This is a genomic window from Aurantimonas sp. A2-1-M11, from assembly GCF_036549475.1.
Taxonomy (GTDB): domain Bacteria; phylum Pseudomonadota; class Alphaproteobacteria; order Rhizobiales; family Rhizobiaceae; genus Aurantimonas.
The window spans coordinates 1-51,856 of record NZ_JAZHLI010000021.1; the positions used below are offsets into that span (position 1 = coordinate 1).

Consider the following 51,856-nt stretch of genomic DNA (forward strand, 5'->3'; position numbering starts at 1 on the left):
AAAATCGCCATCGCTCTCCACCATCGAAATCTCCTCCCGCAAGAATCAGAGGAGTTCGAAAGATTCAGCTCTTCAGCCGCTTGTCATCACCTTCTTCACCCGATTGCCCTGGGTCGCAACCCAATTAGGGTTGAGCCGCCAATATTTTAACGGCTCCAAGAGGTAGTTCCAGGACGAGCGAGGACCCATGGCGTGTTGCTGTTATCCGCCGAGGGTCCGATCCTGCTTCTTGAACCAAGCCAATGCACGATCGAAGTGCTCCGGCCGAAATTCGGGCCAATGTTCATCGAGAACATAGAAATCGGCATAAGTTGATTGCACCGGCAAAAAACCGCTCAACCGGCGACCGCCGCCCCACCGAACAATCAAATCCAGTCTGGATACATCACTGGAGCGAATCTGCCCTTCCTTAAGGCCGTCTAAGTCCCACTCCCAACCGTAGTTCGCCAGGAAGTTGACCTTGATGCCTTCGCCCTGACGGGTTCGATAGGCCTGAAGCTCACCGGGAAACAGGGGGGATTTGTCATCCCCCACGACCAGCACGGCTGCACCCCTACGTGCGATTTCTGTTACGAAAGCTACGCAGGCCGCACGGAATGCCTGGACCTGCGGCGAAGGTCGCTTGGTATTGTCCTGGGTAAACCCGTAAACGGAAACCTCCGAAATGCCTCGGCTTTTGCAGAGCTCGAAGAGGGCAAGGCCAGGATCAAGCCCGAACTGATAGCCTTCTTCTTTTGACAGGCCCCGGTCGCCTGCCCAGCGTCGATTGCCGTCTGGAATGAACCCTATGTGCCCGGGCAAAGACCGTCTTGTCATGCTCTTCCTCAGCTAAGAGGCCGTTTCGAATGGGTTGAGCGGCCGAACTTCGTATGTTTCCGAAAGATTGCTCAAGCCGATATGGAGAAAGTCATATGGACCGACCGCTCGCGAGCACATAGGCGCCGAGCGGCGGATCACCAGTGAGATCTGACCGAGGCGGAGTGGCGGGTGATATAACTGCACCTCCTGCGGCCAGATCCGACAGCACCCAAGTCATCGACCAATTGCTCCGCGCCATCGGCTATGCTGACGTGGCAGATGCTTGGAACGTGGTGAGCCGGGAGTGGGATTTATGCCTGATGAGCGCGTCGAAAACCTGACAAGGTGGATGCAGCATTTTCAGGAGCAACGGGATTGGCTGCTTTCTCTCGACTGGGCGGATGACAGAGGCGGCGCACAACAGACTGCGGATGAGATCGCCAAGACGATCGCGCTTTATCAAAAGCTGATCGAGAGGCGGCAAGCCCAGATCTCCGGACATGACTGACCCGAACGCAATCGACACGCTCGGCAAGCTGGCCGACAACGAGATGGGTTGGTGCGGCGCGACAATCAGGGTGAGAACACGCGACAATCAAGATGAGAGAGCTTCGCGGGCTCGGTTGCGAAGGGAGGGCGTAGCCCGACCGGAGGAACCGAGCCCGCGATGGCGCGAACTTTCGGGTTCGTGCCGCCCTGGCGGCCGTGCCGACCGGGCGATGGATAGGTCTTCACGTCATGAGGACCGCCATGCCCGGCCGACAGATCACCGACCACCAAATGAGGCTCTTCATGACATTGCGCCAAACCGACAATACGCCAATCGCCGCCGCGAAGGCCGGCTTCAGCACCGCCAGCGGCTACCGGATCGAGGCCGATCCTCGACCTCCCTCCACGAAACGGGCTCCGCGAACGCGGCGACGGCCCGATCCGCTCGAGCATGTCTTCGAAGCCGAGATCGTGCCGATGCTGGCCGCAGCGCCGCATCTGCGATCGATTGCCGTCTACGAGGAGATGCTGCGGCGCCATCCGGATCTTGGCGCCGGCATCCGCCGCACGATTGAACGGCGGGTCCGCCAATGGCGGGCGGTCCACGGTCCGGAGCAGGAGGTGATCTTCCGTCAGATCCACGAACCGGGCCGGCTCGGCCTGTCGGACTTCACCGACATGGCCGATCTGGGCGTGACGGTCGCCGGCGAGCCGCTCGACCACCGGCTCTATCACTTCCGGCTGGCCTATTCCGGCTTCGAGCATGCCCACGTCATCCTCGGCGGTGAGAGCTATGTGGCCTTGGCCGAGGGACTGCAAAATGCCCTGTGGTCGTTGGGCGGGGCACCGTTCGAGCACCGCAGCGACAGCCTCTCGGCCGCCTTCCGCAATCTCGATCGCAACGCCCGGGACGATCTGACCTGCCGCTACGACGCGCTCTGTGCCCATTACCGGATGGAGCCGTCGCGTAACAACCCTGGCATCGCCCATGAGAACGGGGTGATCGAAAGCGTGCACGGGCATCTCAAGCGGGCTGTCGAAGATGCTCTTCTGCTGCGCGCCTCGCGCGACTTCGCCGATCTGGTTCAGTACCGCCGCTTCATCGACGAGATCGTCAGCCGCCACAACACCCGCCGTGCCAAGCTGATCGATGCAGAGCGGGCGAAACTGAACAAGCTTCCCGACCGGCGTACCGAGGATTACGAAGCGACCGTGGTGCGGGTCACCAGCTCGAGCGGATTCACCTTGCGCAAGGTGTTCTACTCAGTGCCATCCCGGCTCGTCGGCCAACGTTTGCGGGTCCGTCTCTACGAGGACCGTCTCGACCTCTTCCTCGGCGCGACGCCGCTGATGACGCTGCCCCGCGGGCGGCCTGGCGCGAACGGCAAGCACGGTCACGTCGTCGACTACCGGCACGTGATCCATTCCCTGCGCAAGAAGCCCATGGCGCTTTTGGGCCTGGTCTACCGCGACCAGCTCTTTCCGCGAGACGCCTACCGGCGAACCTTCGAGGTCCTGATCGAGGCGCTTGTCGAGCGTCAGGCTTGCCGCCTCATGGTCGAGATCCTGGCCTTGGCCCATGAACGCGCCTGCGAAGGCGAGCTTGCGGCCACCCTTCATGCAGATCTTGAGGCCAGGCGTCTGCCCGACATCGCTCGTCTGCGGGCGCGCTTCACGCCAGATCCTGCCAGCCTGCCGAAGATCACCGTCGCGGTCGTTCCGCTCGAAGCCTATCAGGCGCTGCTCGGCCCCGCCGCGGGAGATGTCGCATGACCGTCTCCTCCGTCGACGTCGAACGCCTGTCGCTGATGTTGAACGAACTGCGCCTCCCGGCCACCAAGATGCTGTGGGCGCAGTTCGCCGAACGCTCCGACAAGGAGGGCTGGCCCGCCGCCCGCTTCCTGGCCACCATCGCCGAGCACGAGATCGCCGAACGAGCCCGGCGGCGCATCGAGCGGCATCTCGCCGATGCCCGTCTGCCGACCGGAAAAACGCTCGACGGCTTTAGCTTCGAGGCCGTGCCGATGGTCTCCAGGGCACAGGTCATGGCACTTTGCGCTGGAGACAGTTGGCTCGATAACGGCGCCAACCTGATCCTCTTCGGGCCGCCCGGTTCGGGAAAGTCGCATCTGGCGGCCGCCATCGGCCTGGCCCTCGTCGAGAACGGCTGGCGGGTCCTCTTCGCCCGCACCACCGATCTCGTCCAGAAGCTTCAGGTCGCCCGCCGCGAACTCGCCCTCGAAGCGGCCATTGCCAAGCTCGACAAGTATCATCTGCTGATCCTCGACGATCTCGCCTACGTCACAAAGGACCAGGCCGAGACCAGCGTGCTGTTCGAACTCATCAGCACCCGGTACGAGCGGCGCTCCCTGCTGGTCACCGCGAACCAGCCCTTTGGAGAATGGAACAGGATCTTTCCAGATGCCGCCATGACCGTCGCCGCGGTCGACCGTCTGGTTCACCACGCGACCATCTTCGAGATGAACGTCGAGAGCTACAGACGCAGAACCGCTATCGAGAACCGCCGCGGTCCTGGCAGACCACCTCAACGCGCCACTCCCAAAACAGCACAATGATTGTCGCTCCGCGTCAATCAACCTGAACGGCCCTTGCCATCGGCGCCACCGACGGCAACAATCTACATCGCCGCGACGCCGGATCTCTCACCCAGATCGTCGCTCGCTTCTCATCCAGATTGTCGCGATACAGGTTGGTATGGGCCTGCAATGGCTGCCACCGCACGCTTGGCCTGACCCTCGACGAGGCCATTAATCGATGGGGCCGGAATCAGGTGTTCGTGCAATGGGCGCCGCCGCTGAAATGCATAGGCTGCGGCAGCCGGGACATCAGCATGCGAGTGCAGGCGAAGGTGCCGGGGCGACGGGGCATGGGTAAAGGGTTCGCGAATTCATGATCCGTCGCGGCAAGTCGCGCAAGCGGTGCATATTCATTCCCTAATGTGCTCCTCGGAATTTCGTGCCATGCTAGCCCACTTTGCAGCCGGGAGGACGAGCATGGGTAAGGGAAGTCGTGAAGAGAAAAAGCCGAAGAAGGTGGTCGAAAAGGCAAACGCGTCAGCCCCCAGCACAAAAGGATTGCCAGCCGGGCCTATAAAGCCGTCCGCCCCAGCGAAGAGCACAAAGAAGAAATAGCTGCAGGACCAATAGAGCCAGTTAGACATTGAAGCGCGTTACCGCGCGGAGGAGTGCAGGTCGCTGGGCATACGTGTAAACGGGATGATGCGCGCTTTACCCCCTCCCGTTGTCGGGGGGGCATCTTTCTCTTTCCCTGCGCTAGCCTGCCACTTCCCCGTCCTTCCGGTCACCGCGCGCTACGATCTGCAGCGCGTCGTCCGGTAGCGGTCGCTGCAGCGCCGACGCCTCCGTCCACTCGGCCCGCATCCAGACGTCCATTTCCTCCGGTTCTGTGAAGATGACGGGCATCGCCTTCGGATGGATTGGCGCAACGACCGAATTGGGATCGGTGGTCAGGAAGCCGTAAAGGTCGGCGTTCACCTCCCCCTCCTTCGTCTTCCGCACGCTCGTCCAGTTTGTCCAGATCCCAGCGAACGCCTGCGGCGACTTCACGTTGCGGACGTTGGTGACGCCGCTGTCGACCTTGCGGCCCTTCAGCTCGAACTGCGGTGACGGCATGCCCCAGCGCATCATCGTCAGCTCGCGCTCGCCATCGGCGGCAGTGCGAACAACCGGTGCGGCATAGTCCGGGAAGACGCCGGGCAGCGACGGCAGATTACCCGTTCTGTCCCGCATGGCGCGGGTGAACTCGAGGATCGCCGTCTGGCCCTTGGTGATGGAATAGATATTGCACATGCCGGAGAGATAGGGCGAAGCAAGAAAAAGCCGCCGCCCCCAGGAGACGCGGCGGCTCGGCCAGATGGTCAGTTCGCAAGATCCAGAAGGTCGGCACCCCCGTTGCGAGCAGGCTAACGGATAGCTGAAACCAAAAAAGCCCCGACCACCTGTTGAGGCAGCCAGGGCATGATGCTCACTCAGGCGGATGACTTACATATCGCTGCGCCCAGCTGCCCACTCATCCACCTGCCGGTGGGCCTCTTCCTTCTCGACGCCGTATGCTTCCTGGATCCGTCCGGCAAGCATGTCCTTGTTCCCTTCGATCCGGTCGAGATCGTCGTCGGTCAGCTTGCCCCACTGTGCCTTCGCGCTGCCCTTGAACTGCTTCCACTTTCCTTCGATCTGATCCCAGTTCATGATTTTCCTCCCATTGTGGACGTGGGCATACAACGTGGAGCCTGAGACGGCAGTTCCGCTAGGTCCGCACAATGAATCGATTGGCAAAGAGCTGAAACGACAGAAGGCCCGACCACCCACGAAGGGCAGCGGGGCCGGATAGGTCCATGATGACGGGTGAAGGCTAGTCGCGGCCGCCGCGCTTGCGCAGCTCGGCCTCCAGTTCTTCCGTGCGGTGTTTGTAGGCGTCCCGCTCGCGTTCGGTCTTCTCCCGCTCCCGCCTCTCCCTGTCCTCTTCCTCGCGCTCGGTGAGGACGTTGGTGCGGTTGACGTTGGCCGACAGGGCCTCGACCGCGGCGACCATGGCCTTGAGGGTTTCCACCCGCGCCTTGCCGACGGTCTCGCTGTCCCGGTGGATCGTCAGGAGAGTCAGGTTGATCGCCTCGATCGACGCGGCCAGATCCCGAACCGACGAGCTATCGACCAGCGCCCCGGCCACCTGGGTGTAGGTCTCTGTCTCGCTTGCTGCCTTGCCTCTCTTCAGACTCAGCTTGGCGACGATGCCAGTGATGACGGCTGCGAGGAACCCGCCGATGTAGACCCCAAACTGATTGAGGAAATCAGGGTCCGTAGGTGCCGCCATTGCCACAGGCCCCCTTGTCGTGAAGAATCCGGGTGAGGCTGTAGAGGGCGAGCATCGACAGCATGAAGTAGGCCCAGAGGCCGGTCGACAAGAGCCCGGTCAGGATGAACGATATCCCGAAGCCGGTCGTGAGCATGGCGTAGACGATGACGCCCATGAAGGCGCAGCCGGCGCGCACGGTCGAGGTCAGCGTCTGCGGCTGCCGGCTGTAGATGATCGTGACGTGCAGGTCGGGCACGATGTCCGTCATGCCCTGAGACTTGGCCCACGCCGTGATGTCGGCCGCATTCACCACATCCCGCCGCACATACAGCGTCCGGGGCGCCGCATCGTTCGCCGCCGCCTGCATCCGGGTCACATTGCCCGGCGCCTGCTGTGCAGCCCGTGCCGCCTCTTCCGCCGCCGTCGCCTTCTCGCTGAAGTCGATCGCGTCGCCTTCGGCTTCGTCCAGTGCGTTCTCGAAGCCGGGGTACAGCCCGTCCTCGATGATCTGGTTCTGCCGGCCCTTGGCGAGCGCGCTGTCGGGCATGACGCCAGAGTTGATGTCGATCTGGAACGCCTGCGCTTTCTTCAGCGCGACGTCCGCCTTCTCGGCCTCCGACATTTGCGAAAGCGGCGACCACTCATAGTGGATTTCCGACGGGCGGGAGCCAATGCCAGAGCGGATCAGCGCCTCGTCGAGCGTGTAGATCGCCGGCTGCAGCTCCAGCTTCTGCATGCTCTCGATGCGATCGTGGTAATTCTTCATGTCGCTCTCGCCGGTGGCATTCATGCCGGCAGGCGACTGCCCCAGGAGGCGAGTGGCCGGAATGTCGGCCGCACCTGAGACGATGATCAGGAACTGCTGCAACACCTCGGGCAGCTGGGAGAAGCTGATCTGCTTCCGGTCGTAGGTCTCGTTGGCGTCCCGGATCAGGGATCCGGTTCACCGACTTGCCGACGTTCGCCAGCGTGAAGCGCTCCAGCAAGCGGCTGCGGTAATCCGGGTCGGCGACCATCGACATGAAGTCCGGCACGCCGAAGACATCGATGTTGGCTTCGAACACCAGGCTCGCGATGTTGGCCGCTGTGCTGTCCGCGTTCTTGATCGCGTCGAACACCGCCTGCAGAGAGCTTTCGCCCCAGCCGCGGTTCGGGCCCTTCGCAAGCCAGACGTCCGGGTGCGGCTGCCCCACGAACACCGCCAGACGCGACGGGTGGATGTTGGCGAACATGGTGGCGCCGGTGACCTGATAGTCCTTCGGCCGCCCATAGGTTTCCGCCAGCGCGTCCTGGTTCAGTTCGCCGGCAATGACCTCACGGCGCGAGAGGACCGTCAGATACTTCAGCCCGCCCTTGCCGATCCCGTTCAAACGCAACGGCTCTTCCGGCGACTGGTCCGTTCCCATGTAGATTGCCGCGCCGCCCCACAGCCGCGCCTTAATGCGCGCGTCGAGGAGCTTCTGCCACAGACCGAGCCGCTTTTCCTCGGCCTCGATGGCCTCGATCTGCTTGTTGTCGGCCTGCCAGTCCCGGCCCTTGCGGATCGAGTCCATCGCCGGGATGTTGACGATCTTCTGCGGCAGCCATGACCCCTGATAGGCGTAGAGCAATTGCTCGTCCGTCAGGAACGACGGGCCGTAGTAGGTTCCGGCCGCCTTGTCCCGGGTCGGATCCCCCATGCCGGAGGTCAGCGCCAGAAGGCTATCCGTCTGAAACTGGGTGCCGGTCATCGGTTACCTGACGTTGTCGAGCGAGTAGGTGCTGTGCCCGGCCATCTCGCCGACGGCATCGATGAACGGGTCGACCTGGTCATCGAACGACCCATCGGGGAACGCGGCAACCTCGGCCTCGAATTCCTTGAGCCACGGCGCCGACTTCGGCAGCACCACCAGCCCGGATGCGCAGGACGGAACGACGTCGAGCGCGCGGGTGTATTTGTCCTTCTCGCGCTGGATCGCGATGACCGGGATCGACTTGCGCTGCAGCGACTGGATCAGCCCCGTGCCCGAAACCTTGTCCTCGATCGCCATCTTGCGCAGGTGCCCATGCCGGCCCACGTCCATCGCCTTGCAGCGGTCCAGAGTGCGATCGCCGTGCTTTCCAGCTCCGGCGCCTCGAACCGCCCGCGAACGAGGTCCAGCAGGTAGGCCTTGCCGTCCCTGCCCGCGCCCCAGTGCTCGAACACGGTATAGTCGTTGCGTTCCTTGGTCTTCTGGGCCGTGTCAACGTAGATGCCGCGCCAGGCCAGCGGCGGCGTGTTCTCGTAGCGGCCCCACCATTCCGTTTTGAACAGGTTGCCACCGGCAACGACCGGATCCTGCATGGACTGGCCAGCGAAGACCTGAGGCGAACTCTGGAGCACCTTGATTGGGTCGATCGTGTGCTTCCCGGCCCAGAGAGGCCCGTTCGGCAGCCCGTGGCGGAGCAGGGTCACGTCGCCCGCCGGCGGCTCGTCTTCGCCGTCTATGAGGATCGGCAGCTTCAGCAGGTGCCAGTGCTCGCCCGAATCCTGCAGCAGGTGCGCGGTGAAGTCGTCGACGTGCAGCCGCTGCATGATAACGATCACAGGCACGTCTTCATGTGCCAGGCGCGACCGGAAGGTGTTCTCCCACCGCTCGTTGATGAACTTCCGCGTCGTGTCTGACGAGGCGTCGTCCGGCTTCAGCGGGCCGTCGATCACCAGGGCGCCGGTAAAGCCCGGTTCGGCCAGGATGCCTGCGCGAAAGCCCGTAATCGGCTCGCCCGACGCCGCGGCGCGAAGGTGGCCGCCATCAGTGGTCCGCCACAGCCCCTTCGCGTTCGTGTCCAGCCGCATCCTGACGGGCCAGTGTGCCTGGTAGCCGTCGAGATTGATGACGTCCTTCACCTTGGACGAATTGTCGAGCGCCAGCGCTTGCGCATAGCTGGCATGGATGAACCGGGCGCGCGGGTTGATCGCAAAGCCGCGGGCGATGAAGTTGACCACCGCGAGCTCGGTCTTGCCGTAGCCCGGCGGCACGTTGATGATCAGCCGGCGGATGGCGCCGGTGAACACCTGGTCGAGCGCATCGCAGATGACCTGGTGGAACGCCGCGACCGAGAATGGTTGGCCCTCCTTCTCGACGAAGAACTTCCGGGCGAAATCGAGATGCGAGCCCAGTAGATGTTCTCGCTCGGCCGCCCGGTCCTCCTCAGTCTTCCTCGCTTCCCTCTCGGCTCGGATCGCCGTCAACAATGCCGATCTGGACAAGTGCACGTTCAAGGGCTTCGAGCTCCGTGTCCGTCATCCCCTTCAGCTTGGTGACGTCGATGGTGGGAATAGCGCCGCCCGTCGGACCCCATGGCGATGATCCTGCGTCGGCCGCCCCCAGCCCCTGTCGAGCACACTGTTGGCTGCTGTGGCCCGCGCCGCTGCCGGTGCGTCGGTATCGCTCATGATCGAGGTCAGGACGCCGATGGCCTGCTCGGTGTGATCCCGAGCGATCTCGGTTAGCGTCCGCTTCTGCTGCGCATTGATTTTCGTGGACGAGCCCGGCCTGCGACCGGCGCCTGGTCGCTTTCCGCCACGCGCCATGTTTGATTACCTTTGAATTCTCGAACCAAAAGACAAGAGGCCGCACCAATCGGATGGCCCTAGCGCCCAAGGGAGCTCCTGTCATGCAACCCAAGACGCAGAAGCTTGTGGCGTTAGGAATTGGTGCTGTCGGGCTCGTTCTTTTAGTGATGATGGTGGTGGTCGAGAGCGAGCCGGGAGCGATCCCCCTCGCACTGCTTCTGATAGGGGTCGTAGGCTACATCAGCGGCCACATGCGTGAACGGTTTTCCAAGACGAGGTGATGTGCGTCAATTTTTGGTCGCGCCATCTTCGCTCCCTCTCAGCTTCGGCGGATTGGTCGCCAGATGCCGCCCCACGCTCGGGATTGTCTTCACCGCGCCCTTGATGCCGCCCTTGGCATAGCCGGCGGCGGGCAGCGCGTGATTTGCAGCCTGACATGGATAGGATCCAGCTTAGTTAGATACCGAGCAAGATTTTAGTACAATCCAGCTTGACGTTCGGGTAGTCTGTCAACGCCATCTCCAGAAGGATTTGACGATGACCGCCACTGCCTTTGCCGAATGGCTTGCCGCAATGAGAGCGGCAGGCCTTGCACGTTCCGACGCCGCCTGCGGTCGCCTGCTAGGCGTCAGCGCAAACGCCGTGGTGCTGATGAAGCGCAAGGGTGCAGATCATCGCACTGCTCTTGCCTGTCGCGCCCTGTTCCATCGTCTCGAGCCGTGGGTCGAGGCTAAGGACCTTTCCTGATAGCCGAGCGAATGATGAGGCGCGCGACCAGTGCGCCGAGCGCGTCTATGCTCCGGCGGCGGTTGCGGTAGCGGTGCATGCGGCCTCCAGAACAACGAAGCCCGCCTGCTTCCGCGGACGGGGCTGAGACGCGCTGCGGCTCTATGAGCGGGATGAGTGCGACGAGCAGTTACGCTCCAGTAGGAGGCGATGGCGCCGCGATGTCGCTATCGTCAGATTCGTCATATTCCCGCGAACGGCCACTATTGGGCAGCTTGCTCTCTTCCCGCTGTACGTTCTCAGTTTCCGTCTCACCGGACGGGCTGTCCTCAGTGGCGATCTTCGACCCATCCTCGCGGTACTGGGCACCGTCCCTACTCGTTTTGTTGATATCGGACATCGTAACTTCCTCTTGTTGCAGATTGAGGAAGGTTCGGCGCACGCTCCGGTTCCGTTGTCTGTGAATGTCGCTTGCTCTGTGCCGCCGGCGGTCCTGCGCTTCTTCGACTGCTCCACTTCAGCACACCGGCGGAACTGTCGCGCGGTTGTGCCATTCACCCTGCTCGTTCACATTAGAAGGAATGCCAAATGTCCGAGCCGGTAGCAAAGCAGTGGGAAATCGAAGCGGCTCGAATGCGTGGTCGCGACCTCACCTCGGAGGAGAAAGCGGCAATAGGTGAGGAGATCCTACGCGGTCACCTAAATCCGATGTTGTCCAAGCGACCCCTGAAGAGAGCCATTCGACGCACGATCGACCGTGTGCGTCCGAGCAAGAAGACTCGAACAGCTTAGGGCGCGCCCGAAGGCATCTTCCAAATCGAGGAACTCCTTATGAACACCGCAAACCTGCAGCTCGAAGGCCTTTACGTTGCGGTCTCGGCCCTGATGACTGCGCTCCGACAGAAACAGGTGTTGGCCGAGGGGGAGATCGATGATGCCCTAGGCCATGCCGAAACAGCACTGCTCTCAGATCCTAGGCGCCCGACCGAACTGAGCCCGGCCCATGCCGATGCAATCGCCTTCCCGCTCCGCTACCTCCGCCTGGCCAACAGGCGCTCGGCCAATGGGGAATTTCCGACCTTCTCCGAGCTTGCAGCCCAAGTCGGGCGCGAGAAGCCACAGCAAGCTCATATTCTGGCGCAGGAGCGCGAAGACACCGAAGTCTCCGAGGATGCCGACGTCCGGCGGCTGGAGGCTATTGAAGCCCAAGCCCGTAACCAGTGACAGCCGGACCAAGAGCCGCGTCTTCTTTTCACCCGGGCAGGATGACGTCTCGCCCCAAGGGTCGCCTTGACGCGCTCCTCGACGGACTGGGCATCCGGCTCATTCCGGTGAGGCGGCGGCGGTCGGAAGCCGATGCCGAAAGCCACGCCCGCGGCATGTGCCATTCGATCCGCAACGCCTATGGCGACGGGCACCTGATCATGGTCCTGCGGCTCATCCGGCAGTCTGGCAGGAACAAGACCGCCCTCTGGTCGGAAACCATCGGCGCCCTGTCCGACGTGCTCATACAGCGCCCAGAATGGCAGGAGAGAGCGTCAGACCTGTTCGACGCGCTCGACACCATCGACCTCAACAAGATGCGCCGGGAGGCCGTCCTCCGGCGTCCCTGGCCAGTGCGGGCGACGTTGCTTTCCTACCTGTTCCTCGCGCTGCAATCCCGGCTCGAGGCCGAAGCATACGATCGAGACCTATTCGGAGAGCAAGCGGCGTGAAAGACATCTCGGAAGACGCTGCTGATCGAATCCTTCGACGACGCCAGCCTCAAGGAAATCGGCGCCACCGTCGCCAGCCTCAAGAAGCGGATCGGCCTGAAGCTCGCGATCGTCGACCACGCCAAGATGATCACGCTGCCGGGCAGGCCGGGCGACATGTTCGCGGAGCGAGTGAACGGGCTCTATCGCGGGCTGAAGGCCATCGCCAAGAAGCACGGCGTGGCGATCGTCATCCTCATCCAGCGAAACAACGACTGGAAGGGCCGGAAGAACCCCCGGCCGATCCACAGCGACGCCTATGGCGGCGGAGGGGTGAAGCAGAACCTCGATGCGTTCTTCAGCCTGTACCGGCCCGAGTCCCTCTACACCGACATGCGGGATATCGAGCCCAAGGCCGACGAGAAGGCGCGGCTCACGGGGCTGATCGATGAGACCCGTGGCAAGGCGTGGGTGATCAACCACAAGCGTCGGCGCGGCACCCCGAACCTGTCCCGGATGGTGAAGTTCGAACCCGAGTTCACGCTGTTCTCGTCATTCGCCAGGCGCGATGACGACATGGGCGAGGAGCGGCCCTGATCGCCGACATGATGATCGTCGTCAAAGCCCGGTTCGTGGAAGCGATCGACACCGACGAGCAGGTTAGCACCCGGCTGGAATGCCCGCCCGCTGTCCGGTCCCTCTGGCCCGCCACGCAATCGATCGGCAGCGAGAACGATCCGGTCCCGAACATCTGGCGCCCGAGCGCTCTGGCGATCTCCCGGTCCCACGAGGTCATGCACGAATGGCTGATCGACTTCGTCCCCGATCTGGAGCATCGTAGGCTGCTCCTGGCATGGTCTGCGAGCATGGCCCGGCCGAGGAAGTACGGCTCCTTCGCCCGCTCCTCCCAACGGCGAAAATCCGCCGGCCAAGCGAAGAATCCATCGCAACCGCAAACGCAAGTGAACAATCAGACTACAAAAATTTCCAAATGCGATTCCCCTGCCATCTGGTTCGACGAGATCACGGCGTTCACGCCCGAGCCGCCCGCTACTTCCTCGGCCTCGCCCATAAACGTCTGGACGCGCTTGCCGCCGGGCTGGGCTCGCAAGGGCTTCTCTATGGCGACGAAGTCCGGACGATCCTTCCGAAGCATGATGAGGAGCTTGCGATGCAGATCGATCGCCTTCTCCTCGTAGCTCTCTCCGGAGGCCCGGATCAGCCCGGCCCGGATGGACGAGAGCGACCGCTCGGTGTCGTAATAGGCGAAGCCCGTGCACTGGGCGCCGTCGAGGCCGAGGATCAACACGGGTCAACCTCCTCTCGCAGGGCGACATCCGCGCACCGGAAGCAGGGTCCGTCTTCCGCCTGTCGCAGTGTTAACCTATGGTGAGAACGCTCAATCGGAGGAGGACATCCATGTTCGTGGAAATGTTCGACACGCCGGTTTTCATCAGAGACGGAAAGCACCTCGCCCTGGTAATCCGGAGCGTTCCTGACGCACTCGATTTTCTCGTCCCGTGGGTCGGAAGCAGGCACGACGTGCGAGCGGAGGCGCTCCTTCGCGCCTGCTACGATGTTCAAGCTGGCTACAAGCCGGCATCCATGGTGCAGAAGAACTTGATCACATTCGCCAAGTTCAACGACATTTGGGATGAACCCAAAACGCTCACGCCGTCGATCGAGGTAAGCGAGCAGATCGGCATTTCGGCCTGAGGTGTAAGGGTGGCAATTCATGCCGCCATACCCGCCATTCCGACAGCCGGCAGGGAGATCATGGCGTAGCCATTCCGGCTGTCGTGCGCAGGGACGCGGACCTGCATCTTGCGGATGATCAAGCCGTCGAAGTGGATCTCGGTTTTCGGCTCGGGTGCAGTGGCGGATGCGGCTTTCGGCGCCGGGTCCTCGTCAGCTTTCCGCAGGTGCTCCCGCAGTGTCGTGTGTGCAAAGCTGGTGCCGAACTCGGAGTTCACCCGCGCCGTCGCCGCTATGATGGTGACGCCAGCGCCTCGGAGCGACATGAACCGCTCGACCAGTCCGGGGTAATCCGTGACATGCTCGGTGTGCCGCGTGACGCCGGCCTCCCGAATGATCGTGTCCACCGTGGACGTTCCCATGCCGCGGCGTTGGGCGATCGCGCGGGGAGTATCGCCGGCCAGATATTCCTTGATGATCGCCGCGTTGCGCTTGCTGCGATCGGCTTTGGACAGGTGCCCCATCACGCGCCTCCTGCTCGTCGTCGAGGTCTTCGCCGTCGCTGCCCTTGATGAGCTCGGCGGCCGGTTCAGCGCGGCTCTCGACGATCTCTGTCATCACGCCGTGCCCGCGCTGCCAGCCGCGGATCCAGTCCTCGCCGTCGGCGGTGTTCTCCGGATACGGGCTCTTGCAGGGCTCATCGTCCATGCCGGCGATCTTGCCCGCGTGGAATGCCGGGCTGTCCGTCGGCTTCTTGCCTGCCGGGAACATGTCGAGCTGACCCTCAGGATCGGTGGACCATGCGATGGCCTCGGCGCGGGCCCGGAGCTTGGCCCTGACCTTCTCCTCGCCCTCTGGCGTCTCCATCGCGATCATGTCCTTGATCTGATCGAGGCCGTGGTCGCCGAGGTCGGACTTCAGAACCTTGCAGACGTTCTTGAGCGCCGCGTCGGTCAGCTTCTTGGCCGCCATCGCCTTCTTGTAGGCGCGGAGGTGAATGCGGCCGAGAGCCTGGCGCTGGTCGGCTGTGAGGTCGGAATTGTTGTGGCCCATGCCGGGCGCGTCGTCGTTCGATGCCTTGGTCATGTCAGATCCTTTCGCCAGGGCGGGGAGATTGAGGGCGGGTGTAGGTTCCGGCGCCCGCGAGATCGTCCTCGGCTCTCAGATCGATCAGCCGTTCGATGACGCGGTTCAGGGATTCATGCAGTGGGCGGAGAGGCCCAGCCAGGGTCGGGGCTTCCTCGCAGGCTTCAGCCGATTGCCGCGGCAAATGAGCAAACCCGTTCCCACGCGCGGCACGCATCGGCTGTGTCGAGAGGCCTGCCGCCTCCCGCTTGGAAACCGCAGGACGGGTGTTCGTATTGGCTTGGCGGAGGGCGGTCATTCCGCAGCCTCCATGATCGGCACTGCGGCGAGGTGCGCGCAGTTCGACGAGACCAGGGCCGCAGCGAGCGGCGGGCAGACGGAGTTACCGACGCACGAGATCTGGTCGCTCTTTGTCAGCCGACGGGAGAGCCCAGTGTCGGGGTCGACGAACGAGATGTCGTCGATCTGGTAATCCGCGGGGAAGCCTCGGGCGAGGAACAGTTCGCGCGGCGTCAGCATCCGTAGGCCGATGTCTGTGATGATGTAGGGCTCGCCGGCGACCTCGACCGTCACGAGACCAAAGCGGTCGCGGGTCGTCACGGTCGCAAAGGGATCATCGACCGGCTGTCCGATGCCGGCCCCGTAATATTTGACCATGAAGGCCGCGACGAGTACGGCATGGCCGCCGCCGGCAGTGACGGTCTTCAGCGGCCGTTCGACATCGCCTTGCCCTCCTGCCGTGTTCGACGTGTAGAGATGCGACAGATGCGCCGCGACGACGCCCTGCTGCGATCCGGTGGCGGTGATCGTCGACTCCGGACGATCTGCCGGTTGGCCGGGATTGACGCCGCCGATGCGACGGCTGTCGTTGTTGTGCTGGGCGAGGAAGCCGGCGACCGAGGTGCGAAGGTCCGTCATGTCGATTTTAGGAGACGGTCGAGGTATCGTCTCGCAATGAGCCGGCTCTTCGTTCCTGTCGTCATCGTCCTGTCGTTTGCGCTTTTCGCGTTCTTTTTCCGGTACGAGCATGTCCGCATGCGGGAGGACGTGATTTTCCGCTACGATCGCCTCACTGGCAGGACCAGATTGTGCACAGCCAAGCCCGGCGAGAACTTCGTTGGATGCATCGCCGATCAACCTTAGCGGGGCTACCAGCGTCGGCGCGATGATCGCGTGCTGGTCCTTGTCCGAGGCGGCGATAGTGCGGATCGGCTCGTCAGCGCCGCGGAGTGAACCTCCATGCTGGGCCGCGGTCAGGACCGGAGCGATGACGCCATACTTCTGCCCGCCAGCGTGAACAGTGCCGATTGGCTCGGTCATGCCGTCACCGGCCAGCAGGACGAAGCGATCAAGATCATCCTTGCAGCGAGGCGCAGATGACCGGCCCGGAGATCGACCTCGTCACCCGGCTTCGCAATAAGGCGAACTGGATCCGGCTCATCGCGAGAACGGAAGGGCGCAACACCTGCGACGATGCCGCGGATGAGATCGAGCGCCTGCGGGCCCGGAAGCGGGAGGAGTAGCGGATGGGCGCGAAGCCTCTGGCAGCCACGCAAAGACAGGTCGCGGCGATTCTCTGCGGCGCCAAGGCGGCCGGGGTGACGCTGGAAATCATCGCCGAGAAGGATCGCGTCCGGTTCCTGCCGGCGGGACCTGGCGAACCACCCAAGCCGAAGACGAAAGTTGACACGGGCGAGCAAGGCTATCTCTGATGGCGAAGATGCCGCGCCCTCGCCCACCCTTCGTCCAGCGGGAAGTCTCCCGTCATGGCTAGATCGTCTGGTACTTCCGGCGGGGTGATGGCCCGCGCGTCCGGCTGCCAGGTGAATTTCAGTCCGCCGAGTGGACCAAGGCCTACGAGCGCGCTCTGACCGGGTCCAAGGAAACCGAGGATCGCCAGCGCACCGCCTCGGGCACGCTTCAGTGGCTGGTCGACCGCTACATGCAGAGCGCACCGTTCCTCACAATCGCGCCGTCGACACAGCGAATGCGCGCCAACGTGCTCAAGAGCGTCTGCAGGACGGGCGGGAGCCTCAAGCTCTCGACTATCACCCGCCAGACCATGGCCGCGGGACGAGACCGCCGTGCGACGACGCCCTTCGCCGCCATCACCTTCCTCAAGACGATGTCGCAGCTCTTCGACTGGGCGGTCGACGCCGACTACATGGCGACGAATCCCGCCAAGGATGTGAAGCGTCCCTCACCAAGGACCGACGGCTTTCAGCCGTGGGCCGACGAGCACATCATCGCCGACTGCGAGGCCTATCCCGTCGGAACCCGGGAACGCCTGGCGATGGACTTGATGCTGTTCACCGGCCTCGCCCGCTCAGACGCGATCAAGGTCGGCCGCCAGCACGTCCGGGATGGGGTGATCGAGTATCGCCGGGAGAAGACGTCGGCCCCGATCTACATCGCCATTCTGCCGCCGCTGCAGATCTCGATCGACGCGACGATGACCGGCGACATGGCATTCCTGGTCACCAGCCGCGGCCAGCCGTGGGGTAGCGCGGCGAGCTTCGGCAACACCTTCTCCGAATGGTGCGCCGAAGCCGGCCTGCCGGTGCGGGCGCACGGCCTGCGCAAGCGCATCGCCACGATCATGGCCGAGGGGGGCGCGAGCAACCGTCTGCTGGATTCGTTCTTTGGCTGGTCGTCGCCTGGAATGGCGGCTCATTACACCCGTCGGGCCGATGCGCGAGCGATGGCCTTGAAGGCCGCCGAGGGACTGAACGTGAACAGTCTATCCCCGCACATGAAACCTTCTAGCCCCGCACCCACCCGCAAACCCTTGTAATGCAGGCCTTCCAAAAGGTGGTGGCGACCCCGGCAGGATTGCGAATTGCCGCTCTAAGATGCTGATTTTGCTTGGGATTTAGAAAGGTGCGGCGCTCAATCGGGGCCGTTGTTCCGGTTGGGGAATTTGATGGCGCCGCCGCACTACTCGCCGTCTTCCTCGCTCAGAAGCTCCATGATCTTGAGCGCCGTCGGATAGCTCACGGCCCGGTTCAGCTTGAGCCAGACATTGCCGTCTTCCTGCTGGCGCATCTCAAGCGGAGAGACGGCCCGCTGCACCTCTGGCGTCCCGCGCGTTGGAAGGAGCTCGTCCTCCTTCTTGCCAAGCGCATCGGCTATGGCCTTCAGCTTGTAGTTCGACGGCAGCGACCGGCCGCGGATATAATTCGAGACGTCGTAGGCCTCGATCGTGCGGCCTGCCGGAACATGCTTCTTGGCCGCATTGACCAGATCCGCCTGCGTCCAGCTGAAGTGATTGAGTTCCGCCTGGAGCCGCCGCGCGAATTCCGTCTTGATCTGATCGCGGGTCGCGTCCGCCGGCAGATTGCCTGACGGCGCCTCATTGCGGTAGTTCATGTCTCGCCGTGGCATCGGTCGCGTCCCTTAGCAATACGAACGGTATTCCGTTCTGCTATTATTGCTAAAACTACGATGCTAACTTTGCAAGAGGCAGAAGGGCCGGCTGGTTAACAAATCGCGACGGCAGCAACGCTTCACCTCCTGTAGGGGAAGCGTAGTGGGCGCGCCGGACGTGGAAATGTAGGCTACCGCTGAAGCTCGTCGAGGGCCAGATCAGTAGCAGCGTTGTGTGTCACCCGCGCTAACTCAGCTACCCGGCGAGCCATCTGCACAAGAGCTTCCGTCTCGCCGCTCGAAAGGTGCAGCGTACCGAACGACGCCCTCGCTGCGCGTACGATCCCGTCAAGCGCCTCTGCAGCCTCCGCAGCGTCCGCCGCTGTTACCTGTAGAGCCTCCAGGCGATCGTCTTCCCCAAACGGCGCGGCACTGATCCGCACCCCGCGCGGCAGCAGACTGCCCCCAAATACGTCGCGTGAAGGATGAGCCGCCTGGCCGTTCGCCATTACCGATACCCGCATCTTTGAACCTCAGACTCTGAGCGTTGCGCCCCAAGGATGCGCGGCATATCATATGCGTTTTATATGTCAAATACACAGGATATGCCGGTTATGTGTCAGGGAAAAACGGTGCTAAGCCCCTCGCCAGAAGATTCTGTCGAAGGTTCAGGGATGCCAAAGCCGAAAGTCATGGATGCGCGGAAGATCATTCCGATGCCGTCGGAACTGGTCAAACGGATCTCGGATTTTCGGCATGGCGAGCGTATCAGCTCAGAGGCCGAAGCCATCCGATTGCTGATCATGGCCGGGCTGAAAAGCAGGGGCTACCCGATGAAGGACCCCGCCACGAAAGACGAAGAATCGGAATGAGCGACGCTCCGCGGTCTGGCGATGCCGTCCAGCCGCCGGACCCGCACACCATCGACACCCTCGGCAAGATGGCCGACAACGAGATGGGTCTCGTCTGGTATTGCGGCGACTGTAATCGAAAGCTCGGGCTTGATCTTGACGGCGCGATCCATTTGTGGGGCCGAGATCAGGTGTTCGTAGGATGGAAGCCGCCGATCGTATGCGCCGACTGCCGCAGCCGGAATGTGTCGATGCGGGTGCAGGCGAAGGTGCCGGGTCGCTGAAACGAAAAAGCCCGGCCGCTCCACTGAAGAAACGACCGGGCCGGTTTTGACGCACTCACGATGCGCGCCTGCGATAGTATCGATGTGAGAAGGTTGCAGCAATGCAGCTTCGTCAACGCCGCCGGCTCATCTCGTGGCGCAGTTCCTGCACCTCTTCCTTGTGATCGATCACGGCCCGGGTATGCGCGTCCACCGCTGCCGTGAGCGCCCGCGTCGCGGCCGCCTGGTCCCTCACTGCCATCGCGGACTCCGTCGTCGCGTATGCCTGTCCTGTGACCTCGGTGGTCAGGCACTTGATCGCCTGGCTGTCGAAGAAGTCTGTCGCCACTTCAAGTCCGGCTCGGTTGGTCGGTTCCGGTGCGCTTTTCCCCCTCTTGAACCCGAGCCCGGCAGCGAGGCCGACGATCAGGATGACGAGGGCATTGGCGAGACTCTCTAGGTCGATTCCTGCCAGCCACTCCATGCCTACCGCCTCGCTGCATTTTTCCCCACGTCCGACCAGGAGCGATAGGTGTTCATGATTTCGAGCAGCACCATGGTCGACCAGCCGATGACGCCCGAGAGCGCCCCACCGCCGCTGACGGCCGCCAGGAGGAAGCCGAGGCTGACTTGCGACCAGATCGCGACGCCGATGATCGATGCGACTGCGCGAATATGCGGCGAGAAGGCGAAGCCCTTGAACGTCCCGTTGATGGTCAGTGCAGCCATCCGAACCAGACCGCAGCCGGCGAACACCCACGCCCAGGTCTGTTCGGTCGCCCAGCGCGCGAGCGTGCTGTAGGACGGAGACAGGGTGAACATGTCGGGCATGACCTGGAGGACCGCCCACATGCCGATCGCCGGCCAGAGCATCACCCACTCTGACACGCGGATCGGGAAGTGGTCGGCGACGCCACGGTAGATGCGCAGAACCATCATAGCGCCACCGCAGGCGATCTGATCAACCAGACCAGCGTGACCACCAGCCCAGCGACCGTGCCCCAGAACGCAATGCGCAGCACGCTCACGATGCTGGCCCGGTGAACCGCTTGTCGGTCGCACGGTATGCCCCGAAGGCTGCCGCTGCGGCGCCGACGAGCGTCATGACCGCCGCGCTTACCTCGGCTGTGTTCAGGTCGGACGGCAGCACGTCGAACGAGACGACGACGGTCCAGATGGCGCCAGCGATCGCGGTCCACTTACCGGCGCCGACTGCCTTGCCGCTCTGCTCGATCGGTGAAAGGTCAGGCTTGAGCGGCGGGCCGCCGTTGTGTCCGGTCGGTGCAGGCATGACTGGCTCCTCGATGACTTCGGGACGTGGGACAGGGATCGGAGCCGGCGCTGGCATGGCGTCGCCGAGCTCCTTCATTTCGTCGATGACCCGCTCGAATTCCTCCGGGCTCACCAGCGCCTTGTTCAGCGGATCGCCTGTGTAATAGCTCTGCCCGCGCACAAGCTGCCGATGCTGGCCGCGCACACCCGACAGAACCGGGAACGATGCCCACTCCATCGCGAGCTGCTTGGCGAACTCGGTACGGCTGATCTGGCCGGCCATGAACGCCTCGTAGCCGCGGCGCTTCATCAGGTGGAAGCCGAGCCGGTCCTGCAGGTCTGCGTCGAGGATTTGCGTCCCGCGCAGCCCCAGCTCGCGCTTCAAGTCCGTGAGCGTCGCGCGCATGAACTGGTAGCCACCGGTGGCCGACGAGCCGAAGCGGTTCGACCAGGACGACTGCGCCCCCAGCACCTCGTCGATCGTCATCTGCGTGACGGGTTTCGGAAGCTTGTCCTGATTGAAGCCGAAGATGACGTTGTAGCCGGACGGGCCATCGGTGCCGACTTCCGTGGCGCGCACGAAGTCGAGCATCCGAGCCGCGGCGAGCGGAACGGTGCGGTCCATCAGCCCCTCCCCTCATGCAGGCGCACGAAGGCGCGCCCCTGTGCGGACGTGTCCATGGTGGTTCTCCTGTGGGTGTTTGAGTGTGGCGCCCGCTTGAGGCGGGCCATTGTGGATGATGTGCGGTCGGTGGTAGACGCGCCGGGCGAACGAGCCTTTAGGAGAGTGGGCGAAAATCCCCTTCGGTGGCTGGCACGCATTGCGGACAGGAGCCCTACGATGGCGCTCGGGAGAGGTTGAGCATGCTTTTTCGAAAACGAGTTGCCGGCAGCCTCAACACACTTCGTTACGTGTTTGACCACCCTATAAACCGAGACAACCGTTTTCGAGCGTTGTGGCGACTTGGGCAGTGGCAGTGCAGAAGCCGGTTGACTTCGAGCGAGATAGTTTTCGATTGGGTTGGCGACTCAAAGCTCGCTGTTCGAAAAGGCATGTATGGCGCTACGGGTAACATTTACTGCGGAATCCATGAATTCTCTGAAATGGGGTTCATTCTTCACTTCTTGCGCCCCGACGACCTCTTCTGCGATATCGGAGCGAATATTGGAAGCTATACAATTCTCGCTTCGAAGGTCACAAGTGCTAAGACCTACTCGTTCGAGCCGGACCCAGTCAGCGCTGCACACCTGGCGACGAACGTCACGCTGAATGGCGTGAACGATCTGGTTCAGGTCCACCAGATTGCACTAGGCGCAGAAAGCGGCCACGCCAGATTTACGATCGGGCAAGGACCAGTAAATAAAATAACTAGCGACGCTAGAATTTCGACAAGGGAAGTTCCCGTCCGCAGCCTGGATTCTGTCCTGGATGGTCGATGCCCTACGGCGATGAAGATTGACGTCGAAGGATATGAAGAAAATGTGCTGCGGGGGGCGACTAGGACTCTAGAGAACCCAATATTGCAGGCCATAACTATTGAGACCATGACGCCCTGGCTAGAGACAACGGTGGCCGCGGCAGGCTTCCGTAAAATTTATTACGATCCCCGCACACGCCGTCTGTCAGAAGTGCGGCCTGATTTTGCGATTCACAACACCCTTCTCATTCGCGACCAAGCTATGGTCAAGGATCGGCTAGTCACCGCACCTCCGTTTTCCATATTTGGCCGCCATTTCTGAATGTGCATCTACATGCTTTTCATTGGAATCATACCTGCGTAAGCGCTTCGATCGCTGAACCGGAGGTTCGCCAGCCAGCTTGCCGGGCATGGCACGCGAGAGACCGCCGGCTTTACCGAAACAGGCTCTGTGGTATGGGTCGGACAGAAAAAACAGGAGCTGACGGGAAGTCACTCAGATGCGCAGACCTACGCTCGTCACCCTCGGCGCGATTGCTTTCGCCGCAAGTTTTCTATCAGGCGCAGCAATGATGCATTTTCGTTTGCCGCAGCTGTTGCTGTCATCTGTTTCCGGAAGTGTTTATTCATGGGAGACACAGCCGCTTTACAGGCACCGGGCAGATCTCTTTGAACGACTGGCGGCCAGTTCCGAAGTTACGATGATTGGGGACTCCATAACCGCTCTTGGGGAATGGTCAGAGATACTCCCTCGGCTTCGAGTGGCCAATCGCGGCATATCCGGCGATACAACCCAGGGCGTTCAGAAGCGGCTGGGCCCCATCCTCGCCACCGACGCAGACGTCTATGCTATCATGCTGGGCGTAAACGATTTCCGGTTGCTCGGGGCTTCGGCATCCGACGTTTTCAGTCGCTATGAGACAATCGTTGACGCCCTGCCCCGGAGTTCGGCGGTGGTCGTGTTCTCTACCCTGCTCGTGTCTGAAGACGGATCAGAAGAGACTAACGAACAAGTCCGGCAACTCAATTCGCAACTTTCAAACAAATGCAAAACTGAGAAGTGTGCCTTCGTTGATCTCAATGCCTCCTTGGCCCCCAACGGCAGCCTTGATGAACAATTTTCGCTCGATGGCCTTCATCTGAACGGATCCGGCTATCTTCTATGGGCGGACATTTTTCAGTTAAAGCTCCGGGATGTAAGCCCTCAATTAGCAGGCGATGCCATAGACGGCGAGCGCGGTTCTGACCTCGCCATAGGCGCTGAGCAGCTCGGAGTCCGTTAGTACCCGGTGCCAAACGAGCGCCGCAGCAAAGTCAGAAGGATTTGCAAGTGAGGAGTTTCGCAGTGTTCCGAGCGCGACCTTCCGTGTATCCACGACCCTCGTAGCCGTTCCGGTGGCGGTGTTACCTTTGACCCGAACGCCGCCTTTGAATTCGTCGATAGCAAGGCTCGGATTGACCAATCCGCCAACTCGCCCAGAGACCATCCTGAACTCTGACGTAGGCGCTGCCGGGGCTCCTGTTAGATCAATCGAAAGTCCGCTCACAGAGCCCGCGCTTGTGGCCACCTGCAGCCTCTGAACGGTATCGCTCAATTGAAACAGCGCTAACTGACCCAAAACGCCGCCGGGACCTGTTGCCATGTAGATGCGGCTTGCGCTGCCGCCGTAGGCAAACACCGCAGCCACAGTAATGTTCTCGGCATCGCCCACCATCAGGTCAAGCGTGTTCTGATAGTTGATGTTCGTAATCTTGTGATCGCCGTAGGCCGGCGATCCGATCGCCTGCGCATCTGTCGAAGCCAGCGTCGCCGCGTTTACGCGGCTTGTCGCCAAGTCTCGACCGAAAGCGAACTCACCGACGAGCCCTGCCCGGTCGGTCGTCAGGTTCAGGAACCGACCGACGTTACTGGACGAGTAGTTTGCATTCGGATCTCTGAAGAGAAGCATGGTATCGTCCGATCCTAGATTTCGAAAATGGCGCACCAATTGTGCATTGGCCTGTTGATGCCACTCGGGTCGAAAACGACGCGATCACCGGCACTGTCGCGCAGATTTCCGCGAGGGCCTGTGGTCCTGCCGGCGGCATAAGTGCCACCCGGTCCCCATGCGTAACGGACCTTGAAACCGACGGGCAGCGTCGACGACGCGATGATCTTGACGCGCGTCGGCCCGAGAAGCGACACGGACGAAATTGTCAGCGGCGACCCGCCGCTATCGACAAGTTGAAAGCCGAAATTTCCGGGATTGGTGACCCAAGTCGTATCAAGGACAAGGGGCGCCGCCGGAACATCGAACTCGACAATGCAGGAGGTTCCTTGCGAGACCTTCGTCAGGGGTCGCAGGCACCGCCAAGACAGGCCGTCGATGATCACCCGCTTATAGGCAAGCCCCAGATATGCGCCGAGCCAGCGATAGGACGGTGCGTCCAGATGGACATTGTCTGATGTGTCCATCTGATAGATCGGCGTCACCAGATGGATGTCATCATTCGTGATTGCAGCGTCGAGCTGGGCCAGCGCAATGTAAGGCGTTGCAACCCCGTAAGCGCTATGCCCCGAGGTCTGGTAGCTCAACATCTGCACGTCTTGTGCCTGACCGGTGCGCGTCTTCACAGCCGCGTCCCATTCTGCAAGCAGGTCAGCCATAGCCGCAGCGTATGAGGTCCGCGTCGACAAATTAAGGTAGTCGCTTTCGCCCTGGACCCACCCAAGCGAACGCAGAGATGTGGGCTTGCCGTCGATAGCCCCGAGCGCGACGATCCGGTCGATCGCAGCCATCGCGTTCGTGAAAATCGTCGATCCCAGCCGATGCGAGCCAATCGGGGTTGATCCCTGGCCGGGCGCCATCCCGACCATCTGAAAGCCGCTGGAATCAGAATTCAGCCCGTTCTCCGAAAGAACCAGTTCGTTGATCGCGTCCGTCATCCCGGAGACGGGCGTCTCGCCTTCACCGCTCACGAGAGCTTCAACCAGCGGGGCCAGCGTCTGGCCGGTGTATGGCGTCGTGGCGCGCGTCCGAACCCCGCCGGAGAGCATCCTGGTATTGTAAGCCTGAGACACGCTGAGGGCGACGGCTCCAGCGCCGGTCGCAAGCGACTGACCGTCGACGACGATGACATCGCGCTCGTAAAGCCAGTTGCCGGTTGACCCTACCCCGGCGCCGCCCCCGATCTCTCCTGCGGCTGAAACCAGCGTGCCGCCTGTGTCAATCCGCAGGGTTGCGTAGCCATAGCCATCGACGAAGGCTACCAGAACACCCCGAGCATCGCTTTCTGCCGGAAAGACCCTCTCCAACGTGTCAACTCTGCCGGTAACGACATCCAATTCGGACAGCGCATCCGAAGTTGGATAACGAGCCATTTCCGTCTGGGTCGATACACTGTCGCGTCGGTAGCGAATAATCTCGTTGCCCGAGACCACCATGAACTGCACGCCATCGGCCACAGCAGCCCGTCCAGTCGCTATATCCGTATAGACGTTGGCATTGATGGTGGCCGCGTCTCGCGCAGCCTCAGCGCCAATACGGGCAGTGACCGCGCCGGCCTCGGCTTCTTCCGCCTGCACGGCGGAAGCGCCTATGTCGACGACTGCCTGTAGCGACTGTTGCAGAAGCAACGCAGCGGCAGGTGTCACGTCGCCAATGGGGCCTCGCGCTGGCAGAGCAATATCTGGGCCGCGCACACTGGTGTAAGCCATACGGATCTCCGGGCGTAGAAAGACCCGAGCGGGGCGAGTCTAAGAGTTTCATTTTGGAAGGAGGTGGTTAGGACGCGACTCGACCTGGGTGGACTATCAAAGGGCCGCGAAAGCGCTCGCGGCGAAGAAACCCGCCAGCCAATGTGCCAAAGGGCTCTGACTGGACGCAGAAGTGATCCCACTTGCCGATTGGAATGTCGGAAATCACCGTCTCACGCTCGACGTAGATGCTGGCGAGGCCACCGGCTGCATCGTCGATGACGATTGTGCCGTCTTCGGTGGATAGCTTTTTGATCAGCACCGAGTGGTCGTAGACGGGCCGGATGAAAATCTCGATCGTTACATCGGTCAGATCGCTTGGCTCATCGCCTTCCAAAAAGCGCGGAAGCGGATCAAGCCAATCCTCATCCTGTACAATCTCACAGGTGGCTGTGGTGTAGGGCGGCTGAACGACGACCACGGTCATGCTTTCTCCAATCAGGTTACAGGCCCGACACCTGCCGACGTGGCAGTGTCTGAACCTTCGGAATTGGTGGCTGTGACGGTGACGGTAATCGTGGTGCCGACATCGGCGGCAACAAGCGTGTATGTGCTGGCCGTCGCTCCAGAGATGGCTACGCCGTCACGCTTCCACTGGTAGGCATAAGTCGGCGTCGGATAGCCCGACCACGTGCCTGTCGTGCTGGTCAGCGTCTGGCCTTCTGCCGTCGTCCCAGAGATGACCGGAAGCGCCGAATTCGTCGGGGCGAACTCAATCGTGATGGGATAATCGCCAGACCACGGGCCGACCGCTGTAAAGCCCGCGTTCATGCGAATGCGTACCTGATGCAGCCCGCCTTCGACCACGGCACTCTCCGCGCTGTCGCGCGTTTCAGCAACCGTCATGGCCGTGTAGGTTGAAGCGGCGTCGGCTCGGAACTGCACTTCGTAATTGCGGTTTAGCGCCTGGCTTGGCGTCCAGTCCGCCCGAATGGCCGGCCCCGCAATCTGCGAAAGCGTGATCGTCGGAGGCGTAAGGTTTAGAACTGGCGAAGTGTCTGGCGGGACTGATGTTGACGTGCCCTCCTCTGCTGTAGTCCAATCGTAGGACGCCGCATTGGCGGACCGCAGGGACAGGCGAACGCCGCTCCAATCCTGCGCGATCTCCGGGCCGCCCTCGACCCAATACGGGCCGTTGATGTCCAGTTCCGGCCAGTTCAGCGTGATGACGCGCTCGCCGATGACGTTGAGCCCGGCAAGGTTCGCCGCGATCTCACCGACCCAATCGCTGTTCTCGCGAGCCATGCGGATCTTGGTGAGGCGTCGCGCCTGGCTATGCGACGGCACCTGCACCATGTCGGCAGGGACGGTGACAAGCTGGCCGGTCGCGGCGATATCGGCAGAGTCCTGCCACGGCTCGCCTTCGTTCTCTACATAGCCAAGCGCGGGATCGAGATACTGGATCGACAACTCGTTGAACCGGGACATTGCATCCGGCGGGGCGAAATTGGTCTCGATGATGTGGCCTTCGTCCGCGTCGATCGTGACGGTGGGCTCTTCCCACTTTCCGCCCTTGATCGAAACGCGACCATCCTGCGTTGGGAACAGCCGAGCGTCGCAGGCTTCCAGCAATCTGGACAGAACGTCTTTGCGCGCTTCCGTCAGCGCAACCGAAGTGGCGACGCGATAGCGCCGCTCACTACCGCCTGCGGCCAACGGTACAGCCTCGTCACAGAGGTTCGCCATGGCGATGAATGACGGCAGATCCATCTTGGCAATAGACCTGTCGTATCCGTCCTCATGCGTCAGGTAATCGAGGATGACGAGCGCCGCGTTGTCGCTCCACTCCCATGTCGCCTTGTTGCTATGGCGGTGCGCCCCGCTTCCGCCGGAAACAGTAGAATCCTTGCGAGGGTCGTAGATGCGAGCGCCACGCACCAGCGCCGAAAGCTGTGGTTCGCCTGATGGGTAATGCGCCTGAAACTCGTCGTCAGGGCCGGTCTTGCAGTAGACCACTGCATAAGCAGTCCCTCGCAGGCGGTGGTTCGTTGTCCACTCCGAAAAAGCGCCATTAAGATAGGCATCAACCGTCTGGTCATCGGTGCCGAGGTGCGTGGCAATCCGAACAAGCGGGTTTGAGCCGTTTTCGTATGGGGCAGTTTGCACCCAGCCCGCCCCGTCAACCGTTACGGCAGAATCCTGCAGGTAAATTTGTTCGATGGCGTCGATCTGACGCGAGGAAATCAGGATCGCCTTGTAAAGAGTACCGTCGCGGCTTTCGTAGAACGCCAGCGAGCCGGCCACCTTCATCCGCCCATAGTGCCAGACGCGGGGCGGGACCGCCTGCCGGGCCTCTACCTGCCCGTCACTCGGCTTCGGCTGCTGTGGGCGGTTGAACAGCGATGCGACGTAGGAGACACCAAGGCCGAGCGCGATGGTCCCGACTGTCGAGGCAATCGAGCCAAGGACGCCGACGCCGATAATGGCATTGGCAACCGTGACGCTGGCGCCGGCCTGGAACGCCGCAAGCGCGATGGGCATGAAGATCGGATCGGCGTTCGCCGGAATGGTGGTGTAGCAAAGCGATGCCAGCATGGTCGACGCGACCAGCGCGGCGCGAACAAGTCGCAGCATTCAAACTCTCCAGGCTGCGAGGATCGGCGCACGCCGAAAGCGAAGGCCGCGCTGCTCAAGGCAGGCGGTGAAGGCGCCCGTCACGATCGCGCCTAGTTCGCCCTCGGGGGCGCCCACCAGAGCGATGTCGCCCCGCTGCGGTGCGTCGGTGCGCAGAAGCCCCAACGGCGCTACAGCGGCGTCTATGAGGGCCTGACGTGAGCCGTGTTCGGCTATCAGGCGGTAGGCGCCAGTGCGGGTGGCGTAGCGGTCGCGATATCGGACGTGCGGATTGACGCCGTGGCGCACCGCCACCCACTCGCCTAGCCATGAGAGGCAATCCGTTGCAGCCCAATCGAAGGGCGTCTCCGCCGCCCGCCGCAGGAACTGCGTTAGGTCGTCCATCAAAAAGTGGGCCACGCCAGGCGCTTGTTCTTAAGCGTCGGAATAAACTGACAACCCAAGTCACCAGGAAAGCGCGCCTGCTGATCACGGTCGGACCAATAGGCGAACGCCGCAAGATTTCGCGTCGTCCAGATGGATTCCGCGCTTAGGCTAATGGACCGTTCGGACGGGCCTTTGGCGCCATACCCTATCGTGTCCATGATAAGCTGACGGACGACCCACTTGCTGCCAAGCGGTTGCAGCGTTTCCCTGTCGAGGAACAGTGCGAAGATCGTCACGTCTCGTCCGCGAACACTATCGCCAGCGCGGGCCAGCGTCACGAACTCAGGATCGACGCCCGATAGTGCGAACGTCACCTGCTCGGCCGTGTCGTTCTCGCCAAATTTGATGGACGAGATTGATCCAAGCTCGCCGGTCCCGATCCATTCGTAGCCGTCGAGATCGAGGACGCCGATGCCGTTCCAGACGCGCCGCGTGTTCTCGGCGAATGCGAACTCGACGAGGTTGACGAGGTGCACTTCCTGGCCGGCAATCGCTGCCTCTTGCAGCGCGGTAAAATCCGCCATCAGACGCTCTCAACGAAGCTGAGATCAACGAAGCCCCAGCGCGCCACTTCAAGACCGAGGCGGCCATCGTCGTCGGACATCAGGCGCATCTCACAAGTCGGCCGGGTGAAATCGACAGACTGGCCGAGCGTGACGGCATCGCGCAAAGGCGGCTCGATCGTGAACGTGGTGGCATTGATCAAGGAAGTGACGAGGTGGAGGCGACCCGCTGATGGCGAGAAGTACTGTCCAGCCTTGATCGGGGTGCCCTGACTGACGGTGATCTGCACCGTCGTGGCGCGGCGCGCAGCCGGCGCCGCGAAAGTCGCGTTGACCTGGCTCTGGGTCGGGATCTCCGGATCTTCGAACTGCGTCCCGTCAAGCTGGCGGCGTCGCGTGAAGGTCGGATCGAGCGTGCGCCCGTAAGCGTCCTTCGGCCAGTTGGCGCGAAACCAGTCGAACGCGGGGACGAGCACGGTGCCCGCTCTGCCCCTGAGCCCGATGTGGAAGGCCCGCCACGTAAGGATCGCGTCGTCATCCTTGATCGGAATGCCGGCGAGTTGCGCCATCCACCGTCCCGCGCCGGACCCCACGATCTGCTCCTGGCCGTTCGTCGAGACGCCGCCTGACCGGCTGACGTTTTGAATGGCGAAGGAGATGTTCCGCGGATAGATGCCTGCGGGCCAAGCGGTCGCCATTTAGCCGGTCCTCCGCTGTCTGTCTTGCTGTAGCTGCGGGAACTGCTTCGCGGCCTGCGCCTGCCCCTGCTGGACGCGCCGGCTTGCCACGTTGTCGGAAATCTTCTGAACCTGGACATCGAAGTAGGGGGATGGCGTGACCTGCACCTGAAACTGTCCACCGCCGCCGCCCGCGTCCTGCCCCGGCTTGGTGATGCTGACAGTCTCGTTCGGCGAGGCGCGGAACGCGACAAGCTGGCTGTCGATACCGCCCGCCCCGCCGACCTGAAACTTGCCGCCGTTGGCAAAGCCCAGGAGACTGCCAAGGCCGCTGAAGAGCCCTCCGAGAAGGCCGCCACCGCCTCCACCGAGCCCGCCGCCCCCGCCGAAGATCGACTGGAAGGCGCTGTTCATCAGCATGTCGGCAAGGCTAGCGAGGACTTCGGATAGCGCTTCCTTGACCGTCTTCGAGCCGTCGATGAGGCCCTTGAACGCGCCGGAAACGGAGCTTGAGATGGCCGAGACGATGCTTTCGGTCGTGCCCGCCATGCTGGTCAGGCCGTTGTTCAGGCCCTCCATCACGTAGCCGCCCATTTCGTGCATGACCTTCGACGGAGAGTCGATGCCGAGCGGGTCGCCGAAGATGTAGCGGATGGACTTACCCATCGATCCGACGCTCGCCTTGACCGCGCCGAACCCTTCCGTGATGCCGTTCTTCAGGCCCGCCATGATGTCGCGGCCAACCTGCGCCATCTGCTCGGGTATCGCCTGGAATGCCCCGATGATCTCGCCGGCAAGCTGCCGGATCTCCGAAACCATCTGCTGGACTGCGGCGATCGACTCATCCTTCATCGCCACCATGCTGGCGACGAAGCGATTGCGCACTTCGATCACGCTATTCCACGACGCCTCGAACTCGGCCCATACGGCTCGAACGCCTGCACCGAACTCGTTGAGCGTCGTCTTCACCGACATGATGCCGGTTCCGATGTTGCTAAACGCGGTGATTGTGGACTGCGCGAATGCCCGGATCTGAGGGGCGTTCTCAACCATCCAGTTCGTGAACTGCACGAGGTACGGGAGAACGTCCGTTGCGATCTTGGCGGACAGATTGCCCATGACGCCAGTCAGCCGTGAGATGTTGTCGTTGAACACCTCCGCGCTTTTGCCCATACCCTCCGTGAAGACCTGGCCGAAATTGTCGGCCTCGTTCATCAGGTCCTGGAGCGCCGCGGAGCCACCGTTGAGCATCGGGATCATGTTCGTTCCCGAACGCCCCATAAGCTCCATGGCGAGCGCAGTCTTCTCCGCGCCATCCGGCATGGTCGCGAACTTGTCTGAGATCTCCCCCATCACCTGGCTGGCGGACTTCAGCGATCCGTCCGCATTGGTCGCGGAGATGCCGAGCTGCGCGAAGGAGTCTACTGCCTCCTTGGTCCCGTTCTTCGCGTCATTCATCATGCGCGACAGGCGACCGACGCTCGTCTGAAGCTGCTCGAACGAGAGCCCCGAGAGGTCTGCCGCGTATTTCAGGCGAGACAGTTCCTCAATCGGAACGCCGATCTTGGATGCCGCTTTCGACATATCGTCGGCCGCGTCGATCGTGGTCTTGACCGAGTAGGCCATCGCTGTTGCGGCAGTGGCACCGGCAGCCCCGACAGCCAGCAGACCGACCTTCGCCATTCGGCCGAACTTCTGGATGCCGGTCTCGGCCTGCTTGAGCCCCTTGTTGAAGGTGGCGGAGTCGATGCCGAGGTTGACCCGGAGGGCGCCGATTACTGCACTACCGGCCATCGCTCACCTGTTCCGTCTTGCGCCTGCGAGCCACGATCGCGTCACTGCCTCGATGTCCTCGGGCGACATGCGGCGTGGGCCGCTGTCTTCCTTGGGCATGATGTCGCGGAGCTTCGGCATTTTCTTTGATCGGTAGAGCGCCGCGGTCGTCCACGCCTGCCAAGCAAGGTTCTCGCGCTCGCGCCGCATGCGCTTTGTTTCGCCTTCGAGGACCAAGGAGACCTCGAAGAGCGTCAGATCCCAGAACAGCCCGTAAGACTGTCCGGCGCCAATCCATTCAGAGATAAGCGACGACCAGTCGATTAAGCCGTCGTCGCCTTCCGAGGGCGGTTGGCACCGCCTTTCTGGTCCTTGGCTTTCGGCTGCATTCTCTCGAATGCCTGACCGATCAGGACGCCGGCGTGCTCCTGACCGATGTCATCGATGATGTCGTCGCAGTCTTCCATCGTGATGTCGGGGTGCCGGCCCTGGAGCGAGCCCATGAAGACGGTCGTGAACAGTTCGATCCGCGCCGTCTCTTCGTCCCCAAGCGCCTTGCCGATGGCCGGGAAGGCAAGGCCGGTTTTGGCTTCGATGGACCGAACGGCGCCGTTGCCGAGCCGCATGGTCCACTTCTTGCCGAGCGCGTCGAACTCGACTTCACCGCGAAGATCGTTCGCCATCACGCAGCCGCCGTCCACGTTTCAGCGCCAGACGGGGCGACCGTGATCGTTGCCGTCATCCGATCGTCGATCGGGATTGCCTTGCTGTAGGTCAGCAGGGTCGCATCGAACGAGACGGTGACGCCGTTCGGGAACTCGATCTGATGCTGGCGAGTCTCGCCGCTGGCCTGCAGTTCGCGAAGGAAAACGTCGGTCGCGCTGCCTGGAACCCAATTGATGGTGAAGCTCGCCTCGCCGGGATCAATCAGACCGGAGATGAACTCGCGGCGCCGATCGGGGCTCTGCATGTGGGTCACGTCGACACGATCGGTCGATTCCTCGCCGGGCGTGATCTCGGTGACCTCGCCGATTTCCGTCAGCGCGCCGGGATCAAGCCCGTCATGGATAGAATACTTCGAAAGATAGCCGATAAGTGCGTCCGACATCTTAGATCTCCTGATTGTGCCAGATGATGAAGTCGAGGCTCACGCGGTGGAACCATTCCCCGCCGGAGCCCTGTTCGTAGGATTGCCGCTCGCTCTCGATGAACGAACCCTGCAGCCGCACGCCGCTGACAGTTGTCGCGACGCCGCTCAGCGCGGTCTTCACCGCGCGAGAGACGCCGATGGCGGACGCGAAGGTCTTGCCCCATGCGTCGATCTGAATGCGGCTCGCCACGAGCCCAGAGGCGCCGGCCATGGTGTAGTCGGGCGTCCCGCCAACTCGGGTTAGGACGACAGACGGCGTGGCCGAGGCCTGCGGTCGCGCGTTCCAATTGACCCGATTGTCGACGAGCGCTGTCAGCCCGGCGGTGGCCAGGAGATAGCCGGTCAGAGCTTCTTCCATTGATCAGCCCTTCCTGGCGAGCCGTGCCATCTTGCGGGCGTGGCGCTGTGCGGCCTTCTCGATCTCGGCCCAGAGATCCGCCTTCAGACCGTCGAGCAGTTCGTCCTTGCCGGCATCCCATGACGAGCGCGCCCAGCCGGCAGGGGCATTGTTCGGGCCGCCGAACTCCGTCAGGTGCGCCTGGGGCAGCGGCCCCGCACCGACGAACATCTCGACTGATGCCTTGTCGTTCTTGAACGCCTTGCGGTGAAGGCCGCGCTGTCGCTTGGAGAGTTTTGTCCCCACGCCGACGCTGTCGCGAAGTTGGCCGCCGTCCTCGATATCCACCGGAGCCTTTGACCGCATTGCATTTGCGATAGGCTGTGCCCGCTTCTTGAGGACACGGCGTAGGACCGACTTGCCCGTCGAGCGCGGCAGTTCCTCCAGAGCGCGCTCCAGTTCGCGAAGACCCTCCACCTTGACCGTCTGCGCCATCAGTCGGCCCTTGCGTTAGCGGTGATCTCCAGCCCCTCGCGGCGCCCGATCTCCTTCACCGCCACGACGTTGTAGGTCCTGCCTTCGAAGGTGATGCTCACCTGCGGATCGAGATCCGCGAAGGTCGTTGCCCAGCGAATGCGGAACCTCGTTGTGACTTCGGCGCCGACCTCCTGCGCAGTCCAGCGCTCGCCGTCGCGGATGTCTTCCTTGGACGCCCACACCGTCGTTTCCGTGGTGCTGAAGATCGGCTCGTTGAACGCGTCGCGCCCGGTCTCGGTCTCGCGCACGATGGTGATGCGCCGATCCATGCGGCCGGCGTCCATCAGATCGTCATCCGTCGATAGGGCGTGATCAGCCGCTCGACCGTCGTGCTCATGTCGATCCTGCCCGAGCCGCGCTCAGAAACTGTCGCCCGGTTCTCGTAGAGGTCGCCGATCATCAGCAGGATTGCCGAGCGGATGGGTGCCGGCACGTCCTCTGCGGCCTCGCCATACCCGGCAGTGAAGGTCACACGCACCGACCCGGCATCGACGCGAGCGGACGGCCACACGGTGTCCAGCGAGGCCGCCACGTAGGCGCTCAGGTGATCGGAGAGGATGCGGAACGTTCCGCTGTCGACGGTCTGCTCGGCGCCACTGGCATCGTCGTATGTGACCGCGGCGGCCGACACGTTCGGCAGCGGGAGGCGAAGGATGCGGCAGAAGCCGTCGAAGTCCTGGCGCCATCCCTGATTGATCAGGGCCCGGCCGAGAACACCGCTGTAGCCGTCGAGATGCGCCGTGGCCGCCTCGATGTACGCGGTGATCAGATTGTCCTCGTCGTCATGGTCGACGCGCAGATGCTTTTTGGCCTCGACCAGCGCGACAGGGAGCGCCGCCGGCGCCGTGATGAGAACCGGCGGGCGCGAGATCATTTGGCGGCCTTGTTCTTCGGCGCCCGCTCGGCCTTGTTCGCGGCCTTCGGCTCTGCCTTCTTGCTCGGCTCCTTCAGGACGCCGTTCCGTACCAGCGCGGCGGCATCCCCTTCGGAGATCTCGCGCTCCTCGCCTGGCATATACATGCGGTCGCCGAGGTGCTGTCGGATCACTTCGTACTTCATGGCAGTGACTCCTTCGGTTCATGAAGAGGGCGCCCCGTAGGCCGCCCTCCGTGATGAGCCGAACGATTAGACGACGAAGCCCAGGTCGCCGTAGATGAAGGCTTCCGGCCGATACACAGCCAGGGCCAGACGCTCTTCGGCGAGGATGGTGACGAGGTTCTTCGTGAAGTCGTCGTTCACGTAGCCCGTCTCCACGCGGGCGTCCCAACGGTCGAAGACCTGGGCGCCAAGCTGGAAGGCGCCAGTCAGGAACTTGTCGACCGCGATCGCCTGCGTCGTGACCACCGGCAGGCTCCAGAGCGTCGGCTGCGCCGTGCCCTGCGGAACACCGATGATGTAGTTGCCGTCGGCATCCTTGGTCAGTTCGATCCGCGCCCAATCGGTCGGGTGCATCACGTGGCCGGTCGCCGGGTACTCAGCCAGCGCCGCCTGGAGCATCGCGAGGCGCATCGTGTCGATGGCCGTCGGTGCAGTCGGCGCGAACGGGGCAACATAGGCCGTCGCCTGCGGGATGATCCCGTTCAGGTTCTGGCCGGTGCCGTCGCCATTCAGGAGCTGCGCTTCCTCGACATAGGCGAGGCCGTACAGCAGGCGCTGGTCGATGATCGAACGAAGCTGCGACACGTCCGACAGAGCCTGACGCGAAGCCTTCATCCAGTGCGCGATCACTTTCGCCGAGGTCGAGACCAGATCGAACTTCAGATCCGATTCCGGCTTCGCGGCACCTTCCGCGACCGTGGCCGCGCCGTTCACGAAGCCCGTCTCCTTGACGTACTCCAGCGTGTTGCCGTCCATCTGGCCCTGGGTGAGCAGATCGCGGACGGTCATGCGGCGCTGCGGCAGCGGCATGATACCTGGGAGACGGGTCTGGTTCACCGCGTCGCCGACAGAGCCGGCGGCATCGGTGGTCGCCGTGGTCAGCGTCGCCTTGACGTTGAGATCGGCGGCGCGGGCGCCCTTGGAGAAGCCGGTTGCCTCGAAGGCCTTGTAGCCCTCGCTCTCGACGAACTGCTCGCCGATCGTCTTCCGACGTTCGTTCTGATCGCCACCGCCGCGGGACATCTTCTGCTCGATGCCGGCGACCTGTTCGGCCAGTTCGTTCATCTTGGTCAGGGCCTCGTCGGCGGTTTGCTTCAGAGAAGCGGACATCTCCTCGCCGGCCTTCGCCTTGCCAAGCGCTTCCTCGGCGACAGCCTTCACCTTGTCGACGGCCTCGCTGTGCGCGGCCTTGACCTCGGCAGCGAGCTCGGTAGCCGTCTTCTGGCCGCCGCTGCCAGCGCCCTTGTCGGCATCGAAGAGAATGCGGGGCAGAAAGCGGTGGGTGTCTGTGAAACTGGCGAAGCGAGCGACACCGCCGGCGCCGATCGCCGAGGCGACAGTGCCGAGGCTCATGAATTCTGCAGGACCAATCGGGCCTGCGGCGGCGTTCGCGCTGCCAGTGATGAAGACGCCGATGGTGGCGACAAGCGCCACCGCCAGCATCGAAAAGATGCTCTTGCTCATTGCATTGCCCTTTCTAGGCGGGGGAAATGGCCGTCAGGCCGTCAGAGCGCGCAGGAATGCGAGCCCATCGTTCTCCGCGTCGGCAGGTTCCCCCTGCCCCTTCAGGTGGACGCGCGCGGCACGCTCCGCCTGTGAGTTCGAGAAGCCCAATCCCTTGAGCCAGGTCTCGAACTCGCGTTCTGTCAGCCGGTCCCCGGCCTTCAGACGTTCGTTGAGTTCATGCGCCGCCTTCGCAGCTTTCACGCTGGAGACGACGGCATTCTCGTTCGCGCCGATCGACACGACGGACACCTCAAGCAGGTCGAGCTTTTCCAGCGTCCAGACCCCGGTATCCGTGTCGACGGAATATTCCCTGATGCGATAGCCGATCGACAGGCCATCGATGTCGCCTTCCTTCAGGAGCGCATAGGCTTCCTTGGCACGCTGGACGTTCATGTTCAGCTTGCCGCGCATCAGAAGGCCGCTGTCGTCTTCCTCGGCCTCCAGCCACTTGCCGATCGGCTCCGACGCATCGTGCTGCCAGAACATCTTCGGCATCGTGCCCTTGGCCTTGTGAGCGGCCAGACTGTCGGCATAGGCGCCGGCAGCGATCACGTCCCCGTAGCTGTCCGGTTCGCCGCCAAAGGTCGAGCCGTAGCCCTCGAACTCGCCGCTCTTGTCCAGCGCCTTGATGTCGAGCACCGGCGCCGCCTGCTTCATCAGCAGGGCTGCATCCTTGGTCTTCATCTCGTCAATTCCCTTGAGGCTGCGGCAGGGCTGGCACCTGTCCGGCTTCCGTGATCGGCACGTTCTGCGACTGCATCCGCGGCACGTCGCCGCCTTGGACCGGGGGCAGGTTCTCTTTTGCCCGGACTTCATTGATCGTCATCCAGCCGTCGCCGAGCGCCGACTTGTAGAACGAGGCGCGGCCAACGCTGTCGGCTCTCAGTAGCCCTTCGATGTTGAACTCGATCATGAGACCGGCGGCACGATCCGCGGGCGTCAGAAGCTGCTTCTCCATCGCCTGCTCGATGCGCTTGAGGCGATGGCGCAGGGAGAACTTGAGGAAGCCCAGCGTCTGCTGCTCGAGCCCTGTGCCCCAGCTCGTCGACTTCTCCGTGTGGCCGATCATGAACGGCGGGACGCCGAAGAACCGGCAGATCTCTTCGACCGAGAAGGACCGGCTTTCCAGCATCTGCGCATCTTCTGCGCTCATCGAGATGGTCGAGATGTCCGTCTCGCCCTCGGCGATGAACGGGCGCCCCGAGTTCACCGCCCCGAGATACTTCTCGGTGAGCCGCGTCTCGGTGAGGTCGCGCTGTTCCTTCGTCAGCCAGTTCTTGAACTTCAGCACCACCGAAGGGCGCAGCCCATTGCGGAACATGCTGGCCGCCGCCCGGTCGGTCGCCGTGGCGAGCGAGAAGGCGTTGCGCCCGAACTGGAGCGTCGACATGCCGCTGAGCGAGTCACCGCCGGGCCCGCGCACATGCAGGATGTCGGTCTCGGCTTCCGTGAACTGCCGGCCCTTGTCGTCGGTCCAGCGGTATTCCAGGGCGCCGCTCGGCAACCGGCGGACCGTCATCCTGTCCGGCGCGATCGGCACCAGCGACACAACACGCGCACGCTCGCGGCGGACCCGCGCAAAGGCATTCCCTCGGAGCTCGATCGACGAACTCAGGAAGTCGAGGAAGTCGACCGCCGTCTGTTCGAAGTTCGGGCTGTCATGCAGGATCCGGTAGAGCGGATGATCCCGCGCGACGTCTCGGGCGCCGGCCGCGTTCGTCCGGTAGACCATGAGCGGCAATGACGCGATCGTGCCGGCCAAGAGATTCCGGCAGGCCCAGACCGCCGACAGCGACAGCACCGTGGTGTCCGTCACCACCTCGCCGGCATCGCCGCGCATGGAGCCGTCTACCCAGGCATCCGGCTCCCTGACAGTGAGGCTGCGAACATAGTCCGCCATCTTGCGAAGCACGTTCACGCCGCATCCACCAGGCTCGCGAAGAAGTCGTTCATCTTGCCGGCTCCCTCGTCAGTCGTCATCCATCGAGCGAGCGCCATCATGTGCGCCACCGGCCCGTCGATCTTGTTCTCTGGCCGGTTTTTTCGCGGATAGACGTTGTCCTTCGCGTCCGGCTTGGCGACGACGTTCGACAACATCCAGGTGAAGACCGGATCGCCGTTGTGGACGATCTTCCGAGACCGGATCAGGCCGTCCATCTGCTTCATCGCGGGCGAGAAGTTCAGCACCAGCGGCCGCACCTCGACCACCGGCACGCCCTCTTGCGAAAGCTCCGACATCATCATCATGGCCTGGTGCGGATCGAAGGCGATCTCCTCGACCTGGTACAGCTTCGTCAGCCCGATCAGGTCGTCGCGGATCGTCACGTAGTCGATCATGTCGCCATCGGTCTGGGTCAGCCATCCGGCCTTTTCCCATCCGCGATAGTGCTCGTTCTCGCCATGCTCGATCGTCGCTTCCGGCAGGTAGTAGCGCCCGAACCGGGCGTAGCCGTCACCGTGCTGAAACGTGATCTCCACCGCGGCGATGTCGATCGTCGAGGCGAGGTCGACGCCTATGCGGCACGGCTGGCCAGCGAAATCCTCGATCTTCAGCGAAGGGTCTGCGCTTTCCGTCCAGCGCTGGATATTGAAGTAGGCGTCGCGCGCCTGCACCCAGAGATTCAGGTGCTTGGTCTTGAAGATGCCGACCTTGCGCGGGTTGTTGATCGCGTCCCTCTGCCGAGCGCGAAGGAACTCACCTTTCACGCTGACGTCGAGGTTCGGATTCGCCATCACCAGCGCGGCGTCGCTAGTCCAGTCCATGTCCGGGTCGACGGTGTAGATCAGGGCGAACAACTCGTCGTTCTCGACGAGCCCTTCCAGAACCTTCTGCGCGTCTTCCATCGCCGCAAAGCATGGGCCCGCCAGATTGTCGCCAGCGGTCGTGATGATCAGCAGCAAGGGCTGCTCGCGTGCGCCCATGCCGGTTTCCATCGTGTCGACCTGAACGTCGGTGTCGTGCTCGTGGTACTCGTCGATGATCGCGCATGTGGGCGACGAACCATCGCCTGGCTTGCCGATCACCGGCTCGAACTTCGACCCATTGCCGAGGATGTGCAGGTTCGATGCGTTCACCGAGAGCCCGAAGGCCGACTGCAGCGCCGGCGTCTTCTGCGCCATCAGCCGCGCCGGCCCGAAAACCTCCCACGCCTGGCGCTCTGTCGTCGCGCCGGAATAGACCTCGGCGCCATGCTCGCCGTCGGCCGTCAGCATGTAGAGGCCGACGCCGGCCGCCCAGGTCGACTTCGCGTTCTTCCTCGGCTCGAGGATCAGCGCCTTGCGGAACCGCCGCCGACCGTCGCGCTTGCGGACCCAGCCGAACAGCGCAGCGGTCTTGAAACACTGCCACGGCTCAAGCTGGAGCTTCAGGCCCTTGCGCGCCCACTCGCCTTTCGAGTGCGGCAGCAATTCCAGGAACTGGCAGACCTTCTCGGCCTTGGCAGCATCGAAGCGGTACGGGTAATCCTTGCCCTTCTGCTTTGCCAAATCGTCGAGATGCCGCTGGCACGAGAGCCGCACCCACTTGCAGGCGAGGATCCGGCCGGCGACGACGTCGCGGGCGTAGCGGTTCGCCTTGCCGACGTAGGATTTGGGCCTAGCCGAGGGCCTTGAATGGGTTCTCTTCATTGCGCTTCGACGCCGACACCCTGGATTTGGCGGCCGGGCCAAGGCCTAGTTCCGCGCGCAGCGCCTGCGCCCGCTTCATCGCATCCGATCGCATCGCGACTTCGGGCCGCGGCCGGAACATCGTGTCGCCGCTCTGCGTCGTCGTGGTGTAGGTCCGCCCGATGTCCTCGATGATGCCGGTGGTGATCTCGACTTCCTCGATGCACGAAGCGTAGTCGGCGATCACGTTCCCCCACTCGAGGCTCAGCGTTCCCATCCGTTCCATCGAGGCGCAGGCTTCGAAGAAGATCTCCGTCGCCCGGGCCGAGAGCCAGTCTGGAGGCTGCGGAGTGCCGGTTGCGGCCTGCGGTTCGTCTGCGTTCAGGCGATGTTTACGCGCCGTGCCGGACACAACTTTGAGATGCGTAGGCTTGCGAGGTCGGCCACCGGCCATGTTCGGGCTCCAGTTTTGGCCGCATAGAAAAGAAGCTTCCCCGCCGGTCAGGAAAGGGCAGGCCCTAGAGTTTTCAGGTCCCCCCGGGGGTGTGAAGCTCGTTCCTCGGCCTGGATCGGCCCGTCGTGGCAGGGCTGGCAGACCGCTTCCCAATTTGCTCGATCCCAGAACCGAGCCGTGTCGCCCTTGTGGGCTATCCGGTGGTGAACGACCGTGGCGGCGACTGTTCGGCCGGCAGCCTCGCAGCGAGCGCAGAGCGGATGATCGTCGAGATACGCGCGCCGTGCCTTCTGCCAACGGTGGTCGTAGCCACGTGAGGATGCCGAGCCGCGCCATCTGTCGTTCGACATGTCGCGTTCGCGCTTGGCTTCCCTGCCCTGCTTCACACCTTTCGGCACGTGACGGTTCGGGCGGGTCGGCATCAGCGCATCGAGGCCTCGGCTTGCGTCAGACAATAAAAAGCTATCCCTGAACCGGCACCCGGCTCTCTGGCTCCGCACGCTTGCCTGCAAGTCGACGGATAAGCTTCTAGCCCGAATCGTTTATCTAGCTCGCTGTAGCTTGTCAACACGAATGCGAACAGGGCGAAGCGCCACGCCCTCGACGCGCTGGCCGTGGAGCTTCACGCTTACCGATCGCCGACCGTGGCGTTTGACGACCACGCCAAGCTCCCCCAACAGCCGGTCATCCTTGACGACCACCTCGTCGCCGATCTCGAACACCGGCAGCTCACCGGCGGGCACAGGCTCGGCCGGCCGGAGATCGTCGAACAAGCCGCGTCCCATCAACTCGACCAGGTTGGCCACGGTAGCCGAGCCAACGGGCTGGGGCTTGCCGTCCACGCCGAGGAAGCGCTCGACCCCGTCGCAGCGTCGCACTGCCCCGAACGGTGGATGGCGTTCGTCGAAGCCCACGAACAGATACCGGGGGAACAGCCGCCGGATCGTCCGCACCCACTGCCTCGATCGGCGGCGCCAAACATCCTGACGCCAGGTCAGGGACATCGCGACGAACCCCATTCGCTCGATCGCCTGCATCGCCCGTTCGTCGCACTGCGGGTTTGTCTGGACGATGAACCAGGACGTCTCCTGACGGCCGGTTTGTTCCGCAGGCCGGGCGGGGTCCCCCCTAAAGGGGGTCCCCCGGCCTGAAGTGCCGGGGTCGAGTTCCGCGGTTGTTCCGCCTAGTTCCGCGTAGCTGTAAGCCATTGTTTGTGCTGACCTTTCCAAATAGTTCCGCCTGAGTTCCGCTTGTTCCGCGCCTTTTGTTTTCCGACCCGCGGAACAAGCGGAACTGCCGCGGAACAACGATTTTTGTTCCGCGTATCTCAGGTTGCGGCCTTCCATTGATTTTCCTGCACTTTTAAGACTCGGCCGCTATCTACGACCTCGCTCCGCAACTTCCTGATGTAGCGCGTGCTGAACGTCTTTCCGGCCTCCGCATCCTCCGAACGGAGTGCCCGATAGGCCTCTTCCCACGTCTCGGAGGTCAGGATTTCGTCGTTCCAGTCTGCAGGATCGCGGCCACCCTGCAGGGCCAGATCCTTCGCCGCATCCTGAAATGCTTCCCACATCTCAGTGGCCGAACGGCTCAGTTCGATGGGCGCGAATTCCGATCCGGTGAGCAATTTTACGGTGCAGGAATCGACCCTGCGGCCGTCATCCAGCTTGCCGATTTCCACCCCGACGAGAGCGAACCGGATTGGCGAAATGCTCTCCATGTCGCGCTGCTTGGTCGTGCGGATCTCGTTGTCTGCGATCTCGATCTCTGTGTCGGTCGCAGCCCTCAGAAGGGAGTGGCCGCGTGCGCCCTTGGCCGCGTCCTTGCCGCTGTGGTGGATCGTCATCACGTGGCAGTCGAGACCGTTGCGCAGCGCGTCAGCGTTCGTGACGAAGGCGCCCATGTCCTGGCTGCCGTTCTCCTCGCCGCCCGCGAGCGCCCGGCTCAGCGTGTCGATGACGACCAGCCGGACCGGGGCGCCGTATTCTTCGGCGATGGAGCGGATCAGCTTTACGAGAGCGCGGACGTCGGCGCCGGTGGTGCGCATGTCGATCGGGCACGGCACGACGAGGAACGGCACCCGCTTGCCGGCGATCGCGTCGGCATATTGCTTGCGCAGCGCGGCGAGCCGCTTGTGAAAACCTCGCCCGCCCTCGAGCACAAGATGCACGACGAGGCCCGGCGACACCCGGCGGCCCTGCCAGGGCAGCCCGGCCGCGATGTGGAATCCCATATCGAGGCCGACGAAGGTCTTGCCGCTGTTCGACGCGCCGTACATCACCGACATGGCGCCGACGTCGAGCATGTCCTCGATCAGTGGCTCGGCGCCGGCGACAAGTGCCATGTCGGCAGAGGTGTCGAAGTCGAGGGCGTAGATCTTGGCGGAACGACCCTTGACGCCGATTTCCCATCTCGATCCGGCGCAAGCGCCGCTGTCTTCGGGCACCGCCTCAAACTCGGCGCTGGCGAGACTGACGCCCTGCGGATTCTGCGCATAGGCGAAGGCGTTCTCGATCTTGCGGCGGAGCTCTTCCGGCGCCCATGGCGGCGAGGCTTTGCCGGCTTCGTTCCAGTGCACCGACATCAGTTCGAATGCCGTCGGTTCGCTCAGGCCGAAGTCACGGAGCCGGGCGGCGACGATGTAGGTGGCATGGTCGCCGCCATCGCCCTCGACCGCTTCCGGCGCGCCGTTGCGAAGCCACTCGGCGCCGCGGAGCAAGGCCTCGACACTGTCGATCTCGCCGACGGCTTCGCGTGACGTTACTTCGCGTTTCTGCCCCTGCGCCGATTTCGCCAGGTCGACGAGCCATGTCTCGGCGAGCGCGACCGGATTGTCGGCAGCGACCGCGTACCGCTGGCCGTTGATGACGCTGCCCGGGCCAACGACGTATCCGCCGGGCCCGCGGATATCGACACCGGGATAGTCGGGGATCCGGTCGGCCGAAACCGTAATCCCGGCATCGGCCGGCATCTGCGTATAGACGTGGAATCCGCCGGACGGTGTCGAGACTCGGAAGCTGTCCGGCATCCCCAGCATGTCGAGCTCGGCCAGCGAAGAGAGGCCCGGCTTGCCGTTCTTCACGTCGGCATCCCACAGCAGAAGCTGCCCCTCGCCCGCCCACTTTCCGGCCGCAACGCCGACGTTGTAGCCGCTGTTGTTCTGCCACCATCGCCGGATCTGCAACTCGTCCGTCGTCGCTTTCTGCTGCCAGCCGTCTATGGCCGGTTTCTTGTCGTTCGGGATCAGGGGAAACACCCGGAAGCCGCGGGCTGCCAAGTCGAGCGCGTGTTCGAGGATCGAAGGCATCGGGGCTCCATACGATGGGGAGAAGTCAGCGGACCACCGGCGCCGCATCCACGTTTTTAGGCTTGCGTCGCACAGTTAGCAAGTTTAGACATGCTACACATGAGTGAAACGAAAGGCGGCCCGACGGTGAGCGACGCACACGACATCCTCGACGACATCCTTGCCTTGTGTGAGCGGGCCGGCGTCCCGCATTCGACCTTCGGCCAACGGGCGACGAACGATCCGTCGCTGATCACGCGCATGGCCGGCCGCAAGGCGCTCGGCCGCGAACGGCTGGTGACGCCCGACAACGAGGCGCGGATCCGCACCGCGATGACCGCGATTGCCGACGAGTACGAGGCCAAGGTGCGCGCCGCGTACAGCGAGCTTGATCGGGAGTGCGCCCGATGACCTATGCGGTGGGTGACAAGCTGCGCGACGGCACGGGCAACATCTACGAGATCGTCGCTCTGCGTCACACCGATCAGTATGCGGTGAACCGAGACAGCACGGTTCAGGTCCGTCGATGTGACGGCACAGAGCGCTGGGTCAGCGAGAGCGCGATCGAGGCAACCTGCAGAAAGCACGCCCCATGAACCGGGTCTTCCTGACCGCCTGGGCTGTGTGCGCCATCACCACGACTGTCGTCGGCGGGCTGATGGTTGCTGCGCTGCCGGGCTGACCCGCCGCCGCACGACACGGAGACGAGACATGACAGACGCGAAGACGAAGCTAGACGACCTTGCAGAACGGCATTGCGAAGGGTGGTGCAAGGAGAGTGGCGGGCGCGGGAAATTCAACGACTGCGTTGGATGCGACATCGCTGCCGCCGCCCCACAGCCCGCATCCGACGTACCCCCGGATGCGGTGGAGCACGCGGCCACTTCAATCGCCCTGCTGGTGGACGAGTGGTATCGCAAGCCTGCTGTTGCAAACCCTCCCGCAATCTCCGCCGATATTATCGCGAGACGGTTGAAGCGGTTCGCCTCTCGTGCATCCCCGGCCCAGGACGGAGAACTTCACTGGGTGACAGGGCCACATGAGAAAGGTTTTACGGGCGTGCACCCTGTAACTGGCGACGTTGTCCGGCGTGTAGATAAATTGCCAACCCCGGCCCCCGCAGAGCGGGTGGCAGAGCCGGTGGAAGACGCCGCCAAGGCAGTGTGGGGAGCCATGCAGTGGGCTCGCGATGCCGCATCACCGGGGCACGTTTTCCCCGCTTGGGTCGAAGGCGGGAATTCTCTCGCACAAGACAAAGCCCGCGCTGTAGCTCGACGCATTCTCAGTCCTGTTGCGGCTGATTTGTCTGTCCAGAACCCCATCGAAGAATTGCGACTGGCGGCCTTGGATGCGTTCCCAGACCTCGCCTGCGATGTGCAGTTCGCATCGTTCCCCGAAGAGGGTCCGTATGGCGAGACGTTTTATCCAGACGACGGCGGGCGGGCGGTCGTCACCGTCGCAGTCGGCATCCCAATGGAAGCCGTCATCGAGGTGATGGCACACGAACTGGCGCACGTCGCTGCCGGCATCGATGCAGGCCATGGCCCCGTTTGGGACGCGGCATTCTCTAAAATCCATGAGGCATACTGCGACCGTATGTCAGGGACAAACCCCCTCGCCAACCCAGCGCCCGCCGCGAGCCCCGGCCAATGAGCGAGGGCCGCAAAGACGACAGCGGCAAGCTGCGCTACGAGCTCTACCCGCCGGACGCACTCGCGGCCGTCGTCGCCGTCCTGACCTATGGGGCCGCCAAATACTCCCGGAAGCGAGAACTATCGAAAGAGGAGACCCTTGAATGGGCAACGGCGCGTCTCGCGGAGGCAAACCCGCAGGCTGTCATCCGAAGCGAATGGTCTACTCGAGAGGCCTTTGTCGCTCTTGCTACGAAAAACGACTGCGAGACCAAGACCCCGATTTCGCCGAGCGGCAACGAGAAAACAGACGTCAGAGGGGCACCCGGCGCGCGGATCGCGTCAGAGAACTCGCAGAGCATCGCAAGACCGATCCCCGGTGTCGAAAGCGAGACCGGGAGACCAGGCGAAGAGCACGATTACGCAAGCAATACGGACTGGAGGTCTCAGAGATCGACGATATCTCCGCGTTGCAAAATCATCGTTGCGCAATCTGCGAGCGAAACCTCGATGAAGTTGCGCGTGTTCACGTCGATCATTGTCACGATGGAGGGCATGTCCGAGGTCTGCTTTGCAGTCGGTGCAACAACGGCCTCGGAATGTTTGAGGACAATGCTCGGCTGCTTAAAAAGGCAGCTTCCTACGTTGAGGATTCCGACGTTTCCGCATTTCTCGGATCTGTCCGATGACCGAGTTTCGTTCATCGAGAGTGGTGCACGGAACTGGGAACGCGGGATGGCGTGGTCGCGCCTGCGCGGTGCTCTCGACCGTCACATGGCCGCTTTCGACCACGGCGAGGACACCGATCCCGAGACCGGGCTCCCTCACCTGGCGCACGCGGCCTGCTGCCTGACATTCCTCCTCTCCTATCAGCTGCGCAATGTGGGCGAGGACGATCTTCCTCGTAATTCACAGGGCAGCCGTGACTGGCAAGCCGCTGTCAGTTCTGCGCTTTCCAAATTGCCGCCGAAAAACTGACGCTACGGGCTCGACTCTCCGCCGAGGACAGTGTTCCTATTATGTTCTGTTTTGCTGACGAAATTCATACCCAAGGATCCTAGACCCATGGCGCGCCTCGCTCTCGACCTCGGCACCACGACAGGATGGTGCGTCGGCACGCCCGGCGCGCACTTCTCTGGCGTATGGAGCCTGAAGCCGGGTCGGTTCGACGGCGGCGGCATGCGCTTCGTGAAATTCCGCGAGCGGCTCAACGAGATCGGCAGTGCGTACCGGCTGCACGAGGTCTCTTTCGAAGAGGTCCGCAAGCACCGCGGAACCGATGCAGCCCACGTCTACGGCGGTCTGCTCGCGATCCTCACCGAGTGGTGCGAGACGAACAGCGTCCCATACGAAGGAATCCCGGTCGGAACGATAAAACGCGCGTGGACGGGTAACGGAGCGGCCGGCAAACCCTTGATGATGGAAGCTGCATTCGAGCGCGGCTATTCCCCGTCGGACGATAACGAGTGTGACGCGATCGCGATCTTCTGCCTCAAGGAAGGGATCTGCATCTGATGATCATCGGGCGCATTGAAGGTGCCACGCGCACTCTCGGCAAGAGCCAGGGCTACCTTGGCCTGCCGATCCGCGACGTGCGACTGAATTGCAGCGTCGGCGGCGACGGCACGCCGGCCATGCAGACCGCATGGTTCCCAACGCCAGACGAGCTCGCGGCCGTCAATGCCGGCGCACCGATCCACCTGACCGTGCTCGGCACCGCGCACCCGCCGGTTATGCTGAGCACCGGCAACGTCCCCGACACCGACTGATGCCGGTCGCTATGCCCTACCAGCTGGCCGGCGCCGAGTTCTTGGCCGCGCGTACCGCAGCGCTGCTGGCCGACGAGCCCGGCCTCGGCAAATCCGCGCAGGCGATCATCGCCGCCGACACTGCCGGCGCCGGCCGGGTGCTCGTGATCTGCCCGGCCAGCGTCGTCGAGAACTGGCGCCGCGAGATCGAGATGTGGTCGCTCGGCCTGTTCGACTTCGAGGTGCTGAGCTTCGACCGTGCCGGCCAGGCGACCGCCGGCTTCGACACGCTGATCATCGACGAGGCGCATTACGTCAAGACCCCGACGGCCAAGCGCACGCAGACGCTCTACGGGCCGAAATGGGACCGGGTCGGCGGCCTCGCCGAGCAGGCGCAGCGCGTCTACCTGCTTTCGGGAACTCCGATGCCGAACAATCCGTCCGAACTCTGGACGCATCTTCGCGCCCTGCACGCCAATGCCATCCTGGCCAAGGGCGGCAAGCCCCGCACCTTCGCGCAGTTCGTCGGGAAGTTCTGCCACACTCGCGACAACGGCTTCGGCATGCAGATCGTCGGCGGCAAGAACCACGACCAGCTGCGCGCGGCACTCGACGGATTCATGCTCCGCCGGACGAAGGCCGAGGTGATGAGCGAGATGCCGGCACTGCGATACGCCGAGCTTGCGGTGCCCGGCCGGATCGATCCGAAGGCCCTCGGCGACGAGGCCGTGATCGTCCGCAAGGCGCTGGAGGAACACGGCGTTGACGGACTGAAGATGGTCGCCGGCCACGTTACCACCCTGCGGCGCCTCACTGGCGCGGCCAAGGTCGCGGGCGTCGCCGCGTGGGTGCGCGACTGGCTCGCCAACGGTGGCGGCAAGATCGTGCTGTTCGCCCAGCATCGCGACGTCCTCGACGGGCTTCAAGCCGAGCTCAAGCCGGCCTATGCCGTCGCCCGGGTCGATGGCTCGACGACCGATCGGCAGCGCCAGGTGGACGAATTCCAGCGCGGCGACGCGCGGGTCTTCCTCGGCCAGCTGCAGGCGGCCGGAACCGGCATCACGCTGACGGCAGCGAGCGACCTGGTCTTCGTGGAGTCGTCGTGGGTGCCGGCTGAGAACGAACAGGCTGCGCAGCGGATCCACCGCATCGGCCAGGATCAGGCGTGCCTTGTTCGCTTCGCTACGCTGGCCGGCTCGATCGACGAGGCCGTGCAGCGGGCGATCGCGCGGAAGATGAACGACATCGTGCGGGTGATCGGATGAACCGGCGACCGCGCAGCCCGAACTTCACGCCCTATGAGGACAACGTCATCCGACGGGACCGGCAGATGCGCGAAAACGTCAACGTGACGGCTCGCAAGCTTGGCCGGACGGTGCGCCAGGTGCAGGCGCGGGCCGGCCGTATTGGCGCCGTGAAAGGCGAAGCACCGAAGCGCGAGGTGTGCGTCGACATCGCACTGACGAGCGCGGAATACGACTGGTTCTACAGCAAGGCCGACGGGCTCCCGATCTCTGTCTTCTGCCGCCGCATCCTGCTCGCCGAATACCGGAAGGAGAACCCATGACCGTTCAGAGGGCAAAGCTTTGAAGACGCACCCGACGTTCGGCAACGTGGTCGTCACGGAACACGCTGTGACCGTGGAGCTAACGCTTCGGACCGTCAGGGATGGCCAGCCGGTGGCGATCTTCACCTATGCCGAGATCGCAAAGTTCGCGGGGTTGCTCGCTCAGATTCAGGCGCCGGCTCCCGAGGCCGACGACATCGGCGACATGCTCGCCTAGTTGTTTATCTCGTGTTTAGCATTTTTAGCATTGCTACGCGCTAATCGCTGTGCATAATCGGTCTGGCAGTCAACGCAGTCGCCCCGGAGCGCCGGGACAGGATCAGAGGAAACGAGACGATGGTCGATCGTGAGAAGCTCAGAGCGCAATACCTCGCCGAGGGGTGGGGCAAACTGGCTCTCGACGCCGGCTTTGATCCAGTCGACACGGAGTCCTCGGCTAGATCTGCATTCCGGTTCGCCGACGACAAGATCAAGACAATTGAGGCCGAGCGCCAGAGGCTTCTTACAGCGACGACAAACGCGGCAGCGTTGATCGGCGCAACTTACGAATGGCTCGCACGCGTTGAGAAGGCGGGCGGCGCAACTTCCATCGAGGGCGTTGCAGCCTGTCACGCCATGCTCACCAGCCTCAGGAAGAATGCTGACAGAACCGAGAAGCTCGTCATGGAGCCTCTACGAAAAGCGCTTGCCGAGTCCGCCTGACCTTTCGCAGGCCGGCGGCAGAGCGCCGGCTCACGAAACGCCAGCCGTTTCCTGCCCCCACAATCCGAGAGGAACCCCAATGATCCGCATCGAGATCACCGGCGACCAGCCGGCGGCAATCGGCCACCAGTTGACCGCCCTTGCCGCTTTGTTCGGCGTCCAGACGTCCAACGCCCCAGCGCTCGTCGAGTCGTTCGTCACGGGCGACACGGAGACGACAACCGCCGTGGACGACGAGCCGGCCCCGCGTCTGCGCGGCAAGGCCGGCGAAGGCCGCGCCCGCCGGACGAAGGAAGAGATGGCCGAAGACGAGGCGCTGGAGAAGCTGGCGGCTTCCGCTGGCATCGCGATCGAGGACGTCGACGCCAAGCTGGCCGAAGGCAACAGCCGGGCCGACGTGATCGCGTCGCTGGAGCGCGCGATCCGCGAGAACACGGACACGGCCGAGGAGCCGAAGGAGCCGGAAGCGGAGACCAAGGCCGACACGCCGCCCGCCGGCGACGTGTCGCGCGAGGACGTGCGCAAGGCGATCGTCGAGGCCGCTGCCAAGGTTGACCAGCCCAAGCGCGGCGACTTCGTGCAGAGCCTGCTGAACCCGTTCGGCGTCAAGAAGCTCGGCGACCTCCCCGACGAGAAGCTCGGTGCGCTGATGGCGGCCGTGACGGAAAGCCAGGGCGTCGACTCCGCGCTCGACTAGGTCCGACGCCACATCGGCGCGGCTTCGGCCGCGCTGCTTTTAGCAACTTTCGACAATGGATGTGCGAAATGGCCAAGATGGTGAAATGGGAGTGCGACGGTTGCGGCAAGACAGTCGAAAAGGCCGTCAGTCAATCTCCGGACGACTGGTCAGTCGTCACCGTCACGATGGCAGGCTTTCGCGGCTATCCTGTCGGCGATCTCGGCAACGGGCAAGCCGCGTATGATCTGTGCTCCGCCTGTCAAAAAGCTCTGGTCGAGCGGGCTGACCCTCGCCTCTGGCCCCGTTCAAAGCCGGAGGGGTCCAAGTGACCGCCCCCGCCGCTCACACCACCCGCGCCCACGCCAAGCTGGCGCCGTCCGCCGCGCACCGCTGGCTCGTCTGCCCCGGCAGCATTCGGATGTCGGAAGATATTCCTAATCGCTCGACCAGCTTCGCTAATGAGGGGTCGGCCGCACACGAACTGGCGAGCAAGTGCCTCACCGACGGCAAGGATGCGGCCGACTTCTACGGCTGGCTGATCAACGTCGAGCCCGCCGAGGGAAAGACGCCGTTCGATCCGCCGGAGAAGTGCAACGAGCCCGCCAACGGCGAGACCACGTTCGATGTCGACGACGACATGGCCGAGGCCGTGCAGGAATATCTCGACCACGTCCGTGGCATCTATGGCGACGCCGACGCGGCGCTGATGTCGGTCGAGGAGCGCCTCGACATGACCGATCTGCACCCGGGCATCTTCGGCACCGGTGACGCGACGGTCTTTGTCCACGCTACCCGGACGCTGCACGTCATCGACTTCAAGTTCGGCAAGGGCGTCGCAGTGACGGCCGACCAGAACCCGCAGCTGATGCTCTACGGCGCCGGCGCGGCGCGGCGGCATCACAACCTGCCGGTCGAGAAGATCGCCCTGCACATCGTCCAGCCCCGGGCCCCACACGGCGACGGCCGGATCCGCACTTACGAGACGGACGTCCTGGAGCTCCTGGAGTTCGAGGACACGATCCGCGAGGCCGCGCTTGCCACCGAGGCGCCCGGCGCGCCGCTCGCCGCCGGCGAACACTGCCGGTTCTGCCCGGCCGCCGCGATCTGCCCCGAACATCGTCGTCACGCGCTGGCCCTCGCCGAGATCGAATTCAGCGACACAGGAGAGCTCGTCTTGCCCGCACCCGAGACCATGACAGCCGAACAGATCGGCAAGACGCTGCACGCGGCGGACCTGATCAGCAATTGGATCAAGGCCGTCCAGCAGCACGCCCACGACCAGGCGCTCGCCGGCAACATGCCCGCCGGGTTCAAGCTGGTGGCCAAGCGCGCCATTCGGAAATGGAAGGAAGGCGACGACGTCCTCGACGTGCTGCAGATCGACTTCGGCATCGCCGAGGAAGAACTCTACGAGCGCAAGCTCCGCTCCCCGGCCAAGCTGGAGCGGATGTTCCCCGGCAAGAACGCCAAGCAGCGGCAATCCGCGATGGAGCCGCTCGTCATCAAGGAATCCAGCGGAACGAACCTCGTGCCGAAGGGCGACCCCCGCCCGGCCGTGAAGGTCGACGCCGCTTCCGAGTTCGGCGCCGAATAGCCGGAACACGCCGAGCCGGCGCGGTACATGACCGCCGGCGCATCCTCCAGTCTACAAGGACCAGACCACCATGGACGCTTTCAAGACCGCCAAGTTCCTCGACAGCACTGGCACCTACATGTCTCCGGCCTGCCGGATGATGTACGCCAGCCTGTTCAAGAAGGCGCCGACGGCGAAGGGCCAGACCGACGTCACGAAGTTCAAGTTCCAGATCACCATCCTGATCCCGGCCGACGCCGATATCTC

At 63.2% G+C, this 51,856-nt stretch carries 70 protein-coding genes and 2 pseudogenes (1 of these 72 cut by a window edge); 33 read left to right on the forward strand and 39 right to left on the reverse strand.

Annotation, left to right across the window (positions count from 1 at the left end):
* Window positions 1-201: 201 nt before the first annotated feature.
* Window positions 202-816, reverse strand: a complete 615-nt coding sequence (locus VQ042_RS11345) for an undecaprenyl diphosphate synthase family protein (protein ID WP_331819242.1) — start codon at window positions 814-816, stop codon at window positions 202-204.
* A 295-nt stretch (window positions 817-1,111) separates the two neighbouring features.
* Here VQ042_RS11345 and VQ042_RS11350 point away from each other — a divergent pair, with 295 nt between their 5' ends.
* The 3 genes from VQ042_RS11350 to istB all read left to right on the forward strand — a co-directional run bounded on the left by VQ042_RS11350 (window position 1,112) and on the right by istB (window position 3,863).
* The gene (locus tag VQ042_RS11350) at window positions 1,112-1,306 is read left to right on the forward strand and encodes a hypothetical protein (protein ID WP_331819244.1); all 195 of its coding nucleotides are present in this window, start codon (window positions 1,112-1,114) and stop codon (window positions 1,304-1,306) included.
* 242 nt (window positions 1,307-1,548) lie between these two features.
* On the forward strand, window positions 1,549-3,060 hold the full coding sequence (istA, locus tag VQ042_RS11355) for an IS21 family transposase (protein ID WP_442880070.1): 1,512 nt from the start codon (window positions 1,549-1,551) through the stop codon (window positions 3,058-3,060).
* Window positions 3,057-3,863, forward strand: a complete 807-nt coding sequence (gene istB, locus VQ042_RS11360; protein WP_331819246.1) for an IS21-like element helper ATPase IstB — start codon at window positions 3,057-3,059, stop codon at window positions 3,861-3,863. The genes istA and istB overlap by 4 nt, the downstream gene beginning before the upstream one ends.
* A 717-nt stretch (window positions 3,864-4,580) precedes the next feature.
* Here the strand turns inward: istB and VQ042_RS11365 are convergent.
* The 7 genes and pseudogenes from VQ042_RS11365 to VQ042_RS11395 form a co-directional block, all read right to left on the reverse strand.
* Window positions 4,581-5,117 (reverse strand): SOS response-associated peptidase family protein, encoded by a 537-nt coding sequence (locus VQ042_RS11365; RefSeq protein ID WP_331819249.1) that lies wholly within the window; start codon window positions 5,115-5,117, stop codon window positions 4,581-4,583.
* Window positions 5,118-5,309: 192 nt separating this feature from the next.
* On the reverse strand, window positions 5,310-5,516 hold the full coding sequence (locus VQ042_RS11370; RefSeq protein WP_277022580.1) for a CsbD family protein: 207 nt from the start codon (window positions 5,514-5,516) through the stop codon (window positions 5,310-5,312).
* A gap of 163 nt (window positions 5,517-5,679) precedes the next feature.
* Window positions 5,680-6,138 carry a hypothetical protein gene (locus tag VQ042_RS11375; RefSeq protein ID WP_331819257.1) on the reverse strand — a complete coding sequence of 153 codons (459 nt, stop codon included), beginning with the start codon at window positions 6,136-6,138 and terminating at the stop codon, window positions 5,680-5,682.
* Window positions 6,116-7,054, reverse strand: coding sequence for an anti-CBASS protein Acb1 family protein (locus tag VQ042_RS11380; RefSeq protein ID WP_331819440.1), 939 nt, complete (start codon window positions 7,052-7,054; stop codon window positions 6,116-6,118). The genes VQ042_RS11375 and VQ042_RS11380 overlap by 23 nt, the downstream gene beginning before the upstream one ends.
* Before the next feature lie 67 nt (window positions 7,055-7,121).
* Window positions 7,122-7,850, reverse strand: a pseudogene (locus VQ042_RS11385) (anti-CBASS protein Acb1 family protein); the annotation flags it as partial.
* 3 nt (window positions 7,851-7,853) lie between these two features.
* On the reverse strand, window positions 7,854-8,150 hold the full coding sequence (terL, locus tag VQ042_RS11390; protein WP_331819258.1) for a phage terminase large subunit: 297 nt from the start codon (window positions 8,148-8,150) through the stop codon (window positions 7,854-7,856).
* Window positions 8,114-9,331: a hypothetical protein gene (locus VQ042_RS11395; protein ID WP_331819260.1), complete on the reverse strand. Its 1,218-nt coding sequence runs from the start codon at window positions 9,329-9,331 to the stop codon at window positions 8,114-8,116. Before VQ042_RS11395 ends, terL begins: the two co-directional genes overlap by 37 nt.
* 425 nt (window positions 9,332-9,756) lie before the next feature.
* Between VQ042_RS11395 and VQ042_RS11400 the strand changes: the two genes are divergently transcribed.
* Window positions 9,757-9,936, forward strand: coding sequence for a hypothetical protein (locus VQ042_RS11400; RefSeq protein ID WP_331819262.1), 180 nt, complete (start codon window positions 9,757-9,759; stop codon window positions 9,934-9,936).
* A gap of 256 nt (window positions 9,937-10,192) precedes the next feature.
* Window positions 10,193-10,402 carry a hypothetical protein gene (locus VQ042_RS11405; RefSeq protein ID WP_331819264.1) on the forward strand — a complete coding sequence of 70 codons (210 nt, stop codon included), beginning with the start codon at window positions 10,193-10,195 and terminating at the stop codon, window positions 10,400-10,402.
* Between the two features lie 169 nt (window positions 10,403-10,571).
* On the opposite strand, the gene VQ042_RS11410 is transcribed toward VQ042_RS11405, so the two are convergent.
* Entirely contained in the window at window positions 10,572-10,781 is a 210-nt protein-coding gene (locus VQ042_RS11410; protein ID WP_331819266.1) for a hypothetical protein, read from the reverse strand.
* A 431-nt stretch (window positions 10,782-11,212) separates the two neighbouring features.
* On the opposite strand from VQ042_RS11410, the gene VQ042_RS11415 reads away from it, so the two are divergent.
* The 3 genes from VQ042_RS11415 to VQ042_RS11425 are packed head-to-tail and all read left to right on the forward strand — an operon-like array spanning window position 11,213 to window position 12,672.
* On the forward strand, window positions 11,213-11,605 hold the full coding sequence (locus VQ042_RS11415) for a hypothetical protein (protein ID WP_331819268.1): 393 nt from the start codon (window positions 11,213-11,215) through the stop codon (window positions 11,603-11,605).
* A 41-nt stretch (window positions 11,606-11,646) separates the two neighbouring features.
* Window positions 11,647-12,096, forward strand: a complete 450-nt coding sequence (locus VQ042_RS11420; RefSeq protein WP_331819270.1) for a hypothetical protein — start codon at window positions 11,647-11,649, stop codon at window positions 12,094-12,096.
* Between the two features lie 18 nt (window positions 12,097-12,114).
* On the forward strand, window positions 12,115-12,672 hold the full coding sequence (locus VQ042_RS11425; protein ID WP_331819442.1) for a DnaB-like helicase C-terminal domain-containing protein: 558 nt from the start codon (window positions 12,115-12,117) through the stop codon (window positions 12,670-12,672).
* Window positions 12,673-13,045: 373 nt separating this feature from the next.
* Here VQ042_RS11425 and VQ042_RS11430 read toward each other — a convergent pair whose 3' ends face one another.
* Complete coding sequence (locus VQ042_RS11430) at window positions 13,046-13,384, reverse strand: hypothetical protein (protein ID WP_331819272.1); 339 nt, start codon at window positions 13,382-13,384, stop codon at window positions 13,046-13,048.
* Between the two features lie 110 nt (window positions 13,385-13,494).
* Between VQ042_RS11430 and VQ042_RS11435 the strand changes: the two genes are divergently transcribed.
* Window positions 13,495-13,791 (forward strand): DUF982 domain-containing protein, encoded by a 297-nt coding sequence (locus VQ042_RS11435; protein WP_331819274.1) that lies wholly within the window; start codon window positions 13,495-13,497, stop codon window positions 13,789-13,791.
* 192 nt (window positions 13,792-13,983) lie between these two features.
* Here VQ042_RS11435 and VQ042_RS11440 read toward each other — a convergent pair whose 3' ends face one another.
* Both VQ042_RS11440 and VQ042_RS11445 read right to left on the reverse strand, forming a co-directional pair.
* Window positions 13,984-14,856 (reverse strand): hypothetical protein, encoded by an 873-nt coding sequence (locus VQ042_RS11440; protein WP_331819276.1) that lies wholly within the window; start codon window positions 14,854-14,856, stop codon window positions 13,984-13,986.
* 294 nt (window positions 14,857-15,150) lie between these two features.
* Window positions 15,151-15,774, reverse strand: a complete 624-nt coding sequence (locus tag VQ042_RS11445) for a hypothetical protein (RefSeq protein ID WP_331819278.1) — start codon at window positions 15,772-15,774, stop codon at window positions 15,151-15,153.
* Between the two features lie 321 nt (window positions 15,775-16,095).
* On the opposite strand from VQ042_RS11445, the gene VQ042_RS11450 reads away from it, so the two are divergent.
* The 4 genes from VQ042_RS11450 to VQ042_RS11465 all read left to right on the forward strand — a co-directional run bounded on the left by VQ042_RS11450 (window position 16,096) and on the right by VQ042_RS11465 (window position 17,650).
* Window positions 16,096-16,236 (forward strand): hypothetical protein, encoded by a 141-nt coding sequence (locus VQ042_RS11450; RefSeq protein WP_331819280.1) that lies wholly within the window; start codon window positions 16,096-16,098, stop codon window positions 16,234-16,236.
* Window positions 16,233-16,379: a hypothetical protein gene (locus tag VQ042_RS11455; protein WP_331819282.1), complete on the forward strand. Its 147-nt coding sequence runs from the start codon at window positions 16,233-16,235 to the stop codon at window positions 16,377-16,379. Before VQ042_RS11450 ends, VQ042_RS11455 begins: the two co-directional genes overlap by 4 nt.
* Before the next feature lie 3 nt (window positions 16,380-16,382).
* A complete protein-coding gene (locus tag VQ042_RS11460; RefSeq protein WP_331819284.1) occupies window positions 16,383-16,568 on the forward strand; it encodes a hypothetical protein in 186 nt (61 codons plus the stop codon).
* A 413-nt stretch (window positions 16,569-16,981) separates the two neighbouring features.
* Window positions 16,982-17,650 (forward strand): tyrosine-type recombinase/integrase, encoded by a 669-nt coding sequence (locus tag VQ042_RS11465; RefSeq protein ID WP_331819286.1) that lies wholly within the window; start codon window positions 16,982-16,984, stop codon window positions 17,648-17,650.
* A 143-nt stretch (window positions 17,651-17,793) separates the two neighbouring features.
* On the opposite strand, the gene VQ042_RS11470 is transcribed toward VQ042_RS11465, so the two are convergent.
* Window positions 17,794-18,225 (reverse strand): hypothetical protein, encoded by a 432-nt coding sequence (locus VQ042_RS11470; RefSeq protein ID WP_331819288.1) that lies wholly within the window; start codon window positions 18,223-18,225, stop codon window positions 17,794-17,796.
* Window positions 18,226-18,809: 584 nt separating this feature from the next.
* Here VQ042_RS11470 and VQ042_RS11475 point away from each other — a divergent pair.
* Together VQ042_RS11475 and VQ042_RS11480 are read left to right on the forward strand one after the other, a co-directional pair.
* Window positions 18,810-19,094, forward strand: coding sequence for a hypothetical protein (locus VQ042_RS11475; protein WP_331819290.1), 285 nt, complete (start codon window positions 18,810-18,812; stop codon window positions 19,092-19,094).
* The gene (locus VQ042_RS11480) at window positions 19,091-19,357 is read left to right on the forward strand and encodes a hypothetical protein (RefSeq protein ID WP_331819292.1); all 267 of its coding nucleotides are present in this window, start codon (window positions 19,091-19,093) and stop codon (window positions 19,355-19,357) included. The genes VQ042_RS11475 and VQ042_RS11480 overlap by 4 nt, the downstream gene beginning before the upstream one ends.
* Window positions 19,358-19,469: 112 nt before the next feature.
* Here the strand turns inward: VQ042_RS11480 and VQ042_RS11485 are convergent, their stop codons facing one another.
* The 3 genes from VQ042_RS11485 to VQ042_RS11495 form a co-directional block, all read right to left on the reverse strand.
* Window positions 19,470-19,820 (reverse strand): hypothetical protein, encoded by a 351-nt coding sequence (locus VQ042_RS11485; protein ID WP_331819294.1) that lies wholly within the window; start codon window positions 19,818-19,820, stop codon window positions 19,470-19,472.
* 2 nt (window positions 19,821-19,822) lie between these two features.
* Entirely contained in the window at window positions 19,823-20,275 is a 453-nt protein-coding gene (locus tag VQ042_RS11490; protein WP_331819296.1) for a hypothetical protein, read from the reverse strand.
* Window positions 20,276-20,360: 85 nt separating this feature from the next.
* Window positions 20,361-21,233 (reverse strand): hypothetical protein, encoded by an 873-nt coding sequence (locus VQ042_RS11495; protein ID WP_331819298.1) that lies wholly within the window; start codon window positions 21,231-21,233, stop codon window positions 20,361-20,363.
* Window positions 21,234-21,472: 239 nt separating this feature from the next.
* Between VQ042_RS11495 and VQ042_RS11500 the strand changes: the two genes are divergently transcribed.
* Window positions 21,473-22,348, forward strand: a complete 876-nt coding sequence (locus VQ042_RS11500) for an FkbM family methyltransferase (protein ID WP_331819300.1) — start codon at window positions 21,473-21,475, stop codon at window positions 22,346-22,348.
* 178 nt (window positions 22,349-22,526) lie between these two features.
* Window positions 22,527-23,309: a GDSL-type esterase/lipase family protein gene (locus VQ042_RS11505; RefSeq protein ID WP_331819302.1), complete on the forward strand. Its 783-nt coding sequence runs from the start codon at window positions 22,527-22,529 to the stop codon at window positions 23,307-23,309.
* Here VQ042_RS11505 and VQ042_RS11510 read toward each other — a convergent pair.
* The 23 genes from VQ042_RS11510 to VQ042_RS11620 all read right to left on the reverse strand — a co-directional run bounded on the left by VQ042_RS11510 (window position 23,235) and on the right by VQ042_RS11620 (window position 43,710).
* Window positions 23,235-23,975: a hypothetical protein gene (locus tag VQ042_RS11510; RefSeq protein ID WP_331819304.1), complete on the reverse strand. Its 741-nt coding sequence runs from the start codon at window positions 23,973-23,975 to the stop codon at window positions 23,235-23,237. The genes VQ042_RS11505 and VQ042_RS11510 overlap by 75 nt on opposite strands.
* A 14-nt stretch (window positions 23,976-23,989) precedes the next feature.
* Complete coding sequence (locus VQ042_RS11515) at window positions 23,990-25,723, reverse strand: sialate O-acetylesterase (RefSeq protein ID WP_331819306.1); 1,734 nt, start codon at window positions 25,721-25,723, stop codon at window positions 23,990-23,992.
* Between the two features lie 67 nt (window positions 25,724-25,790).
* Window positions 25,791-26,189: a hypothetical protein gene (locus VQ042_RS11520; protein ID WP_331819308.1), complete on the reverse strand. Its 399-nt coding sequence runs from the start codon at window positions 26,187-26,189 to the stop codon at window positions 25,791-25,793.
* A gap of 11 nt (window positions 26,190-26,200) precedes the next feature.
* Complete coding sequence (locus VQ042_RS11525; RefSeq protein WP_331819310.1) at window positions 26,201-28,336, reverse strand: hypothetical protein; 2,136 nt, start codon at window positions 28,334-28,336, stop codon at window positions 26,201-26,203.
* Window positions 28,337-28,735, reverse strand: coding sequence for a DUF6950 family protein (locus VQ042_RS11530; RefSeq protein ID WP_331819312.1), 399 nt, complete (start codon window positions 28,733-28,735; stop codon window positions 28,337-28,339).
* Window positions 28,720-29,286 carry a hypothetical protein gene (locus VQ042_RS11535; protein WP_331819314.1) on the reverse strand — a complete coding sequence of 189 codons (567 nt, stop codon included), beginning with the start codon at window positions 29,284-29,286 and terminating at the stop codon, window positions 28,720-28,722. The genes VQ042_RS11530 and VQ042_RS11535 overlap by 16 nt, the downstream gene beginning before the upstream one ends.
* On the reverse strand, window positions 29,286-29,963 hold the full coding sequence (locus VQ042_RS11540) for a hypothetical protein (RefSeq protein WP_331819316.1): 678 nt from the start codon (window positions 29,961-29,963) through the stop codon (window positions 29,286-29,288). Before VQ042_RS11540 ends, VQ042_RS11535 begins: the two co-directional genes overlap by 1 nt.
* Window positions 29,964-31,736: a phage tail tape measure protein gene (locus tag VQ042_RS11545; RefSeq protein ID WP_331819319.1), complete on the reverse strand. Its 1,773-nt coding sequence runs from the start codon at window positions 31,734-31,736 to the stop codon at window positions 29,964-29,966. It abuts the gene before it with no gap.
* Window positions 31,737-31,739: 3 nt separating this feature from the next.
* Window positions 31,740-31,952, reverse strand: coding sequence for a hypothetical protein (locus tag VQ042_RS11550; protein WP_331819321.1), 213 nt, complete (start codon window positions 31,950-31,952; stop codon window positions 31,740-31,742).
* A gap of 86 nt (window positions 31,953-32,038) precedes the next feature.
* Window positions 32,039-32,398 carry a hypothetical protein gene (locus VQ042_RS11555; protein WP_331819323.1) on the reverse strand — a complete coding sequence of 120 codons (360 nt, stop codon included), beginning with the start codon at window positions 32,396-32,398 and terminating at the stop codon, window positions 32,039-32,041.
* Window positions 32,398-32,823, reverse strand: a complete 426-nt coding sequence (locus tag VQ042_RS11560) for a phage tail tube protein (RefSeq protein ID WP_331819325.1) — start codon at window positions 32,821-32,823, stop codon at window positions 32,398-32,400. The genes VQ042_RS11555 and VQ042_RS11560 overlap by 1 nt, the downstream gene beginning before the upstream one ends.
* Before the next feature lies 1 nt (window position 32,824).
* Complete coding sequence (locus VQ042_RS11565; protein ID WP_331819327.1) at window positions 32,825-33,223, reverse strand: DUF3168 domain-containing protein; 399 nt, start codon at window positions 33,221-33,223, stop codon at window positions 32,825-32,827.
* Between the two features lie 3 nt (window positions 33,224-33,226).
* Entirely contained in the window at window positions 33,227-33,697 is a 471-nt protein-coding gene (locus VQ042_RS11570) for an HK97 gp10 family phage protein (protein WP_331819329.1), read from the reverse strand.
* Window positions 33,697-34,023, reverse strand: coding sequence for a phage head closure protein (locus VQ042_RS11575; RefSeq protein WP_331819331.1), 327 nt, complete (start codon window positions 34,021-34,023; stop codon window positions 33,697-33,699). The genes VQ042_RS11570 and VQ042_RS11575 overlap by 1 nt, the downstream gene beginning before the upstream one ends.
* A complete protein-coding gene (locus VQ042_RS11580) occupies window positions 34,023-34,613 on the reverse strand; it encodes a head-tail connector protein (protein WP_331819333.1) in 591 nt (196 codons plus the stop codon). Before VQ042_RS11580 ends, VQ042_RS11575 begins: the two co-directional genes overlap by 1 nt.
* Entirely contained in the window at window positions 34,610-34,798 is a 189-nt protein-coding gene (locus VQ042_RS11585; protein WP_331819335.1) for a hypothetical protein, read from the reverse strand. The genes VQ042_RS11580 and VQ042_RS11585 overlap by 4 nt, the downstream gene beginning before the upstream one ends.
* A gap of 66 nt (window positions 34,799-34,864) precedes the next feature.
* Entirely contained in the window at window positions 34,865-36,301 is a 1,437-nt protein-coding gene (locus VQ042_RS11590; protein WP_331819337.1) for a phage major capsid protein, read from the reverse strand.
* Between the two features lie 33 nt (window positions 36,302-36,334).
* Window positions 36,335-37,027: an HK97 family phage prohead protease gene (locus tag VQ042_RS11595; protein ID WP_331819339.1), complete on the reverse strand. Its 693-nt coding sequence runs from the start codon at window positions 37,025-37,027 to the stop codon at window positions 36,335-36,337.
* 4 nt (window positions 37,028-37,031) lie between these two features.
* Window positions 37,032-38,261 carry a phage portal protein gene (locus VQ042_RS11600; protein WP_331819341.1) on the reverse strand — a complete coding sequence of 410 codons (1,230 nt, stop codon included), beginning with the start codon at window positions 38,259-38,261 and terminating at the stop codon, window positions 37,032-37,034.
* A complete protein-coding gene (locus VQ042_RS11605) occupies window positions 38,258-39,970 on the reverse strand; it encodes a terminase large subunit (protein WP_331819343.1) in 1,713 nt (570 codons plus the stop codon). The genes VQ042_RS11600 and VQ042_RS11605 overlap by 4 nt, the downstream gene beginning before the upstream one ends.
* A complete protein-coding gene (locus tag VQ042_RS11610) occupies window positions 39,939-40,403 on the reverse strand; it encodes a P27 family phage terminase small subunit (protein ID WP_331819345.1) in 465 nt (154 codons plus the stop codon). Before VQ042_RS11610 ends, VQ042_RS11605 begins: the two co-directional genes overlap by 32 nt.
* Before the next feature lie 542 nt (window positions 40,404-40,945).
* Window positions 40,946-41,749 (reverse strand): transcription termination/antitermination protein NusG, encoded by an 804-nt coding sequence (nusG, locus tag VQ042_RS11615; RefSeq protein ID WP_331819347.1) that lies wholly within the window; start codon window positions 41,747-41,749, stop codon window positions 40,946-40,948.
* Entirely contained in the window at window positions 41,731-43,710 is a 1,980-nt protein-coding gene (locus VQ042_RS11620) for an AAA family ATPase (RefSeq protein ID WP_331819349.1), read from the reverse strand. The genes nusG and VQ042_RS11620 overlap by 19 nt, the downstream gene beginning before the upstream one ends.
* Window positions 43,711-43,809: 99 nt before the next feature.
* Here VQ042_RS11620 and VQ042_RS11625 point away from each other — a divergent pair, with 99 nt between their 5' ends.
* From VQ042_RS11625 to VQ042_RS11690, 16 genes and pseudogenes are all read left to right on the forward strand, one after another.
* Entirely contained in the window at window positions 43,810-44,100 is a 291-nt protein-coding gene (locus tag VQ042_RS11625; protein ID WP_331819351.1) for a hypothetical protein, read from the forward strand.
* Window positions 44,097-44,285, forward strand: coding sequence for a hypothetical protein (locus VQ042_RS11630; protein ID WP_331819353.1), 189 nt, complete (start codon window positions 44,097-44,099; stop codon window positions 44,283-44,285). The genes VQ042_RS11625 and VQ042_RS11630 overlap by 4 nt, the downstream gene beginning before the upstream one ends.
* A gap of 115 nt (window positions 44,286-44,400) precedes the next feature.
* The gene (locus VQ042_RS11635; protein ID WP_331819355.1) at window positions 44,401-45,342 is read left to right on the forward strand and encodes a hypothetical protein; all 942 of its coding nucleotides are present in this window, start codon (window positions 44,401-44,403) and stop codon (window positions 45,340-45,342) included.
* Window positions 45,339-45,443, forward strand: a pseudogene (locus VQ042_RS25980) (dATP/dGTP diphosphohydrolase domain-containing protein); the annotation flags it as partial. The gene VQ042_RS11635 and the pseudogene VQ042_RS25980, both read left to right, overlap by 4 nt.
* A gap of 95 nt (window positions 45,444-45,538) precedes the next feature.
* Window positions 45,539-46,009 carry an endonuclease VII domain-containing protein gene (locus VQ042_RS25985; protein ID WP_442880071.1) on the forward strand — a complete coding sequence of 157 codons (471 nt, stop codon included), beginning with the start codon at window positions 45,539-45,541 and terminating at the stop codon, window positions 46,007-46,009.
* A gap of 46 nt (window positions 46,010-46,055) precedes the next feature.
* Window positions 46,056-46,298 carry a dATP/dGTP diphosphohydrolase domain-containing protein gene (locus VQ042_RS25990; RefSeq protein WP_442880072.1) on the forward strand — a complete coding sequence of 81 codons (243 nt, stop codon included), beginning with the start codon at window positions 46,056-46,058 and terminating at the stop codon, window positions 46,296-46,298.
* Window positions 46,299-46,385: 87 nt separating this feature from the next.
* Window positions 46,386-46,835 (forward strand): hypothetical protein, encoded by a 450-nt coding sequence (locus VQ042_RS11645; protein WP_331819359.1) that lies wholly within the window; start codon window positions 46,386-46,388, stop codon window positions 46,833-46,835.
* Window positions 46,835-47,089, forward strand: coding sequence for a hypothetical protein (locus VQ042_RS11650; RefSeq protein ID WP_331819361.1), 255 nt, complete (start codon window positions 46,835-46,837; stop codon window positions 47,087-47,089). Before VQ042_RS11645 ends, VQ042_RS11650 begins: the two co-directional genes overlap by 1 nt.
* Window positions 47,089-48,333 carry a DEAD/DEAH box helicase gene (locus VQ042_RS11655; RefSeq protein ID WP_331819363.1) on the forward strand — a complete coding sequence of 415 codons (1,245 nt, stop codon included), beginning with the start codon at window positions 47,089-47,091 and terminating at the stop codon, window positions 48,331-48,333. Before VQ042_RS11650 ends, VQ042_RS11655 begins: the two co-directional genes overlap by 1 nt.
* A gap of 65 nt (window positions 48,334-48,398) precedes the next feature.
* Window positions 48,399-48,635, forward strand: a complete 237-nt coding sequence (locus VQ042_RS11660; protein ID WP_331819365.1) for a hypothetical protein — start codon at window positions 48,399-48,401, stop codon at window positions 48,633-48,635.
* A gap of 19 nt (window positions 48,636-48,654) precedes the next feature.
* Window positions 48,655-48,852 (forward strand): hypothetical protein, encoded by a 198-nt coding sequence (locus tag VQ042_RS11665; protein ID WP_331819367.1) that lies wholly within the window; start codon window positions 48,655-48,657, stop codon window positions 48,850-48,852.
* 119 nt (window positions 48,853-48,971) lie between these two features.
* Complete coding sequence (locus tag VQ042_RS11670) at window positions 48,972-49,337, forward strand: hypothetical protein (protein ID WP_331819369.1); 366 nt, start codon at window positions 48,972-48,974, stop codon at window positions 49,335-49,337.
* A gap of 79 nt (window positions 49,338-49,416) precedes the next feature.
* Complete coding sequence (locus VQ042_RS11675; RefSeq protein ID WP_331819371.1) at window positions 49,417-50,034, forward strand: hypothetical protein; 618 nt, start codon at window positions 49,417-49,419, stop codon at window positions 50,032-50,034.
* 68 nt (window positions 50,035-50,102) lie between these two features.
* Window positions 50,103-50,345, forward strand: coding sequence for a hypothetical protein (locus VQ042_RS11680; protein ID WP_331819373.1), 243 nt, complete (start codon window positions 50,103-50,105; stop codon window positions 50,343-50,345).
* Window positions 50,342-51,610: a DUF2800 domain-containing protein gene (locus VQ042_RS11685; RefSeq protein ID WP_331819375.1), complete on the forward strand. Its 1,269-nt coding sequence runs from the start codon at window positions 50,342-50,344 to the stop codon at window positions 51,608-51,610. Before VQ042_RS11680 ends, VQ042_RS11685 begins: the two co-directional genes overlap by 4 nt.
* Before the next feature lie 70 nt (window positions 51,611-51,680).
* Window positions 51,681-51,856 carry the beginning of an ssDNA-binding protein gene (locus VQ042_RS11690; protein ID WP_331819377.1) on the forward strand. 415 nt of this gene lie beyond the right edge of the window, so 176 of the gene's 591 nt are visible here — the first part of the coding sequence; the start codon lies at window positions 51,681-51,683; its stop codon lies beyond the right edge, outside the window.

What these genes read in the sequence shown, in the direction of transcription:
- VQ042_RS11345 (WP_331819242.1), bottom strand. Translation starts at nt 816, where the DNA reads ATGACAAGACGGTCTTTGCCCGGGCACATAGGGTTCATTCCAGACGGC.
- VQ042_RS11350 (WP_331819244.1), top strand. Translation starts at nt 1,112, where the DNA reads ATGCCTGATGAGCGCGTCGAAAACCTGACAAGGTGGATGCAGCATTTT.
- istA (WP_442880070.1), top strand. Translation starts at nt 1,549, where the DNA reads ATGCCCGGCCGACAGATCACCGACCACCAAATGAGGCTCTTCATGACA.
- istB (WP_331819246.1), top strand. Translation starts at nt 3,057, where the DNA reads ATGACCGTCTCCTCCGTCGACGTCGAACGCCTGTCGCTGATGTTGAAC.
- VQ042_RS11365 (WP_331819249.1), bottom strand. Translation starts at nt 5,117, where the DNA reads ATGTGCAATATCTATTCCATCACCAAGGGCCAGACGGCGATCCTCGAG.
- VQ042_RS11370 (WP_277022580.1), bottom strand. Translation starts at nt 5,516, where the DNA reads ATGAACTGGGATCAGATCGAAGGAAAGTGGAAGCAGTTCAAGGGCAGC.
- VQ042_RS11375 (WP_331819257.1), bottom strand. Translation starts at nt 6,138, where the DNA reads ATGGCGGCACCTACGGACCCTGATTTCCTCAATCAGTTTGGGGTCTAC.
- terL (WP_331819258.1), bottom strand. Translation starts at nt 8,150, where the DNA reads ATGGCGATCGAGGACAAGGTTTCGGGCACGGGGCTGATCCAGTCGCTG.
- VQ042_RS11400 (WP_331819262.1), top strand. Translation starts at nt 9,757, where the DNA reads ATGCAACCCAAGACGCAGAAGCTTGTGGCGTTAGGAATTGGTGCTGTC.
- VQ042_RS11405 (WP_331819264.1), top strand. Translation starts at nt 10,193, where the DNA reads ATGACCGCCACTGCCTTTGCCGAATGGCTTGCCGCAATGAGAGCGGCA.
- VQ042_RS11410 (WP_331819266.1), bottom strand. Translation starts at nt 10,781, where the DNA reads ATGTCCGATATCAACAAAACGAGTAGGGACGGTGCCCAGTACCGCGAG.
- VQ042_RS11415 (WP_331819268.1), top strand. Translation starts at nt 11,213, where the DNA reads ATGAACACCGCAAACCTGCAGCTCGAAGGCCTTTACGTTGCGGTCTCG.
- VQ042_RS11420 (WP_331819270.1), top strand. Translation starts at nt 11,647, where the DNA reads ATGACGTCTCGCCCCAAGGGTCGCCTTGACGCGCTCCTCGACGGACTG.
- VQ042_RS11435 (WP_331819274.1), top strand. Translation starts at nt 13,495, where the DNA reads ATGTTCGTGGAAATGTTCGACACGCCGGTTTTCATCAGAGACGGAAAG.
- VQ042_RS11440 (WP_331819276.1), bottom strand. Translation starts at nt 14,856, where the DNA reads ATGACCAAGGCATCGAACGACGACGCGCCCGGCATGGGCCACAACAAT.
- VQ042_RS11445 (WP_331819278.1), bottom strand. Translation starts at nt 15,774, where the DNA reads ATGACGGACCTTCGCACCTCGGTCGCCGGCTTCCTCGCCCAGCACAAC.
- VQ042_RS11450 (WP_331819280.1), top strand. Translation starts at nt 16,096, where the DNA reads ATGCTGGGCCGCGGTCAGGACCGGAGCGATGACGCCATACTTCTGCCC.
- VQ042_RS11455 (WP_331819282.1), top strand. Translation starts at nt 16,233, where the DNA reads ATGACCGGCCCGGAGATCGACCTCGTCACCCGGCTTCGCAATAAGGCG.
- VQ042_RS11460 (WP_331819284.1), top strand. Translation starts at nt 16,383, where the DNA reads ATGGGCGCGAAGCCTCTGGCAGCCACGCAAAGACAGGTCGCGGCGATT.
- VQ042_RS11465 (WP_331819286.1), top strand. Translation starts at nt 16,982, where the DNA reads ATGTCGCAGCTCTTCGACTGGGCGGTCGACGCCGACTACATGGCGACG.
- VQ042_RS11470 (WP_331819288.1), bottom strand. Translation starts at nt 18,225, where the DNA reads ATGAACTACCGCAATGAGGCGCCGTCAGGCAATCTGCCGGCGGACGCG.
- VQ042_RS11475 (WP_331819290.1), top strand. Translation starts at nt 18,810, where the DNA reads ATGTCAAATACACAGGATATGCCGGTTATGTGTCAGGGAAAAACGGTG.
- VQ042_RS11480 (WP_331819292.1), top strand. Translation starts at nt 19,091, where the DNA reads ATGAGCGACGCTCCGCGGTCTGGCGATGCCGTCCAGCCGCCGGACCCG.
- VQ042_RS11485 (WP_331819294.1), bottom strand. Translation starts at nt 19,820, where the DNA reads ATGGAGTGGCTGGCAGGAATCGACCTAGAGAGTCTCGCCAATGCCCTC.
- VQ042_RS11490 (WP_331819296.1), bottom strand. Translation starts at nt 20,275, where the DNA reads ATGATGGTTCTGCGCATCTACCGTGGCGTCGCCGACCACTTCCCGATC.
- VQ042_RS11495 (WP_331819298.1), bottom strand. Translation starts at nt 21,233, where the DNA reads ATGGACCGCACCGTTCCGCTCGCCGCGGCTCGGATGCTCGACTTCGTG.
- VQ042_RS11500 (WP_331819300.1), top strand. Translation starts at nt 21,473, where the DNA reads ATGCTTTTTCGAAAACGAGTTGCCGGCAGCCTCAACACACTTCGTTAC.
- VQ042_RS11505 (WP_331819302.1), top strand. Translation starts at nt 22,527, where the DNA reads ATGCGCAGACCTACGCTCGTCACCCTCGGCGCGATTGCTTTCGCCGCA.
- VQ042_RS11510 (WP_331819304.1), bottom strand. Translation starts at nt 23,975, where the DNA reads ATGCTTCTCTTCAGAGATCCGAATGCAAACTACTCGTCCAGTAACGTC.
- VQ042_RS11515 (WP_331819306.1), bottom strand. Translation starts at nt 25,723, where the DNA reads ATGGCTTACACCAGTGTGCGCGGCCCAGATATTGCTCTGCCAGCGCGA.
- VQ042_RS11520 (WP_331819308.1), bottom strand. Translation starts at nt 26,189, where the DNA reads ATGACCGTGGTCGTCGTTCAGCCGCCCTACACCACAGCCACCTGTGAG.
- VQ042_RS11525 (WP_331819310.1), bottom strand. Translation starts at nt 28,336, where the DNA reads ATGCTGCGACTTGTTCGCGCCGCGCTGGTCGCGTCGACCATGCTGGCA.
- VQ042_RS11535 (WP_331819314.1), bottom strand. Translation starts at nt 29,286, where the DNA reads ATGGCGGATTTTACCGCGCTGCAAGAGGCAGCGATTGCCGGCCAGGAA.
- VQ042_RS11540 (WP_331819316.1), bottom strand. Translation starts at nt 29,963, where the DNA reads ATGGCGACCGCTTGGCCCGCAGGCATCTATCCGCGGAACATCTCCTTC.
- VQ042_RS11545 (WP_331819319.1), bottom strand. Translation starts at nt 31,736, where the DNA reads ATGGCCGGTAGTGCAGTAATCGGCGCCCTCCGGGTCAACCTCGGCATC.
- VQ042_RS11555 (WP_331819323.1), bottom strand. Translation starts at nt 32,398, where the DNA reads ATGGCGAACGATCTTCGCGGTGAAGTCGAGTTCGACGCGCTCGGCAAG.
- VQ042_RS11560 (WP_331819325.1), bottom strand. Translation starts at nt 32,823, where the DNA reads ATGTCGGACGCACTTATCGGCTATCTTTCGAAGTATTCTATCCATGAC.
- VQ042_RS11565 (WP_331819327.1), bottom strand. Translation starts at nt 33,223, where the DNA reads ATGGAAGAAGCTCTGACCGGCTATCTCCTGGCCACCGCCGGGCTGACA.
- VQ042_RS11570 (WP_331819329.1), bottom strand. Translation starts at nt 33,697, where the DNA reads ATGGCGCAGACGGTCAAGGTGGAGGGTCTTCGCGAACTGGAGCGCGCT.
- VQ042_RS11575 (WP_331819331.1), bottom strand. Translation starts at nt 34,023, where the DNA reads ATGGACGCCGGCCGCATGGATCGGCGCATCACCATCGTGCGCGAGACC.
- VQ042_RS11580 (WP_331819333.1), bottom strand. Translation starts at nt 34,613, where the DNA reads ATGATCTCGCGCCCGCCGGTTCTCATCACGGCGCCGGCGGCGCTCCCT.
- VQ042_RS11585 (WP_331819335.1), bottom strand. Translation starts at nt 34,798, where the DNA reads ATGAAGTACGAAGTGATCCGACAGCACCTCGGCGACCGCATGTATATG.
- VQ042_RS11590 (WP_331819337.1), bottom strand. Translation starts at nt 36,301, where the DNA reads ATGAGCAAGAGCATCTTTTCGATGCTGGCGGTGGCGCTTGTCGCCACC.
- VQ042_RS11595 (WP_331819339.1), bottom strand. Translation starts at nt 37,027, where the DNA reads ATGAAGACCAAGGATGCAGCCCTGCTGATGAAGCAGGCGGCGCCGGTG.
- VQ042_RS11605 (WP_331819343.1), bottom strand. Translation starts at nt 39,970, where the DNA reads ATGAAGAGAACCCATTCAAGGCCCTCGGCTAGGCCCAAATCCTACGTC.
- VQ042_RS11610 (WP_331819345.1), bottom strand. Translation starts at nt 40,403, where the DNA reads ATGGCCGGTGGCCGACCTCGCAAGCCTACGCATCTCAAAGTTGTGTCC.
- nusG (WP_331819347.1), bottom strand. Translation starts at nt 41,749, where the DNA reads ATGGAAGGCCGCAACCTGAGATACGCGGAACAAAAATCGTTGTTCCGC.
- VQ042_RS11620 (WP_331819349.1), bottom strand. Translation starts at nt 43,710, where the DNA reads ATGCCTTCGATCCTCGAACACGCGCTCGACTTGGCAGCCCGCGGCTTC.
- VQ042_RS11625 (WP_331819351.1), top strand. Translation starts at nt 43,810, where the DNA reads ATGAGTGAAACGAAAGGCGGCCCGACGGTGAGCGACGCACACGACATC.
- VQ042_RS11630 (WP_331819353.1), top strand. Translation starts at nt 44,097, where the DNA reads ATGACCTATGCGGTGGGTGACAAGCTGCGCGACGGCACGGGCAACATC.
- VQ042_RS11635 (WP_331819355.1), top strand. Translation starts at nt 44,401, where the DNA reads ATGACAGACGCGAAGACGAAGCTAGACGACCTTGCAGAACGGCATTGC.
- VQ042_RS25985 (WP_442880071.1), top strand. Translation starts at nt 45,539, where the DNA reads ATGGTCTACTCGAGAGGCCTTTGTCGCTCTTGCTACGAAAAACGACTG.
- VQ042_RS25990 (WP_442880072.1), top strand. Translation starts at nt 46,056, where the DNA reads ATGGCGTGGTCGCGCCTGCGCGGTGCTCTCGACCGTCACATGGCCGCT.
- VQ042_RS11645 (WP_331819359.1), top strand. Translation starts at nt 46,386, where the DNA reads ATGGCGCGCCTCGCTCTCGACCTCGGCACCACGACAGGATGGTGCGTC.
- VQ042_RS11650 (WP_331819361.1), top strand. Translation starts at nt 46,835, where the DNA reads ATGATCATCGGGCGCATTGAAGGTGCCACGCGCACTCTCGGCAAGAGC.
- VQ042_RS11655 (WP_331819363.1), top strand. Translation starts at nt 47,089, where the DNA reads ATGCCGGTCGCTATGCCCTACCAGCTGGCCGGCGCCGAGTTCTTGGCC.
- VQ042_RS11660 (WP_331819365.1), top strand. Translation starts at nt 48,399, where the DNA reads ATGCGCGAAAACGTCAACGTGACGGCTCGCAAGCTTGGCCGGACGGTG.
- VQ042_RS11670 (WP_331819369.1), top strand. Translation starts at nt 48,972, where the DNA reads ATGGTCGATCGTGAGAAGCTCAGAGCGCAATACCTCGCCGAGGGGTGG.
- VQ042_RS11675 (WP_331819371.1), top strand. Translation starts at nt 49,417, where the DNA reads ATGATCCGCATCGAGATCACCGGCGACCAGCCGGCGGCAATCGGCCAC.
- VQ042_RS11680 (WP_331819373.1), top strand. Translation starts at nt 50,103, where the DNA reads ATGGCCAAGATGGTGAAATGGGAGTGCGACGGTTGCGGCAAGACAGTC.